Genomic DNA, 55,096 nt, shown 5'->3' with positions numbered 1-55,096 from the left:
CTCCATGGGAACGAGCACTTCCGCGAACCGCTCCCCGAGGCCGGCGGACTCCGCCCGTTCCTTGATGGACTCAGCCACCTTCCGCTCGAAGTTCGAGTAAGCGTGGACGATGTACCAGCGCATAGTCATCGGACTACAGTTTCGACCTCCTAGAAAAATCTGATGCCAAGTATCAGCTGCACGATGTTGCCGAGCACCCAGTCCACACCAAGGAAGAAAATGGCGGCGATGATTGACATGATCACAACCATGACCGTTGTGATGATCGTCTCACGCCGGGTCGGCCAGGTGACTTTCGACACCTCGGTGCGGACCTGCTGAAGAAACTCAAAAGGGTTCGTCCTCGCCATCTCTGTTCTTCACTTACGGGACTTCTCCGTCCCAGCTTGCGTTCAACTCCGGACCGTGTGTGCCTGGCCGTCACCGCCAACCCGAATCTCCATTTGGTGGCAGGAGTGGAGGGACTCGAACCCCCAACCCCCGGTTTTGGAGACCGGTGCTCTAGCCAGTTGAGCTACACTCCTATCGTCCTCGTTATCCTCAAACCAAATTCAACAATCAAACCAATAGGCTCGCCGCCTAAGCTCTGGAGCGGGTGAAGGGAATCGAACCCTCATCGTCAGCTTGGAAGGCTGCTGCTCTACCATTGAGCTACACCCGCGACCGTCTTCCTCTAGCTCATTCAGAGCGGTGGTGGAGGGGGTTGGATTCGAACCAACGTAGGCATAGCCAACGGGTTTACAGCCCGTCCCCTTTAGCCACTCGGGCACCCCTCCATAAATCAAGAGCGTCGGATGGAATGACTGGTGATTTTAACCAAGCAAAAACACCCCGCCGTTGGCCGGCAGGGTCCGCAATAGCCGCTGTTTATGAGTAGCTAGGCGGTCTCTGTCAACTGTAAATCATGCTCGAATGCCTGGAATCCTTGGGCTTTATGTTAGGTCTATCCCTTCGGCGTCAATCTTTGTAGCGAACAGACCCAGACAATGGACCAGCGAAAGGCACGTCAGACCAACCCCATAGACCGTGGCCGCAGGCGTGCAGGACGAAACCAGGCCAAAAACCCCGATTCTGATCGGGTGCAGTTATATGGATACCATGCGGTCGAGGCGGCGCTCGCGAACGAGAAGCGTCCCGTCTACGGTATCCAGGCGACAGAGAACGCTGCTCGAAAGCTCGCCCTCCTGATAGCGAAGCGTGGCTTGGAACTAGAACGGGTCCTACCCAAGGCGCTCGACCGGCAACTCGGGGCAGATACGGTCCACCAAGGAGTACTCTTGGACGCGGGACAGCTCGAATCGCCGCGGCTAGAAGATCTCGACCTCACGGGAACAATCCTAGTGCTGGATCAGGTCACGGACCCACACAATGTAGGGGCTGTGCTGCGCTCTGCCGCAGCCTTCGGCGCCAGGGGGCTCGTGATGACCAGGCGGCACAGCCCTCCCCTTGGTGGCGTTTTGGCAAAGGCGGCAAGCGGCGCCCTGGACCTCATCCCCATCGTGCTCGTGCGGAATTTGGCCGAGTCGCTGGCAGAGCTTGCCGATCTTGGAGTCGCGCGATTGGGCTTGGCCGAAGAAGCCGGTTCGGCACTTGAGGATGTAAAGCTCAAACGCCCGTTGGCGCTGGTTCTCGGCGCCGAGGGTCGTGGGCTGCGGCAGCTGACGCGTGAACGCTGCGATATGCTCTGCCGGATATCGACAGCCAGTGAGCTCGCAAGTCTGAATGTGTCGAATGCGGCCGCGATCGCGCTGCACTGGGCGCGTGTGAGAGCTGCGTAAACGAGCAGAAACGGTAGAGCGGCAGCGCCCGCGCGCTCTCCATCCCCTCGTGAAATCAACAGGTTGGCACTGGAAGCTTTGGACTTGGTTGCGGATTTTTTCTGAAGTAGTTGAGCAAAAGGCCCCAACGCCGAGAGCCCTTGTCAGGTCGGAGATCGCAGCTGGATCAGGTGGGCTGGGTATAGCAAGCTCAGGCAGCCTACTTCATCGCGCGATCGACCCAAGCATTTCCGCTCCCGCCGCCCGAGCCGGAATAACGGAAATAGGGCTCGCAGCGAGGGAAGTCCTCTCCCGCTGTCGTATAGGGGCGGTAGAACCACCAATAGTTCTTGTCGAGACAATGGGCCTCCGTGACCCTCTTCATGTGACCGAAGCCGATCAACCCACGGCTCGTAATGATCTCTACCTGATCGCCGGCTCGCGCAGGCCCGCTTGGCGACAGAGTGAGCACCAGCCCCAAGCTCGCGCCGATCGCGATCGCCCATCCAAATCTGAAGCAGGCTATACCTGTCATCCCTCTCACACTCCCATGCGGCAGTCCCGTCAAGCTGTGCGAGTCTAAACGAAGGCACACGTGCCGACAATCGAGCGAGTGAGCCGATTAAGCAACAGTCACACAAGAAATTGCGGGTTGTGCTATATCCGCTACCCTGTACACAGCCGAAGCGCCACTAGGCGCCACCGCACAAGTGAAATGCTTTCTAAGGAGTACTCTGACATGGCGACTCAGCGAGATGAGACCGAGGAGCTTGCTGCTCAGATTGAGGCGATCCGCGCCGAAATGCAGAACATCAGCGCAACCATGGGTCGCCTTGCTGAAAAGGGCGTTCATCAGGCGCAAGATAAAGCTCTTGAGACCAAGGAAAGCGCCGAAGAGGCGATCAAGCAGAACCCACTCCAGGCTATTGCCATCGCGGCAGGGCTGGGACTGCTGATCGGCATCCTGACCCGCCGCTAGGAGAATCCCCAATGTTGCGGCTTGCGCTCTCAGTACTCTCCTCGATGCAGACTGGCGCACGGATCAAACAAACCGTGGAACAGTCTGTGCGACGGGCGGTGCTCGTCGCGGCCGCAATCGTGGTGCTGCTCTTTGCGTTCGCGTTCGGCTTGATCGTCCTTTATCAGGCCCTTGTTTTGTATGACTTCTCTCCGATCGGCGCGGCAGGCCTTATTGCAGGAGTACTGGCTGTCATCGGCCTTGTGCTTCTGCTTCTCGGAGTACATAAGCAAAGCCCAAAGCAGCCAGACTTCGTGAATGCGCCCGCCGAAGGATTGGCCATGGTGGACCAAAGCGTCAACAAGGCGATGAACCAGGTCGGCCCGCTTACGCTACTTGTCTTGGCCTTCGCCGCGGGCCTGCTTGCCAGCCGGCGTCGCTGACAGCCAATTGGTATGTGCGATCAAGCGCGTTGCCGACTTGGTCAACGTTGGAGGCGCAGCGTCCGGTCTGCGTCCCAATGTGCTTCCTTCTTGGCACTTGAAGCTACGTCGAATAAGGCGTTAGAAGCGCCCATCGGTTTAACAAGCGCCGGCTTAGCTCAGTTGGTAGAGCGGCTGATTTGTAATCAGTAGGTCGGGGGTTCGAATCCTCCAGCCGGCACCAACAACTTCGATGGTTTAATGAACAGCGTGGATACCGGCGGGTTTCTCAGCAAGCACGATGCTTGCGGCGCGAGGGAGCATAACCGAGGCAAACATGTCGGAGACAGTCGGGATTACCCCTGGCGGCAGTGTGTTCTTGGACAAGTCGCATCCGCAGGTACCCGCCGCAATCTTTGACTCATTGAACTCATAATTCTTGGGTGGCATGCGAGGGCAATTAAAGTCCGACTGCGTGTCACTCGCGTGAGCCAAATGACTTATGAATGGCGCCTGCGATCGGCGAGCCAAGGGCAACCGCTATTGAAGTCTCGCAAACCTTGAGAGCGCATGACCCGTCGGCAACTCGCTTTAGATCCGCCCCAGGAAGACATCGCCCTCATCACAACGGCGCTTGTGGATGAGGTTGTGCAACAAAGCCGGCAGACAGCACGCGGCCGCATGATCGCGCCGCTGCATCGGTCAGACGGTGACACGGTTCACCGCATGCTCAACGCGATCCAACCCGGCAGCTATGTCCGGCCACACAGGCATCTCGACCCGCCGAAGCCGGAGGCCTGGATCGTTTTGCAGGGCCGGCTTCTGTTTGTCGCCTTCCACGACGATGGCGCCATCGACCAACATATGGTCCTGGGTGCGCAGTCTAATCGGTTCGGTGCGGACGTTGTGCCTGGACGCTATCACACGATCGTCGCTCTTGAGCCGGACACCGTGATCTTCGAGGTCAAAGCCGGTCCTTACGACGCAGCGACAGATAAAGCTTTCGCGCCTTGGGCGCCGGCAGAAGGAACCCAAGAAGCTCAGAGCTTTCTGGCAGATGTTCTGACTAAGTGCGGCCAGTGATCGGCGCGAAACAGGGATGTCGCGGCTAACGCGCCTAGGACTACTGGCGCGGATCAATGGCTACTCGGAAGGCGCCGCTGGCTTTGGGGGATTTTTTTGCTCGCTATCCGCCCCCAAGAAGTCCTTCAGGGATTGCATTAACGAAAGCACATCGGCATCCAGCCTCCCAGCACCCATACCCTCAAGCTGACGGGCAGCATAGGCCAGCACAACGACAACAACGGCGAGCACTAGAACTTCTTTGAGAACACGCATGGATTGTGCTCTAGTCACCTTTAGTGCGACCCCGGCCTAGGCGCCAGGCAAGCCATCTGTCTAGTGCCTTGACTGCCGTTCTGGCATGCGCGCTCATCATCAGCGCGCCCGTCTCCGATGGCTCGTACCAATCCATGCCCTGTCCCTCCCCTAGGGACAGCGCTGCACCGTCGTACTTTTCGACAAAGACATGCTGTTTGTAGGGCTGCCCCTCATAGCCGAAGGGCTGGCTGAGCCAATGTAGCGGCGCTCTTAGAGTATAGGACAGTTCCTCATATGCCTCCCGGATTGCCGCCTCTTCGAATGTTTCTCCCGGCTCAACGCTCCCGCCGAAGAAGGACCAGTATCCCGGAAATGTGGGCGCATCGTCTGTTCGGTGTTGCAGTAAGATCCGATGCTGATCGTCGTACAAGATGATGGCGGAGAGATCGATGACAGTCATGACCGTTCATATCGCTACACAGCGAACACAATAAATGAACCCGGCAGAGCTGCCATGCACGTGAGAACTGACAGCTGGGCCAATTTCACGGGCACACAAGCGTGGCCGGAGAAACCTAATCGGGTTGTGGCACCAAGTCCGGGAACTGCAGAATGCTACTCCTCGATCACCTTGACATTCTTTGCCTTGATGCCGTCCTCGATCTCGGACCCCACGACGCGCAAAGTCGCTTCGCCTGAGCCCAACTGATCGACCTTCAGTCCTGTCTCCTCGCCATCGTTGTTGCCGGAGGTCCTCGACTTATCGACGTTGACGGTCAGCGTACCCTCGTCAATTTGCTGCAAATCGGCGCCGTAACCGCCATTGTCCTTGGCCGTCAGCTTGGCCAACAACGCCGATAGGTTTCCGGCCCCGCTCTCGACGATCTTCAACCCGTCGTCGGTATTGCTAATGGTTTCCGCATTCCAGACACCGAGCTTCAAATTTCCCGCGTCTTCCTCGCCGAAGTCTAGGCCCTCGTCATGGTTTCCCTTGACGGATGTGTCGACGATCAACGACCACAGATCGCCGGGACCCGCCTCGTCAATATCGAAGCCATCGTCGAAGTCGATGCCGATTTCGTATTCCTTGACGGAACCCGACTCGAAAAGCGCGACCTCGCGCTCAAAGCAGCCATCATCAGGGGAGCCCGTGACTGGCCCGGGAATATCTGCTTCCTGCACTTCCCCGTCCTCAAACTCTCCCTCGGTCTCATCAGGCAGAAAGCTGCCAAGGACGTTCTCGTCACAGTAGTCACCGTTGTCGTCGAACTTAGAGTCCACGGTCGTCGCGAAAACACTCCCGTCTTGGCCTTCGTCAAGCTCGACTCCATCCGCACCGGATTTCGTGAACTCGGATTCCTTGGCATAGAAAAAGATGTCGCCTGGCCCTCTCTCATCGACGCGCAAGCCATCGGCATCGAAATGACCATTGCCGTTGTCGTCGATCTCTACATCGTTGAGGCGTACCAGGATCGATGCATCAGATCCGTTCCCTCGGCCGCCGCGTCCGGCGCCGCAATTCTCCACAACATCGCAGTCGGAAATGAGTACGCCGTAGTCCGAGAAACCTGAAATCTCCACATCGCTGAGGATGAAGGAGACAACGCCCGTTTGGTCGTCACGTATGTCGACAAAGATGCCTCTTCCTGTTCCACCCTGGTTCTCGATGCTGAATTTGCCAGGCCCTTTGAAGCTTACATCGGTCACCGTCAGATTTGCTCCCTGACTGATGTTCAGCATCGTGGTGTCCACGTCGGTTTTGACGTTTTGTCCCATACCGTGAATCGCAAGCGGCGCCTTGCCGGCGTAGACAAGCGTCGAGCTGACCTCGATGTCGCTGTCTGTCGCAACGAGGATTTGGGTAAGGCTGTCGGACTTGGCCGCCGTTTCAAGCGCGGCGCGCAATGTATCCTCGCCGGAGTCCTCTGCGCTTGTTACGAGAATGGGGCCATCAGCAAACGCGGCAACGCCGGAAATGGCTGTCACGGCTGCGGCAAGAGCAAGGGTTGAAAGACCGTTCGGGGCGTGTTTCACCGTGGTTTCCTCAATACGATAGAATTCGCGCAAAGATGCATAGGTAGCTCCGAAATGCGATGCTTTTGCAACAACCTAATGAGCATTCTTGCAGGTGCCGCTGAGGATCGAAACGCCAAAAAAGAATGCGTTTCTCATCCCAGAACTGGCACCCTATGATATCGCGGCCGCTGCGTAGGCAGCGGCCACGGGGGTCCTAGTGAGGGACGAAATCACATTTTTGAGGTCAATAGCGTGACGCGTTACATGGCTCGGTTTGGGTTGCTTTTGGTTGTGGTTCTTCTCTGCGGCACGACTTTCCTGGGCAGCACAGCATTTTCGCAGACAACATCGCAGCCGAGCCAGTCGCTGAGGCCTACGCCCTCAGCCTGCGGCTTCGGGAGCCAATCTGTTCGTGTTTGCTCCAACGGGCTTCAGTCATGCAACGACGTCTGTGCGGCACGGGCGCTGTCGGCTAACTCCGAGATCGTTGGCTGTGAAACTGCCTGCTGCAATCGCTTCAACGTCTGCGTTCAGATGCGGAACTGCGGCGCCCTGAAGATCGACTGCAACTAGCGTTCGGAGGTTTGTGGCCTACGAACCGCCTGCTTGTGCGGCGACTTCCTCAAGCTGAGCCTTCAACATCTCGGGGCTGAGGTGTTGGAGTACGGTTCGCTCTGCCCCGTCTGCTTCAAAACGAACCCGGAGCAGCAAGCCGCCATAGGCTTCAAAAAACTCGTCAATAGATATTCCCTCCCCGCTACCCAACGCCTCGGGGGGAAATTGGAACGTTAAGCGAAAGGCGGCGCCAGGCGGCACGGTGGCCACCGAAACAGGCGACGCAGCCTGCTCATCCTGAGGCGTCACCGCGACGTTGAGCTTGAGATCGGGTCGTTGCACATCGGGGCTCAGTGCAGCCTCCAAGTTGGTCAACGTGTCGTCAGAAATATTCGTTCCGTTGATCGAGATGCCGTTGAGCAAGAACGACTCAGGCGTCCCTGAGAGCGTGAAGATCGCACGTTCTGCCAGGGAACGTTCAGGCTCATCAAAGGTCCAAGACAGTTTGGAGAAAGTCTCCTCCGAAGGTCCTTTGGCGATGACGGGGTCAGATGCTGACCGCATCAAGAAGCCACCACCAATTAGTAGGCCACCAAGAAGAAGCAACACAGCGCCGGCGATTATCATCATATGACTGAGATCTAGTCCCCTCTTTCGCGCCCAGTCAGCGCCCTGTGCAAATGCGCGCTCTTGCGCGCGAACTATGACTCCTGCGCTGGCTTGCGCGGATGCTAGACTGCGCGCCGTTTGTCGGCGCATCCAGGCCCAACTTGCATGAGCGCTGCCTCGCACCGTGCGGCCTAGAGCACGCGCTTGTTCGTATACGCCTTTGCCTGAGGCTCGCATCGCTTCGCTGATCCTAGTAGGAAAGTCCGATACGAAGCCAGCCAGCTTATGCGGGGCCAATGAACCACCTTTGGCTACGGTCGTCGCCGCTTCCTGCGCGTCGCCCCTGTCTGGCGCGGCGAGGGGGCTCGGTTCTGCACTCCATGGATCGTTCGCGGGCTGGCCGAAAAGAGTCGCACCGTCAGGATGAGGCCCATATGTCTCGAAGATATGAACCGATGCCGTGTGGCGCTCATTGCCAATGGTCGGTTCATCCGGTTCCGAGACGTCCGCTTCAAAGTCCGCTGCGCTGAGCGACGACCGCTCATCGTCTTCTGGGGGCAACTGAGCCGATGTCGGTACCGGAGCACGAACGCGCGCAAAATGCTGCACCTCGTGGCCGAGCCGGGCGACATGTATGAAGACCTTGGAAGGCGCGGCGGCAAGGCGAGAGGTTACCCAATTGCTGGCGCGGAAGATCCGCCTGCCTGCCGAAGCACCTAGCTTCGCGGCTTTTGCTATACTTGCCGACGCGCCAGATGTAACAGTGTCCCGTGTGGCGAGAGCAAGAGCCTGTGCGCTATGGCTAGTCGAGGCCAAGCCACTGCCAAGCGCCCGTCCGCCGTTGCCGACAGCACGCCCGCCGGTGTTAATGGCATTTTCCGCGGTACGCGACATAGCACCAGCTCTTTGCGCCACGACCTCAGAACCAGCCGTTAGGAGCTGACTGCCGGCCCGAACGGAAGCGGATGCCTGGGAGCCGCCCCACGCCGCCCCCGCCATAACGCCAGCGCGTGCACCGCGCGCCAACGAACCAATCTTCTGTCCGGTCCAAAGGGCTCGTTCGGCAACACCCTGCCAGACAGAGGCGGTGGCTCTTGCCACCACAGCTGCTAACGCCGACGCAGCTTGGGCAGCATGCTGGAATGCTGAAGCTATGACGCGCCAGACAGCGGCCGCGGCATCGCCAATTATCCGCCCAACAAAGCGCACCGCGCTGGTGACCTTCCCGGCCCCAAACGCGATCCAAGATCGAACAAAAACAAAAAGATCTACGAATGCTTGGCGAATAGCCTGAAGTGCGCGCAGTCGCACCAATCGGCGATGGCGGCGAATGCGGTCTTTCTTTGTGTTTGCAAGCCGAAGGTCTTTTTGTCGCTGAAGCCAACGCTCGTGCCGGTCTCGATCGCGTTCGACAGCGGCGCTCTGAGCTTGGAGCCAACGCTGATGATCGGTGAGGTCTTCTTTTGCGCTGGACAGGAGAGCACCGGAACGCGCTGCCGTATCCTTCGCCGCTGCGAGTGAAGCAGCCAAGGCAGCGGACTCCTGAGCATCCGCTTCGTCGTCCAACGTCGACCAGGCACGCCGTTTTTTCATCGGACTGCCCATGCGATGACCCCCAAAACCGACTCTCGGCCGGGAACCGGCTTGTTCGCCGGTTCCTCTCCTCAACCAGGCCGCACACAGAGGACCCGATCGGCCTCGGAGTCGAAACACGCGCGCGTTCCGCGCCCATAGCAAGAGCTTCGGACCAAAACGCCAAGTCTCATTAGCGGAATTGGACCGCTCTGTTCGGCCTACCCTACCCTTGCCGCACAGAACTACTGCTTGTCGATTTCCGCTGGGACCAGCTTAGCCGTCATAGCCACGGCGGCCAATAGCCGTTCGGCATTGGCATGCATGAAGTGATCGATTGAGGGCTTGGGAGCGCTAATTAGCCTACAAGTCGTTGAGACCGCCGAGGACGCGGTCGAAATCGCGCGCCTTTTGGTAGTTGATCTCCGCCTTTGCGGCGCGTTTGGTCGCCAGCTCTTGCCGGCACGCCTCATAGGCCGGCTCGCCGGGCTTTGCATTTGCGCTCCGGCATTTAGCATCGTCCTCGGCCTTGGCGGCCTCCTCCTTAGCCAAACGCCCGGCCTCGATATCGCTGCGCGATGCGCACGCTGTCAGCGCGATCCCGAGGGCAAGCCAAGTCACTAGGACGGGAAACGGTCTCATCTTCAGATGCTTGGGCGCCAAACATGGCACGGTCAAGGTCAAAGCTGTGTGATCGTCAGCCAGACCGCCTTGAGACGGTCGATTTCAGCGCCTAGCTCAGTCAGCGGGGGGCGTTGCATCATCGAGATAATGAAGTCGGAGGAACCGTGACACTGTCCCTGCATCACCGAGTAAGCCCCTCAATCCTCTCTCTTTTCGCCACGCTCTTTCTAATTTCGGCGCCGATCGCAGCTTACGCAGAAGAAGCTCAGACCGCCGATAAGACCGTCACTGAAACTGCGCGTGAGGCCACGGCCAACACGGAGACGGGGTCCACGGATGCGAGTAGTTCCGAGACCGGCGACAAAACCGTCGCGAGCCAAGCCGGCGAAAGCTCCAATCAGGGCCTGCGTCTACCGGAAGACGAAATCTCACAGCACGTCCTTAAGCAGAACGACCGGGAGATCCCGTACACGGCTGTCGCAGGCACGATTAAGCCGCGGGACAGCGACGGCAAGCCGGAAGCCGAGATCTTCTACGTTTCCTACACTACCGACCCGGCGAACCCCGAGCGGCCAATCACGTTTGTCTTCAACGGAGGTCCTGGCGCAGCGTCGACCTATCTTCATCTGGGCGCCATGGGACCGAAAGTTGTCACAACGACCGATGAAGGCGCGCTAACAGGGCCACCTGCCCGCTTGATCCCCAACGATGCAAGCTGGCTGGACTTCACAGACCTCGTCTTCGTCGATCCTGTCGGGACCGGATTCAGCGGTCCGGCGGGAAGCAAGAGCGGAAAAGATTTTTGGGGTGTCGACCAAGACGCCGAGTCCCTCGCCGATTTTGTTCGTCTCTATTTGTCTGCAGCGGGCCGCATGGGCTCGCCCGTTTTCCTGGCCGGCGAGAGCTATGGAGGCTTCCGTGTTGCCAAGCTCGCGCGGAAGCTGCAACGCAAAGGCAGCGTTTCCCCCAGTGGTCTCGTCCTGATCTCGCCGGCGCTTGAATTCTCAATGCTACGCGGGGAGGACTACGACCCCCTCCCTTGGGCGCTGCAACTACCCTCGTACGCTGCCGTCAAACTGGAGAGTGAGGGCATAACGACCCGCGAGGAGCTCGCGACAGCGCTCAAAGATGTGGAGACATACGCGATCACCGATTACTTGGTGGCACTTGCCTCCGGTGTTCAGAAAGGTGGGGAATCAGCCAGCGAAAAGGTTGCCGAGATTACCGGGCTCCCGTTGCAAAAAGTTCAGCGATACTTTGCCCGTATACCGCAGTCTGTTTTCGCAAAAGAGTTTGATCGCGCGGGAGGTCAGGTCCTGAGCTTGTATGATGGAAGTGTCGGCGGCCCCGATCCGCATCCTGCAAGTTCCTGGCCGCGCGGCCCCGACCCCGTATTGGACGCGACGCTACCGCTATGGTCGACCGCGTTCGTTCGCTATGCCGCTGAAGACCTCGGTTTTGAGACAGACGTCGAATTCAAGCTCCTCAACCGGAAGATCAGCGGCCGCTGGGACTATGGCACAAGCGAGACTAAGCAGGGCTTTGCTGGCGCTCTAGACGATGTCCAGGATGCTAGGGCAGCGAACCGCAACCTCGAGGTGCTTATCGCGAGCGGGTACACCGACCTCATCACGCCCTATTCCGTACCGGCTTATCTCGTTGAGCAACTGCCGCCACTTAAGGGCGCTAAACCAATTGAGGTTCGAAACTATGCTGGGGGCCATATGCTCTATCTCCGGGCGCCCTCACGCCGGGACCTCAAGCAGGACGCGCGGGCCATGTATGACCGGGCGATCGGCGAAGAAGGGTCCTAGGACCCTTAGGTTCGACTATGTCTTGCCCGAGCCTCTGCTCGGGCGGACCGCTTCCTTGAAAAGCCAACCAAGGCACTGAGCGCAACAAGTGCAATAACGGCGATCGCCAATGTGTCCGAGCCAAACGCCACCAATTGTTGTACCGCGGCGACAAGCGGCAGTGTGTAAGGCAGCAGCGCAGTAAAGCTAGCAAGAAAGAAGCGCCAGACGCTGAGCGCGGTAATGCCTGCCACATAGCTCAGCGCGTCCATGTTGAGCCCCGGAATAAGTCGGCTGAGAAATACAGCGAGCATCAGTTGCGATTGCCACGTGTTCTCGTCGAGGAGCCAACGACCTACGCGCGTCTCACACACTGGATCAAGCCAGCCGGGACGCTCCACAAAGTCGCGACCGAAATGCCGTCCGATGAGAAAACCGGCCAGAGCACCGAGCTGCGCACCGATTAGAACATAGAGCGTTCCGAGCATCACACCCTCCGTGGCGGCAGCCGCCATCAAAAGGGGCGATGTGGGTACGATCCACCCAAGACTTGTAAGGAACCGAAGAACAACGATTGCGGCAGGGCCAAAGCTGTCGAGCGATGGGAGGCTCTGCTGCAGATCGAAATCCGACAGCGAGACGGTGATGGCCAGCGCCGTGACAAGCGCGACCGCTAGTGCGCAGAGGCTAGCAAGCGCAATTCGAATCGCTTTGTGACGATCTCGGATCATCGCCCGTCCATAGGGTAATTGCATGACCGAAAACGACAGTGCAGCTCAATCGCCCCGCGCGCGTCACCACGCCGTCGCAGGTGGATACGCCGTATTCCGACCTTTTCATATCCCCTCCATGTTTAGGCCAACCTTCCCTGCCCTCTTGCGTGAGCACCATTTTTGTGGTCCACGGGCAGGTCCGATGGGGCGGCGGTTTTCGAGGATTGTTGATGTTTCTTGGAGGTTACAAGCAGTCGATGCGGCCTACGTTCACAACCACAATGCTGAGCGCGATAATCGCGATGTTCGTCGTTACCGCGAGCGCGCCAGCTGCTGCGAAAGCAAACGCCACCTCCGAAGATCAGGCTGCCGCCGACTCGAGCTGGCAAGAGTTTCACTACCCTAAGCTAGGGTTTGTTGTCTCTTTTCCGGGCGTAACGGAGAAGCCCGAAGCCGACAGTACTCCCGTACCTGGCCAGAACCCCCTGCTTCACCACGAGTTTAAGGTCGAAGCGGGCAAGGACACAGTCTATTTCCTGGTCGTATTTGAGTACCCCGAAGGGCGCGCGCCTAACCCACCGGATAGGGATTACTTCGAAAAGATTGTCTCAGGCTACGCGAAAGGCAGTGACGCAAAGATACGCCGCAAAACCCCACTCAGCATCGACAGGCGCCCGGGCTTTGAAGCAAAAGCCGAAGACGGTAGAGGCAAGCTCAACCATTTAGTCACGATGGTCGCCAATGGCGATCGGGTTTACATGCTGATCTCTGCCGGCCCTAAGGGGCACGCGACCAGCGCGAGCGCGCTACGCTTCCGAGATAGCTTTCGGCTGCTCGGTGGCCCGCCCCCGCCCAAGTCCGCCACCAAGAAACAGCGATAGGTGCGACGCGGCGTTAGACCCGCTATAGCGCTTAAACGGTCTTCGTCCGGAGGCTCTCAAAGAAGCGCTGCCGCCTAGTCGATGACGCAGGCGCAAAAAATCCGACAAGCGCAATGACTAGAAAGCCGACTGGCACGGCGAACACCCCTGCCAGGGAGCTGTGAACGCCTAACCAATTGGCTATTGGTCGGGCAGATTCTCTCCACTCCGCGAGCGCGGCTGCCTGCGCCACAGAATCATTCGCTGCATGGTAGTCGTAACGCAACGTTTCAAACGCCGCCGCCTGCATCCCCGTCGCATCCGACAGAAGACTCGACGATTCGTAGAAGACAATTGGGAATGCGCTAGGTGCGATCATGTAGAAGACGCACACAACGAGGCCTGCGACCATGCCGGCCAAAGCTGCGTCGCTACCCAAACGCTTCCACCAAATGCCCAGCACAAGAACTGGTAAGAAGGCGCTAGCGGCCAAAGACAACGTTGCTGCCGCACCAATCAAAGTTTCCCGAGGCCATAGCAGTGCCACGGCGCCAGCGAGGAGTCCGACCACAACTAAGAGCAAACGGGCCAGGCGGAGTTGCTGACGTACCGAAGCGTTGGGCGCAGCGCCCTTGAAATATACGTCGTGAGCCATCGTGTTCACGATCGACAAGGTCAGCCCAGCACCAGTCGAAAGCAGAGCAGATGTTGCTGCTACAACAAGAACCGCCTGCGCAATCATAGACAGCACCTCGCCGTCGGCCACAACAGCCGGTTCGTACAAAGCGGCGAGCGCCGGCGCTCCTGCCAGGAGGAGAAAAAGGAAGATAGGAGCAACCAGATATGAGGCTCTGGCATCACCCGGATCTGGTGCCGTGAAGCTACGCATCAGCAAGTACGGCATGGAGGCGAACCCTGTTACCAGACAGAAGAACAGCGCAAACGAGTTGATTGGGCTCGTTTGACCGAAAAGCTGCCAAGCGAATGAAGGGATAACTTCATCCACGATAAGTGTGTCGGTCGCAGCGAAGGAGCCTGTTTGCCAAAGTACAGTGGGCACGGCGACAAGGACTGCCAGCAACATCACGGCATAGTATGAGAGTTGCGACAGGCTCAGCGAACGCATACCGCCGATGAAGGTCGCTACGAGGATCATGACGATACCCGCTGCAATGCCGATCCAGACAGGCAAAGCCAGCGTCGCCTGTCCCATCACGCCGAGACCAAGGAGCACGGCGGCAAGCGCGGGAAACGAGCAAAGAAGAACGGCCAACGCGCCAAGGGGCCGCATTGTCTCAGCACTGAACCGCTCGGCGAGGAAATCCGGCAAAGTGAACCCGCCATAACCACGCAAGTAAGGCGCAAGGAGCAAGCCTGTTGCGACAAGCCCGAGCCCCACGCCCGACAGCAGAAGCGTCACGCCCTGCCATGCAAAATCGATAGCGCCAGCCCCAGCCACAAAGACGAGTACCGCAACGCTGGAGCCTGCAATGGCAACGCTGTTGAATAGGGCCGGCATGAGGCGACCTGCTGCGAAGAAATCGGCAAGCGGTCGCGTCATTCGCACGAGTCCTGACCGTGCAAACAGCAGCGATGCCATCAGAAGGGAAAGCTGTGTACTTAGCGTTTTGGGCCTCCCTTCTGGGCCGTCGCTCCATCGTTTTCTCGCCGCGACAGCGCCGCATCGTGCAGCAATCCGCCCAGCTGCTCGAATTCCGATTTTCGAGGCGAGCTTTTGCGCCAAGCCAGTCCAATCTCGCGCTTTGGTTCGGGCGCCGAAAAACGCAACAGCCGAATGTGGTCGCTCGGATGAACTTCGATCGCCGCCGCCATCTCCGGCAACAAGGTCACGCCATAGTCATTTGCAACCATCTGCATAATCGTGGTGAGGCTGGAAGCCCCGAAACTCTGGCGCAAGTCCGCTGTCATCATGTGGCAGTAGGACAAAGCTTGATCTCTCAGGCAATGCCCTTCTTCCAAAAGCAGCAGCCGGTCTTCCGACAACATATCTTGGGTTGCGGACACGACGCCCGCATTGGTCGGCGCGGCCAGCGCCTCCAAACAGCGCAACTGTCTTAGAGAGACCATTGACGATACAGCTTGATTATGAAGTAACCACCAAGTTGAAGGTCCTCTTATCATGCTATCGTTGGCCAGACCATTTGGGGCGCCCATTGATGAAAAGCACGCGCAAAATGGCGGACGTGTCGCCATAAAACGCAAGAATACGGAGCGGCCTGACTTGCCGCGACCTCCACCGAGTTCAGATGTTCTTAATGAGGGTTCAAGCCGGTATTCATGAATGAAGCATAGCTTTTTTCGGGATTATTCCCATCTATACAGCAGGAATCCGTCCTTTGGCGGCATCAAGAAGCGCCAGCAGAGAAAACCTAGCGAGGAAGTAGGCCCGTGACCAAGATCCTTAGTCCTGACGAGCTTGAGGCAGAACTGCGCGCCATCGGCGCCGTGCAGTACCATGACAAACACCCGTTTCATAAGCTGTTACATGGCGGGGAGTTGAATAAGGGCCAAGTGCAGGCTTGGGCGCTCAACCGCTACTGTTACCAGTCCGCTGTCCCGCGGAAGGACGCGGCTCTGATGAGCCGCTGCCATGATCGCGAATTAAGACGCGAGTGGATCCATCGTATTACCGACCACGACGGCCAAGGCGACGAAGAAGGCGGCATCGAACGCTGGCTCGTGCTCACGGACGGACTTGGTCTAGACCGCGATTACGTCACGTCTCGGAAGGGCGCTCTGCCCGAAACGATTTTCGCCGTTGAGGCCTATGTCAATTTCGTGCGCGACAAGACCCTTGTTGAGGCGGTTGCCTCCTCTCTGACCGAGCTTTTCGCACCCAACATTCACAAGGCGCGGATCTCCGGCATGCTGGAGAACTACGACTTCATCAGCGACGACGTGATGGCGTATTTCAAGCGCCGCCTCACCCAGGCGCCACGAGATGCCGACTTCGCTCTTGAGTACGTAAAGAAGAACGCCAGGACGCCTGAGGCACAACAAGGTGCTCTGGACGCGCTTCGCTTCAAGACAAACGTGTTGTGGGCTCAGCTCGATGCGCTCTACCTCGCCTATGTCGAGCCAGGAATGATCCCACCCGGCGCCTTCGTTCCGGACGAAGCCTAATGCCTGCGGTCAAGCGGCCCACCCGGCTTGTCGTCGATCGGACGACAAAGCCGATCATGCCGCGGTACTTGAAACTCCGTCACGACCCAGGTCGAGACCGATGGGTGCTGCTTGCGCCAGAACGCATTTTGACGCCGGACGCGATCGCCGTAATGGTGCTGAAACTTTGCGATGGAGAGCGTTCGGTGGACGATATCGCCGCCAAACTGGCCGAAGAGTATTCGGCGCCTGTCGACGTGATTGCCGGTGACGTCGTCGAACTGCTCCAAGATTTGGCCGACAAAGGATACATCAAGGGATAGTGCAATGACTGAGGACCTCAAAATAGACGGACATGTCGACTCAATTGCCGTCGATGACGAGCCGACCACAGGTGTCATTGGCGACCGTGAAGAGTCTGCCATCCTTTGCGCCGTTGCCCCTGTGGGTTTGCTCGCGGAACTGACCCATCGCTGCCCACTGCAGTGTCCTTACTGCTCAAACCCGGTCGAGCTGGAGAGCGTAAAGAATGAGCTGACTACTGAAGAGTGGTGCTCCGTGATGAGCCAAGCCGGTGAAATGGGCATCTTGCAAGTGCACTTGTCCGGGGGCGAGCCTACAGCGCGCAAGGACCTCGAGGAGATCGTAAAAACCGCAGCGGACGCCGGTCTGTATAGCAACTTGATCACCGCTGCCGTGAACGTGAAGCGGGAACGGCTCGAAAAGCTAAAGGAGCTGGGGCTCGATCACGTTCAAGTCTCGGTTCAGGACGTTGACCCGGGCGGCGCCGAGCGTATCGGCGCGTTTAAGAACGCGCTCGAGAAGAAACTTGAGTTCGCGCGTTGGGTCACGGAACTCGACATGCCACTGACGATCAACGCCCCGATCCATCGCCACAACATCCACAACGTACCACGCTACATCGACGTCGCTGTGGAGCTCGGCGCGCAGCGCATCGAAATCGCGCACGCGCAGTATTACGGTTGGGCTTTGCTAAACCGTGCCGCGCTGATCCCGACCTACGAAGAGACAATCGCGTCTATCGAGTACGTCGAGGCAGCACGCGAGCGCTTGAAGGGCGTACTGACGATCGACATGGTGGTCCCAGACTACTATGCGAAGCGCCCGAAGCCGTGCATGGGCGGCTGGGGCAAGGGCTTTATGAACATCACACCCGCCGGCAAGGTGCTCCCCTGCCACGCAGCAGAGAGTATCCCAGAGCTCAATTTCGATAACGTCCGGGATAAGAAGCTTCTCGACATCTGGATGGACTCGGATGCCTTCAATGCCTTCCGCGGCACTGACTGGATGAAGGAGCCCTGCAAGTCCTGCGCTTTCAAGGAAGTCGATTTCGGTGGTTGCCGCTGCCAGGCCATGGCCATCAGCAAGGACCCACGCAACACCGACCCCGCTTGCTCGCTTTCGCCCTATCACAACGAGATGGTCAATCTTGCCAAGGCCGAAGCGGCAAAGCCCGCGACTGCGTTCGTCTACCGCAATACGCGTAACGCCGCGCAAGTTAGCAAGGCGCACGGAGAGGTCTTCGAACCGGCCGAGTAATGAGCCAGGCCGCATAGACGACAAAAGAGATCTTTTCGGAAGGCGCCCCATTGGGACGCCTTTCTCTATTGATCAGCGCAAACCCGGTTAATTTTGAGGACAAAACAGCTCAGGCCTGGAGGCCCGAGTCCATGGACTGGATCTGTGGACTGCCACCGCCCGACAGAAGCCGATAGGCATAAGCGAAGGCAAGCCCGACTATAGGCACAGCCACGAGGAGACCGACTCCCAGCGCCAGCACGCCGACAAAAATAATCAGCATACAGAGTAAAATGAACCCAAACAGTGTCCAGCGGTTCCCTTGGGTCATCTCTATGCTGCCTTTCAACGCCTCAATCGGGCCAAGCCCTCGATCGATAACGAGAAACGTGGAAAACATGAAAAGAACCATAGCGATCAGGCCCGGGACGATCAAAAGCAGGAACCCAATGCCCACGGCCAGTGATGCGAGAACGGAAGTCCCAAAAAACTTCCAATAGGGGCTGGGGTGCCAAAGCGTTGCGAAGTCGACCCCGCGAGGGTTGTCATGTGCGGCAAGGAAAAACGCCGTTAGCCCCATGCTGATAAGTACACCGAGCAGGTAGCTGACGAGATTTCCAAGAAGTGTCGGCTCCTCAAACGACCCACCGGCTGCACTATCAACAGCGCCGGTGATGATACCGACAGCGATATTGGCCATCGCCAGGATGATCATCGCGCCAATGAAAAACCAGGGACGCTGCTTGAACGTCTCCCAACCAAACTTAATTGCGTCGCCGGGCGAGAAATTCATTGGCTGAGCCTATCATTTTTGAGCATCTGATTCGGGTCGGATCTCGATTCCTGCTCAAACTACATGATTTCGCGGACGGGATGAATTTTCCTCATGCATTGCCCAACTTACCCGCAGTGGTTTCCAACTTGCCATGGCGTTATTGCCATTTGTACCATGTGAAAAAACCCGGCCGTCCCCTGAAGAAGCCGCCGGCTAGGGGCAGACTGGGCTGTGAGGAAACGAATGACCGGCGCCCAAGGTCACAAAATGCGGATCAAAAAGCTTCTGGAACGTCTGCGCCTTACTGCAGCATGCGTTGCGGCTATGTTACTCGGGCTCAGCGCAGGGCCTGCCTGGGCTGCCGACAACGGATCAGCCCACGATCGACCTAAAGGCGGCGTTGCGATAAAGGTGCCGCAGTCCCCGCCATTAATGCCCGTCGATATCGGCTACATTCGTGAGAAGCTCTCGGAGCCGCGGCCGGCGTCGCGCCTCGACGTCGAGCCGGACAATTCGGGGATCGCTGGCGCCGAGATGGGAATTGTCGAGAACAATGCCGGCGGCCGTTTCATGGGGCATCTCTACGCTTTGAATGTCGAGAGCGCATCTTCACCGGAGGAGGCGGTCGAGGGCCTCAAGAAACTGCATGAGTCAGGACACAACTACATTGTTGTCGATGTCCCGACGCCAACTCTTCTGAAATTGTCCGACTGGGCGAAAGACAAAGACATTCTTCTATTCAACATTCGTGCAGAAGACGTCTCACTGCGCCAAGAAGACTGCCGCGCGAATGTCATGCACGTCGTGCCAGACCGTTACATGCTCGCTGACGCGCTCGCTCAATACCTCGTCAAAATGGGTTGGACGAACTGGTTGGTCGTTCACGGTTCTACTGAAGCAGATGTGGCTTACCGTGATGCAATCGCACGAGCGGCAAAGCGATTTGGCGGGAACCTTGTGGATGTTCGCGAGTATATCGACGTGTCCGGAGGCCGACGCGACGGCGTTGGACCCATCCCGCCTGAGAAACCGCATAAAGAAGCAAATGCGAGCGGTGAGATTGTTGTTTCTGCTGATTACGACGTCATCGTGGTTGCCGACGAGAACCAGCTCTTCGCCCCTCTCATGCCGTATCGCGGCGGCGGTAAGCCCCGGATCGTGGCCGGCACAACAGGACTGACTGCGACCACCTGGAGCCCCGGTCATGAAAAATGGGGCGCTACCCAGGCCAACAACAATTTTGAGAAGATGAATAAACGGCTGAAGCTGCCCATCGACCATATGGCCTATGTGGCAACACGAACCATCGGCGAAGCGGTGACGCGTAAGCCGAAGAACGACTTTGAAACAGTGTCCGCATTCATTCGCGGTCCGGACCTGCAGCTTGCACCGTTTAAGGGGATCAAGCAGCAGTTCCGACCTTGGGACGGCCAATTCCGGCAGCCGATCCTCATCGCGACCGATAAGGTTCCGGTCTCTGTGTCACCGCAAAGGGGCTTCCCACACGCGAGCCATCCGGAGATTGAGGTCGACACGCTCGGCATCGACGAGCCTGAGAGCATCTGCAAGATGTAGAATTAAGGGCTCGAAGAAGCAGAACTGCTATCCGCGGCAGCAACTTCTCCGTCCTCATCGAGAACCGGTACGTTGTAGTCCTCCAAGATCGAGACGATCTCGTCTGCGTGTTCTGCCAGAATCCTATTAACTTGATGCTTGAACTGGGGTTCGTTGGGCCGAACACCAAGCGTTATTCCGTAGAATGTTGCCGGCCCCGCAAGTTCGTTCACGAGCGGCACCACCGTAAGCGGAACATCGGCTATCGCCGCGTAGTATCCGCCGATCGGTCCCCACAGCAGACCAGCATCGAGCTGTCCCGACGCAATTTTCGCGATGATCTCCTGGGCGACGGCTGTCTGACTATCTCGGGAGCGAACATCGAACGACGTCACATTTGCCCCCAGGCCACGCATCGTGAGAATGCTGGCTGGCGGCGTACGCGCCACAAGCCCGATTCGTTTCGATTTGAGGCGCGGGTCGGACAGGGAGGCTATGTGGCTTAGATCGGCATCATCAGCCCGCGTGATAAGAACATAGGATGCGTAGTAATAGGGGTTCGTATCCTCGATAAGTCCCGTCCCTTGCGCATAGCCCATGACGATATCACAGGCGTTTTCCCCGACCGTATTGGGCACATAGCCTGTGTTTTCTGGAAACCACGTATAGGCGAGCTCGCGGCCCAGTCGATCTGCAATGAGCTCGGCCAGTTTGTTCTCGAACCCCTCCGCCCTCTGGTTAGAGAACGGCAGGTTGTTGGGGTCGGCACAAACGCGCAGCGAACCTTCATTGTCCGCTCTCACCTGCACAACACAGGACAGAACCGCCGCGACGAGGGCTACGGTCATCCAAACTGCGCTGGTCAACCGGCGGCTCGACTGCATTGTCCTTAACTGACCTACGCCCAACCGTGCTCCTCCAAAGCGCGTGCTTCCCTGCTCCTTGATGAAAAATCGATCATCAGAAAAGGGATGAGCAAAGCTCATCCCCATCCGCAATAGATAAGGCGCCTGAGCCTGTCTTTCACGATGCTCATTCTGAGGCCAACCGCTATGGGCTGATCGCGGCACACTTACGGATGTTTTCGACCCGTTCAGCACCTGTCGGGTAGTAGGCTCCAGTCGGCTTATCGCCAAATTCGGACATTGCTTCGGCTCCAGCGTCGATACCGGCTTGTTCCCGACGCTCTCGCAGCAGACGGACGGCACAACAATCGGCCTCGAGTTCTAAGCGTCGGAGCTCAGGGGCAACATAATAGAAGGCCTGCGGTCCAACGTGCCCCATACCTTTCTTGGCATTGGTGACATGCCCGAGCGTGTGGTGACAACACTCATGCGCCAAGAGAAATCGGCTGTAGTTGGGCTTGTCGCGCAGTGTCCACGCATTCACGACGATAACGGGACGCCCACGGCGATCTGTCATTGACGACGCTTGCTCCGCAACACCACGAAGCTTGTAGGTCCTGACGTCACAGTAAGGGTTTGCAACCTCCGGAAGAAAACGTCCTGCCTTCGCTGGAGACGATAGTTCAACAAAGAACCAGGTGGTCGCCGCAGCGAGAAGCACGGCCTCCAGGAGAGCCCGGAGCCGCAGAGGAGTGTAAGTAATTTCATCTGGCCCAGCGCCCCTAGAACTGGGCGGCCGTCTCACCGGCCCTTTCAAATGACGCATCCGTCCGATATTAGCGGAAGAACCGAGGCAGCACGATAAACACTACGTTATTGCTAGGCCGAGCGCTCATTGAACCCAAACTCGTACACTACCATATCTCTGGAGAGCCAGAATCCGCGAATCAGAGCAATTCTGCCTGGAGGATCCGATGATGATGACCGAGATGCTGAAACAGTTGAGCCTATGCGTGTTTGGCCTTGTTTTGGGTGTAGCGGTCCTTGCCGCCAGCAGCGATACAGTCCTTGCCGACCGCAGCAAGGTTCGCGCGGTAGAGGACCCCCGCTATTCTAACGGCATCACGGTGACTAAGCGTAGAACGACCACATCACAGGCGAGACAAGACCGGTTCCTAAAGAGTCTCGACACCGAAACCGAAGCTGTTTGGCGCAATCTGCGTCCAAATCGGTTCCCGGACTAACGACAGCTGAAACGCCCCAAACTGGGGCGTTTCTTTTTTGGGACGACAGCTCCGTTCTTCGCCGCGCCAATTGACAGGCCAGCGTCAACCGATAGGTTCAGGCCGCTTCGGGCCCCACGCCCGGCTGACGTAAGACGGAACGAAGAGCGGCATGGGTCCACGGCTTCTGTATAGCCTCATTATCGGTGCCGCGATTCTGGCGTCTCTAGTCCTGCGCGTGTGGGATCCGACACCTGTCGCACGTCTCCGAGCGCTCGTCTTCGACTCTTATCAGCGCCTCGCTCCCCTCCAATACGACCCAGCGCTGCCCGTTCGTATCGTCGATATCGACGAGGAGTCGCTGAAGAGAATCGGTCAATGGCCGTGGCCCCGGACGATCCTCAGCGAACTCTTGGCAAAGTTGCGCGACGCTGGCGCCGCCACGATCGGCTTCGATATAGTCTTCCCAGAACCCGATCGAATGTCGCCAGCCAACGCAGTCAAGTTCTGGCCGCAGTCTGACCAACTCTCCCAGCTTAGGACAGAGCTCGACGAACTGCCCTCCAATGACCAGATATTCGCCAAAGCAATTGGTACCGCGCCAGTTGTTATGGGTTTCATCGCCTCGCCCATGAACCAAGGCGCTTTACCGGAAACCAAGTCCGGTATTTCCTACGGCGGTGACGATCCCCGTCTCTTCGCACCCCATTATCCAGGCGCGACATCGAGCCTCGCGGACCTGCAGAATGCTGCAATTGGTGCAGGCGCCCTGAACTGGGTTCCCGAGTACGATCAAATCATCCGCCGAATGCCCATCGTCGTAACCCTGGATGAAACGCTCTACCCATCGTTCGCCGCCGAACTCCTGCGCGTCGCCCAAGGCGCATCGACCTACGTCGTCAAGTCCTCCGGCGCGAGCGGCGAGAAGGCTTTCGGGGAGCAGACTGGAATCGTGAAGGTACGCGTGGGCGACTTCGAGATTCCCACAGACGCGAACGGTCAAATGTGGCTCCACTTTTCGCCCCAGACTCGCGATCGCTATTTACCGGCCTGGAAAGTGCTCAACGGCGAGCTGGGCGCTGAGGAGCTAGGCGGCCGGATCGTGCTGGTTGGCACGAGCGCCGCGGGGCTCCTGGACCTTCGTGCGACCCCTCTTGAAGCCTCGGTACCCGGTGTCGAATTACACGCGCAAGCCGTGGAGCAAATCATTCGCGGCAACTATCTTATGCGGCCTGATTTCGCGACCCCTGCGGAACTGCTCTACATCCTTGTACTCGGACTACTTATCGCGGTGCTGATCTACAGAGCCGGCGCGCTCGGCAGTGCCGTCCTCGGCGCGCTCGCCGTCGGGTTTGTCATCTGGCTCTCTTGGCATGCATTCAATAGTTGGGGCTGGTTGGTCGATCCCGTTTATCCAACCATAGCGCTAACAGCGATCTATTTGACGGGCTCGTCCTTCGTCTTCTTGCGGACCGAGCGCGAGCGCAATCGCGTACGCCATGCATTCTCGCATTACATGGCCCCCGCGCTAGTTGAGAAGCTGGCTGAAGAACCCGGACGGCTAAAGCTCGGCGGTGAGACCCGCGACATGACGCTTCTGTTCAGCGACGTTCGCGGCTTTACGACCCTGTCTGAAGGTCTGGACGCCGAGGAGTTGACCCGCTTTCTCAACGAACTCTTCACACCGCTCAGCAACATCATATTGGACGAGCAAGGGACCATCGACAAGTTTATGGGTGACGCCCTAATGGCCTTTTGGAACGCGCCCCTCAACGACCCCGAACATCCAAATCATGCCTGTGCAGCCGCTCGTCGTATGGTCGATGAAATGGCTGTTCTCAATGATCGGTGGGAAAAGGCCGCAAAGGCGGCTGGCCGGCCATTTAAGCCGGTGAAGCTCGGTATCGGCTTGAACACCGGTCTTTGCTGCGTAGGCAACCTCGGTTCGGAAACGCGCTTCGACTATTCGGTGATCGGCGATAACGTGAACATCGCATCTCGACTCGAGGGCCAATCGAAAACATATGATCTTGTCGTCATCGCCGGTGAAGAAACGGCGGCTCGCGCCACAAATTTTGCCTTTCTTGAACTCGACCTACTGAAGGTAAAGGGAAAGACAGAAGCCACGCGCATTTTCGCCCTCCTGGGCGACGACAAATTCTTGCAAAGCGATACGTTCAAGACATTGTCAGCCAAGCACCAGCAGTTCCTAGCCAAGTACCGAGCAATGGACTGGGACGGTGCTGAAACGCTATTAAGGGAGTGCGAAGCGATCGGTGTTCAGAATCTGTCAGGACTTTACACGCTCTATCGCGATCGCATCGCTGCCTTCCGATCCACACCACCGCCGGAGAACTGGGACGGCACTGCAGAAGCGACATCCAAATAACTCCTGCCGTTGGTCGTCATGCCAACTCTTCAACATCGAATCCAAATATGCCTAACCTCACTATTCTTTCTCTCGCCGCGGTCGCCGTCTTAATGCTCAAGCACACCGCTGCCGATTTCTTTTTCCAGACCCCATATCAGTACTGCAACAAGGGCAAATATGGTCATCCGGGCGGCTTTCTCCACGCCGGTATTCATGTGGCGCTGACACCGCTTGTGTATCTGCTGCTGGCGCCCGCATCCCTACTATTGGCCCTCGGGATCGCGGCGGGCGAGTTCGTTATTCACTACCATGTGGACTGGGCGAAGGAGCAATTCGGCCAACGTACGCACGCGACACCACAAACGGCGGTGTATTGGCATGCGCTCGGAATCGACCAGCTGCTGCACGGACTTACTTATTTGGGAATAGTTGCGGTGCTCGTCTGGGCCGCTAGCTAGTGCAGCGCCGAGATCTCTCGGTTTGCGAACTCGAGCCGGTCGGATAGGAGCCGGATGATGAGCTTGTGAAGAGCCGCCGCAGCCGCAGAATCCTCTTCCTGCATTGTGTCAAAGGCCTCGCGAGTCAGGATATAGACAACGCTCGCGCCCTCAGCCACCACGTTCGCGCCGCGTGGGACGTTTCTATAGAACCCCATTTCACCCACAACGGTGTGCCCCAACATGCGCCGCAAGCGGATAGACCGTCCGTACTCACCGCTAATCGTAATTGCGACACAGCCCGAGGCCTGGAAAACAACAGAGTCGGATGGTTCCCCCTGCTTGAAGAGGACAACGCCGCTCTCCAACTCTCGACGCGTCATGTAGGGCTCAACACGCTCGAAGGTGATGTCGCCGCCAAGCTCACTCTGAAGCCACGTTTCAAATGTATGAGACGATGCCTCACCGACCTCATGGTACAGCAGCACCATGTCCTCGCACCACTCGACCGCCTCGTTTCGTGTCGCGAACGCCTGGTGCGGCCTGTCCGCTCCGAAGAAACCTGCGCCCAAGAATGCAGCATGCATAGCATCGCTCAGCCCACTGAAGACAAGCGTTACATCTCGTTCCTCGCAGTAGTTGCGGAGTTTGACGAGACTCAGAACTGCCGATGTGTCGAGTCCCTGTACGGCACTAAAGTCGAGAACGATGTAACCGACAGGCTTTTCTTTCTGCCCCTCGATTTCGCGCCGGATGCGCTCAAAAAGCCCGTTCGAAGATCCAAAAAAGATAAAGCCGGACAGCCAGAAGACATGGACACGCTTGCCTTCCTCCTGAAGTAGGCGCGTCTGCTCTGGCGACCGGTCCACGCTGCTCGAAAGTTCATAGCGGGTCAGGTGACGCCGGATCACGCCAATCCGGCTGTACGACAGCGCGAAAAGCAGGCACGCACCGACAACGCCCAGAACCACGCCCACCAAATACCCGAAATAGAGAATGACGAGCGCGATTGCGATGGCGAGTGCGAGGTCGGTTTGGGATCGCTGCGCCGGCGAACGCACCAGAGCCTCGATCAATATCATCGTACCGAGGTAGGCCAGCATCCCGCCGAGAATCGCCTTGGGTACGAAACTGCCGATATCGGCGCCAGCGAAGAGGACCAAACCACAAACGATCGCCACCGAAACGCCGCTGATGCGCGTAACCGCGCCAGCCTGCTGCAGGAGGAGGCTGTTGTTCAGCGACAGATTGCCCGCGACGCCGCCAAGGACAGACGCCAGTACGTTGGCAAAGCCGTTTGTTCGAAACTCCTTGTCGAGATCAGCCGATTTCTGTCGGGCGACCTCAAGACTTGAGACGTCGAGCAGCATCGAGATCGCGGTCACGCCGCACACAGCCCCTATCTCCGCGCTGCTGAGTGCCATGACGCCCCAATCGATATCATGCGTTGCGACCGCCTCTATGGGCCACCAGAGCTGCAAGGCTCCAACCGCCGCCAGATACCAATTCGCTTGAGTCTCCGGATCGTTCACGAACCACAAGAGAATGACGTTCAGCACAACAAGGAAAATAAAGAAGGCGATGGGCAGCGTCAGATAGTCGTCCATCCAGCGCTTAAGCAGCACAATAAAGAGCGCAAAGGCCAGTCCCACAGCGATCTGCGGGGCATAACGCATATCGGCCACGATCGCCCAACTCGAGGGCGACAGTGTCAGATTGCTGCCTGTGATAACTTCCACGCCGCCGGTAATGAGGAGAAATCCCGATGCGGCCAGAAAGCCACCAATCACGGGGAACGGAACGAAGCGCAGCCATTGGCCGAGCTTAAGGCCGCCCAACCCAAACAGAACGGCACCTGTTAGAAAGGTGCTTACCGTGATGGCCACCATCACATTGATGATCATCGTCTCGGTATCCGCACCCTTTGCGGCAAGCCCTGCTGCCACCGTGGTGGCCAACACACTCATAACAGCGACGGCGGGCGTATCCGGGCCTGCATCGGCGGGAACGAGCGTCGTGGTCAGCGCGACCACAACGCCAGTCACCATGGTTCCCATGATGAGCGCAGCGAGACCCAATGGAAAACCAGCGGCAATAGAGCCCTGGAAAATCAGTGCGCTAAATGAAATGCAGTAGGCGATGTTGACGATCGCCGAGATCGTCCCCGCCATGGCGTCACGCCCGAGCGTCGCGACGTCAATATTGGGCGGGCGCTTAGGCGCAAAATTTTCCAGTAAAGACAAAGGCGTATCGGGAATTCACAGGGTTGAATTGGGATCGATCATGGCTGTGCGATGCGACAATGCAAGCAAAAACGCTTTCCACCAAGATTTCCCGGTCACGAAGCAGCGCGCCGATGCAACTCATGAACCTCCCTAAACTGTCCCGTCATATGCCACAACGACGCATGCGCCCATCTTGGTAAGCCAGCTGCGCGCCAGCTAGGCGTCACCGCGACCGCAACGCGATCCCTATTTTGCCTTGCCCGTGCCAGCGTATTGCGGGTTCCAACGTGCTGCATCGAGCCCCGTCTCGACACTCCATTTTCCAAGTCGGGTCGGATGAAGCACCGCTTTGGATACTAGGCCGTTGAACGCAAAGCGGGGGACCGCGACAAAGCCCAGTTGACTGAGGTGGCCACGCATGCGTTTGCCGTCGTTCAGGGTGAAACCCCAATGTTGGAGATGACAGCTCAAAGTGATGAAGCCGACATTGGCCGCATCCCGCTCTCGCGTAAACATGCCTTCAGCGAAGAATGCGCGACCAATTGCCAGCCCGAAGACGCCGCCAACAAGACGACCCCTGAAGTCCCAGGACTCAACGGAATGCGCGTACCCTGCGTGATGCAAAGCCATGAATGCATCCTGAATGTCCTTCTCAGGCGAACAACCGCGAAGCACCGCTGCGAAGTCTGCATCGAATGTCACGCCGTAAGCCTGCGTTCTTAGGAGACGCCAAACTCGCTGAGATATTCGTACATTCTCGGGGAATGACACGGCGCGCTCGTCCGGAGCCCACCACTTCTTATCTTGGGGATAGAGCCCTTTTGCATAAGCCGCGACCATTGTGGGCACATCGAGAGTCGGGCAGCGAGAAACGAGCCCTTCCGGCTCACGCAGCGCGCGCTCAGGATCGGGCAAACGCGGACCGAAGCCCACGAACTGTTTTGCAAGCAATGCCAGCGCTGCCGGCTTGCTATAGAGCCCTGCCGAAACAAGGCTATCTGAGACCTGCTTGAGAACGCTTTGCCTCACAGACACGGACAACTCCAACGCAATACTCGAAGACGCGCCGGTGGCCCTCACTGGCCACCAGCTCTCGCGCCAAGCTTGCCTGCAAAGGATTCCCAAGGCGTTAACGCGCGCGTGAGTTCCAAAATCGTGCGCCTGCTGAATAAAGTGGGCTGCTTAAGCTTCCCGGCTGCGCGCTCGGTCCACGGCCTCAAGCCAGCCGCTGTAGCGTGCTTCTCGCTTGGCATCCGGCATCATTGGCTCATAGCGCCGGGCTGGCGCCCAATACTGCGCAAGCTCCTCGTCGGTGCCGTAAACGCCAGCGGCCTGGCCTGCATAATAGGCCGCACCAAGTGCTGTTGTTTCCGGAATCGGCGCGACCTCGACAGCCTCACCAAGAATGTCCGCCAGACGTTGCATCGCCCAGCTGTTGTCGGTCATCCCGCCATCGACCCTCAGGATGTCGGTTTCGCCGATTCCCGCTTCCGCCATGTCGCCCCGCATCGCGCTGAGCAGATCACGCGTCTGAAAAGCAACGGACTCGAGGCCCGCTGCAACGATATCGGCCTTGTTCGACGCACGAGATAGGCCAACGACCGCGCCGCGTGCACCGGCATCCCAGATTGGCGCCCCGAGCCCCTGAAAAGCTGGCACGATGTAGACTCCGCTGTCCGGATTTGCCTCTCTTGCGAGATCTTCACTCTCAGACGCCTCTGCGATCAGACCGAGATTGTCCCGCAGCCACTGAACAGTCGCGCCCGCCATAAAGATCGACCCCTCCAACGCGAAGGCGCGCGTACCATCGAGTTGCCACAGAACGGTCGACAGCATGCGGTTAACCGACTTGGTCTCCTTAGTCCCCGTATTGGCAACGACAAAGCAGCCTGTTCCGTAAGTCGCCTTAGTCATACTCGGAGAGATGCAAGCTTGACCCTTTGCGGCGGCTTGCTGATCGCCCGCCATCCCACGAATTGGCAGAGCAGCCCCAAATGCATCCGCGATCGCGAGTCCGAAGTCACCTCGATTGTCGCGTACCTCGGGCAAGATGCCGGCGGGGATATCTAGACGCTCGAGCAGCGCCGGGTCCCATTGGCCTTTCCCAATATCGAACAGCATTGTGCGCGCTGCGTTTGTCGCGTCTGTCGCGTGCAATGCGCCGCCCGTCAGCTTGAACAGCAGGAAGCTGTCGATTGTTCCAAAGCAGACTTCGTTCCGGGCTGCCTTCTCGCGAAGACCGGGCACGTTGGCTAGGAGCCACGCCAGCTTCGTCGCTGAGAAATAGGGGTCAATGAGCAGACCCGTCGTATTGCTGACACGGGCGCCCCACCCTTCTTGCTCGAGTTTGTCGCAAAGCGGTGCGGTGCGACGGTCCTGCCATACGATTGCGTTGTGCAATGGGTCTCCGGTCGCTCGATCCCAAACGACGGTCGTTTCGCGTTGGTTGGTGATACCGAGCGCAGCAATATTCTCGGCGCCAACGTCACCCACGACTGCTTGAGCGACCTCACAGACAGCCCTCCAGATTTCACGCGGGTCATGTTCTACCCAACCCGGCTCCGGAAAGAATTGTTGCAACGGCCGTGCTGCTGACGCTCCTGGCCGACCGGACGCATCGAAAACGATCGCGCGTGTGCTCGTGGTGCCTTGATCGATGGCCAGCACATATCCCATGACACACCTCGTTATACTGTTGTTCCCTGGGTCTCTTGAACAATCCACGCGCAATACTCGGCGCTTCCTCCTTGCGTGGGCAAAACCAGCAACGCCGGTACATCGTAGGGATGTAGCTCGTTGACTTTGTCGACGATGCGCTCCGTTAGCTCAGCGCGGGTCTTGATGATCATGGCAGCCTCCTCGGCCGTCTCGCGGGCACCCTCCCACTCATAAATGGAGACCATCCCAGGAAACACGTTTACGCAGGCAGCGAGCTTCGCGTCGACAAGCGCTCCGCCTATGCGCTTAGCCTCGTCTAGACTGGGGAATGTCGAGTAAATCAATACCGGCAAGTCGATTTCGCTCATGATTTCTCCCAATCGCGCTTCTAAAGAGACGTTTCGACACTGTCACACGTTAAGCAAAGCACAGATACTGATGACAAGCACTTGCAAGAGTCTGTGCTAAGAGGCACTTGCAGGAAATTAACAGCGCAGCTTTATTGTGGCTTCTTTCACTGGCTGGTCGGTCGCGCGATAGATCAAAAATGAGCGAGTTCGAAAAGATCGCATTTGTCGCGAGCGAGACGCGAGACGCGGAAGACGCGTACACCGCTCTCGTTAAGCGCTATGGCAATGCGCCGACCGAGGAGGCCGATGCAATCGTTGCGCTTGGGGGCGACGGTCTGATGCTTCAGACCATGCACAATCACCTTCACAGCCGCATCCCGATTTACGGGATGAACCGGGGTTCGGTGGGTTTTCTCCTCAATGACTACAAGGAAAATCGGCTCAGAGAGCGCCTCGCCGCAGCGGAGATCACGGTCATCCATCCGCTCCGCATGAAGGTGCGCGATGAACAAGGACAGACGCACGAGGCACTGGCAATCAACGAGGTGTCGTTATTCCGGCAGATTCACCAAGCGGCAAAATTCAGAATTGCTGTCGACGGAACCACACGCATGGGCGAACTCATCTGCGACGGGGTGCTCGTTTCTACACCTGCCGGCAGCACCGCCTACAACCTCTCAGCTCACGGACCCATTTTGCCAATCACCGCGCCGCTCCTGGCTCTCACGCCAATCAGCCCGTTTCGGCCCAGACGCTGGCGTGGCGCGCTACTGCCAAACGACGCTTGCGTTCTCATAGAGGTCCTTGAGCCGGAAAAGCGCCCGGTCAGCGCCGTGGCCGACCACACTGAGTTCAGAAATGTGGTCGCCGTCGAAATCGCCGAAGCAAGCGCCGTCAACATCTTTATGATGTTCGATCCTGGCCACACCCTTGCCGAACGCATCTTAGCCGAACAGTTCGGCTACTAAGACCCGCCTAACTCGAAGACCTGATCGATGACCGCATAGTCCTGGTAGCCCAGGCGGGCAATCGGCCGCAGCTTGGTGATGTCGACCCGACCGTCGATCAACGCGGCGTCGTCGATGTGAATACCGACGACGTGCCCCAAGACAATGGCGTGGTTTCCCGGTTCGCCCTCGGCCCCGGGAAGCTCGATTGTCCGCCAATACTTGCACTCAAAAGCAACAGGCGACTCCGCGACGCGGGGCGGCGCGACAATGTTGGACGGTGCGGGACTAAGTCCGGCCAAGGCCATTTCATCCACATCGGGTTCAACATGCCTCGATGTGCGGTTCATCGCGTCGCGCAGCTCAAATGTTGCCAGCGAGCAGACAAACTCACCGGTTTCTTCAGCGTTCCGCTGGCTGTCTTTGCGCCCACCGGACGAGAACATCACGAAGTGAGGATTAGTCGAAACGGCATTGAAAAAGCTGTAGGGCGCGAGATTTACGACGCCATCCGAGTCGAGCGTGGATATCCAGCCAATAGGCCGTGGGCTGATTAACGCCATGAAGGGATCTTGGTCCAGTCCATGCGTATTGGAAACTGCGTCGTAGAACATGAAGCCTTCCGAAGGGCCGGTCCAACTCAGCTCAAGGTCAATCTGGCATTAAGCCCGAACCGTAAGGTCGCACCGCTATCACGAATTCCAAGCCGAGACGACCTCCTCGAGCGGCGGACGGGGCCGCTCATCGGGCTTCACGGCCGCGGTCCCGATATAGATGAAGCCTGCGATTCGCTCGTTTTGTTGCAAGCCAAGCGCTTGCTGCACGCCCGGGCTGTAGGCGCACCACTCTGTAATCCAATTAACCCCGAAACCGAGCGCGCTGGCTGCGACGATCAGATTCTGACAGGCGGCCCCAGCCGACAGTATCTGCTCCCATTCCGGCACCGGAGACGGCTCCTTGATGCGCGAAACGACGGCGATGACCAGTGGCGCGCGCAAGAATCGTTTCGCTTCCATTTCTAGGCGAACTGCACTGGGCTCTGGCTGCTCGCGGCGACAGATTTCCACCAGGAGCTGTCCGAACTCCTGGCGGTCTTCGCCTTGGAAGAGGATAAACCGCCACGGAGCCAGCTTTTTGTGGTCCGGAACCCGGACCGCCGCGGTCAAGATTTGGCTGAGTTGGGCGGAATCTGGACCAGGTTCCCCAAGAGTGTTGGCGAAGACTGATCGCCGTGTGAGCAAATGTTCAATCGCTGGTTTTGGCATTCTTTGGATTCTATTGGCTTACAGTCGCGTGTGTATCGTGAAATGCGTGCACCAACAACAGGACTGAACGGATGTGCGCGCCCAACTCGTTCTCCAAAAATCGGCCTTATTCCGGGTCAATTTACGAGTGTGAAGCGTCGGTTAAGCTTATACTGATCCGGCGGGGCAGAGACATCTGGAAGAGAATCGGTATGCGGGGACAGGTTCTGACGGCACGAAAGCTATTGCTTTTGTCCGTGCTTGTCTTGGGCGCCTCACCAGTGGCGGCCGAAGAAACTACCACGCCAGATTCGCAACCTTCCGTCATTGAGGCCGAAGGCTCCGCGACGACAGTACCGCGAAAAACTTTATCAGACCCAAACGGCCCCGCATCGGCGATGCCGCCTCGAACGTCCGCTGCTCCTGCCAAATCCCGTGAAACCGTGCGCAGCGAGTCCGCCGTCTCTAAGTCCAACAAGGCCAGCCGCGAGCACACCGCAGAAAGCATCATCCAAATATCGCCGCCAGCGCCAATACCCCCACCACCGGTCGAGCCGGTTTCTATTTCATTCCACGCCTTGGCGACCGAGGGGGGGCCACGCCTCCGCTCGGGTCTGATTTGGCGAATCTTCAGTGCCAAGGCCGAAGCGGATGGCGGCTTCGAACTGATCAGCACACACCGAGAGGCGGCGCCGTCCACAACGTTGTTGCCGGGCGAGTATCTCGTAAACGCAGCATACGGCCTGTCCAATCTCACCAAAAAGATCAAGGTCGACGGAGCCGAAATGGACGATGAGACGTTCGTCCTCAATACGGGCGGTCTCAAGCTAAAAGCCGTACTCGCCGACGGTACGGAATGTCCCGATGGCGAGGTCGAGTTCGATATTGAGTCGGACGAGCGCGATCAATTTGGGAAGCGTGAGACCATTCTGGCGGATGCGAAGCCAAATAAGGTCGTACGCCTGAACGCAGGCGCGTACCACATTAGGAGCCTGTATGGAGATGCCAACGCCAATGTCGGTGTCGACGTGACCGTCGAACCAGGACGCATCACCCAGGCGACGATCAAGCATACTGGCGCGAAGATAACATTCCGCCTTGTGCAGCGCCGAGGCGGTGAAGCATTGGCGGGCACCGAGTGGCAAGTACTCACATCAACCGGGGACACGGTGAAGAAGAATGTGGGCGCGCTGCCGACTCATATTCTGGCCGCAGGAAGCTACGCGGTGATCGCCAGGCATGGCGGAAAATCTTACTCGCGAAAGTTCGCGATCGAACCCGGGAACGACAAACAAATTGAGGTAGCGATCGCAGACGGGCCCACGCCGCCGAAAGAACTGCAGGTCTTGCTTGAACCGCCGCCGCCGCCCCTCCCTGGCGGGAGCGGTTTCGCCGGCCAATCGCCGTCAGGCGCATTTGGGGCAGCAAAACCCGCGGACCCCAACGCCCCACTGCTCAATCCCGGCGCGCTATTGCGGCCCACGCGCTAGCGCAGCTTGCGATACTTCATCGCACTACGCCGCCTTCGCTGTGTCATCCGACGTCTTTGTGTCCGGTGGAACTGCGTCAGCCGTAATCGTCGCGATCGCATCGTCGAGGCTCATCACTTGTTGCTTTTGCGACCCAAGACGGCGCACTGAGACTGACCCCTCCTCCGCCTCGCGCTTGCCGGCAACCAAGATGATCGGCACCTTTGCCACCGAATGCTCGCGAACCTTATAGTTGATCTTCTCATTGCGAAGGTCCGCTTCCGCTCTCAGGCCGGCCGCCTTTAGCCGCTCCAGAACGGTCTGGGCGTAGCCGTTCGCATCAGAAACGATTGTCGCCACGACGACCTGCGTTGGAGCAAGCCACAGCGGCAGGTGCCCAGCATTGTGCTCGACAAGAATCCCTGTGAAGCGCTCCAACGAACCAAACATGGCGCGATGGATCATGACCGGTACCGTCTTCTCTCCATCGGCGCCGATGTAATAGGCGCCGAGGCGCTCTGGCATGTTCAGATCCACCTGAATGGTTCCGCACTGCCAGTCGCGTCCGATCGCATCCCGCAGGACATACTCCAGCTTGGGCCCATAGAAGGCCCCTTCGCCGGGATTCAGTTCGTATGTCAGTCCGGCAGCCTCTACGGCACGCTTCAGCGCAGCCTCGGCTTTATCCCAAACAGCGTCTTCGCCGACACGCTTATCGGGACGATCAGAGAATTTGATCCGTACATCCTCGAAGCCGAAATCGCGATAAATGGACAGCATCTGTTCGTTGAGCTTCACGCATTCTTCCGTAATTTGATCTTCTGTGCAAAAGATATGCGCATCGTCCTGGGTGAAGTGGCGGACCCGTAACAAACCATGCAGGGCGCCGGACGGCTCGTAACGATGGACCTTGCCGAATTCGGCCATGCGCAGAGGCAGATCGCGATAGCTCTTCAGGCCGTTCTTGAAGATCTGGACATGGCCGGGACAGTTCATGGGTTTGCAGCAGAACACGCGGTCGTCGGGCGTCTCGGCTATATACATGTTCTCTTGGAACTTCTCCCAGTGCCCGGACTCTTCCCAAAGCGTCCGTTCCATCATGTCGGGCGAATTCACCTCGACATAGCCCCACGCCTGCTGTCGCCGCCGCATATAGCCAATGAGCGACTGGAATAGCGACCAGCCCTTGGCATGCCAAAACACAGCGCCTGGCGCCTCCTCCTGGAAGTGAAACAGGTCCATTTCGCGGCCCAAGCGGCGGTGATCCCGCTTCTCCGCCTCTTCCAACATATGAAGATAGGCCTTGAGGTCATCCTCGGTCGCCCATGCCGTGCCATAGATACGCTGAAGCATGGGATTGTTGCTGTCGCCTCGCCAATAGGCGCCCGCGATCTTCTGGAGCTTGAAGGCCTTCCCGATCTTGCCCGTAGACGTCATGTGCGGTCCACGGCAGAGGTCGAACCACTCGCGCTGCGAGTAAATCTTGATATCGTCGCCTTCAGGAATCGCGTCGATGAGTTCGACCTTGTAGTCCTCGCCCATCTCGCCAAACATCTTTTTCGCCGTCTCGCGCTCCATCAGGTCGTATGAAAACGGCGAGTCGCGCTGGATGATCTCGCGCATCTTTGCTTCGATCTTTGGCAGATCCTCCGGCGTGAAAGGGTCGTCGCGCGCGAAATCGTAGTAAAAGCCATTTTCGATCACGGGTCCGATCGTCACTTGTGTACCTGGATAGAGTTCCTGGACCGCTTCAGCCATGACATGGGCAGCGTCGTGCCGGATCAGTTCCAGAGCCTCAGGGTCTGTCCGCGTAACGATGCGGATTTCGGAGTCGGCCTCAATCGGGTCGTAGAGATCCCGAAGCGTTCCATCGATCACCATCGCTACGGCCTTTTTGGCGAGCGATTTTGAAATGGAGGCCGCAACATCACCACCCGTGACTCCAGATTCGAAGTCGCGTGCGGAACCATCCGGAAACTTTAGGGAAATCATCGTGTCTCTCCTCTCACTCCTGCGTACCGGCGCAGGTAAGACGGAATTGTCAGATAGGCGGCGGTTTTTAACGGGAATCGCGGTCCGCGTCACCCGTATTTAGTGGTTCTGTTGGAACATGCCAGCGCCCATAGCGCCAGGGGGCGAAAGGATTGTGTTCGTCGCGAATGTCCGGCACCGGATCATGTCCATTGCTGCCCCATGGATTGCAGCGGCAAAGACGCGCCAGCGTGAGCCAGCCCCCTTTCCACGCGCCGTTCAGATCGATGGCCTCGCGTGCATAGTCAGAACAGGTGGGAAGGTGTCGACAATGCGCACCGACAAGGCCAGAGAAGGTATAGCGATAGGCCATTACTGGCGCGAGCATCACCGCTTTCGCGACGCGTTTGCTGACTGTTTCGGGCGCGGCCATTCCTTGACGGACTCCTTAGCTTTACAACGCTGGCTGAGCGGAGCCAGCCTGCAAGGCTTCGATCTGGGCAATAGCATCTTCGACAGCATCGAAGACGAGCAAGGTGGAGGGTTGCCGCGCCTTATATTCACTGACGGACTCCAGTAGAGCCAAATCTTCCCACCGCCCCTCGGGGACTGGTCCGCCTTGTTTCAGCATTGCTCGCATGGTCGCGCCCACATCACGAAGTTCTGCTGCCGTTGAGCCTACAATCTCACGCCCCACCACCGAGGCTGCCGTCTGGCCCAAAAGACAAGCGCGGACTGTCTGCCCGTAGTCGACAACCACGTCGCCGTCCATCACCAGGTCAACTTCAACCGTGCTGCCGCAGAGCTTGGAATGAGCTCGAGCCGTCGCTTGGGGTGAGGCTAATCGTTGCGTCCGTGGCATCTCGGCAGCCAAAGCGAGCAAACGATCACTGTAAATGTCCTCAGGCCGGGTCATGAAACGTCTCTGATTGAGTGCCGCTCGCGCCACACCGCGTCGATCCCCTGCTTGCAGGCGAGCGGTACGCACTATATATGCTCGACGTCCTTGGTGTTCTATACCGGCTGTGTACGCGCTGCCGCACCTCTCGACAATCGGATTGCGGGTCCGGTTTATATGAATAAATTCAAGCGCCTACCTAACCGGAAGGATGCATCACGTCATGGCCACGAAGACCGATAGCCGACCAAGCCACAATCTGTATGCAGGTATCGAGATCGGTAAGGGACCGCAAATCACCCGTCCCTCGCGCGAGGAAGCCGAACGCGCCGTGCGTACGCTGATCGCATATGCCGGTGACGATCCTGAGCGCGAAGGCCTGCGGGATACGCCTAAGCGCGTGGTTGGCGCCTACGACGAATTCTTTGCCGGCTATAGGGATGATCCGATCGAGGTTCTCTCGCGAACGTTCGACGATGTCGGCGGGTATGACGACATTGTTATGCTGCGCGATATCGAGCTCAACTCGCATTGCGAACACCACATGGTTCCGTTCATCGGCAAGGCCCACATTGCCTACTTCCCCACAGATCGAGTCGTCGGTCTCTCAAAGCTCGCGCGCGTTGTGGAGGTGTTCGGTCGGCGCCTGCAGACCCAAGAAACGATGACAGCGCAGGTTGCGGAGACGATTGATCGTGTGCTGAAGCCGAAGGGCGTCGCGGTAATGATCGAGGCTGTTCACCAATGCATGTCAATGCGCGGTGTCCGGAAGCCCGACGTCGCCACGATCACTACCCAGTTCACTGGCATCTTCAAAGAAGACCCGGCGCAGCAAGCCCGGTTCATGCAGCTGGCGGTCGATCGCGGACGCTAATCAGCGATCGCGACAACCGCAGCAGAAAGCCATTGCGGTGACAGACGCGAAGAAGTTCCCAACGATCAACGACAAGACGGCATTGGAGGAAGGAGATACCTTCGCACCGTCCTTCGATGCGCACGGTCTGCTGCCAGCTATCGTGACGGCGGCAGAAACCGGCGAAGTCTTGATGTTCGCCTATATGAACAAAGAGGCCCTTGCCAGGACGATAGACACTGGTCAGGCTCATTTTTGGTCGCGCTCTCGCGGGAAACTCTGGCGCAAGGGCGAGACGAGCGGAAACACCCTTCGCGTCATTGAGATCTGCACCGACTGCGATCAAGACGCGCTTTGGCTCAAGGCTGAAGTGGCAGGAGCCGGTGGTTGTTGCCACACAGGCCGCGTCTCCTGCTTCTATCGCAGTGTCCCCTTCGGCGAAAACGCTGGAAAGCGGCTCATGATGGAGGCCACGTAGCGCCACGTCGGCCCTGTCGGTGTTTGCGGCTCAGCACTACCGAACAAGAAGCTTTAAATTCCAAGTAGTACTATTCTAATTGAAGGGCATCCGAATCGCGGGCCTGGCCAAGCTGGCGCGTGTCTCGTAGTTCAAGGATGAGCGTTGCGGCAACGGTTCACCGAACCCATATGTCCGACAAGAGACTTTAGGAATGGCAAGACCAACTGTCGGTTTAGCGCTTGGGGGCGGTTCCGCCCGCGGATGGGCCCATATCGGGGTCCTAAATACTCTGATCGCCGCTGGCCTTGAGCCCGACGTTGTAGCCGGTACATCCATCGGCTCCGTCGCCGGCGCTTGCTTTGTGACCGGAAATTTGAATCGCCTTGAGCACTTCGCGAGAAGCCTTACGCCGAGGCGGATATTCGGCTTTCTGGATTTCAATCTCGCCGGTTCGGGGTTGATCACCGGTCAACGCCTCTCCGGCGAACTGGAAGATCATCTAAAGGGTCTGAAGATTGAAAATCTGGATCCGCGTTTCGTAGCTGTTGCGACGGAGCTCGGAACAGGTCACGAGGTCTGGTTGAATGAGGGCGATCTAGTCAGGGCGCTCAATGCTTCATTCGCGCTGCCTGGAATCTTTAAGCCAGTTCGGATAAATGGCCAATGGATGATTGATGGCGCCTTGGTGAACCCGGTTCCAGTTTCCGTTTGCCGCGCTCTTGGTGCGCGCATCGTAATAGCCGTGAATGTGACCAGCGATCCCTTTGGCAAAGCCGGAGTCATCCACGACCACGCCGCTTTCAGCGAACCGTCCGATATGGAGATCCCCGCGATACAGACGGGCGCCGAAGGCGGGAAGGACGGCGGGGCGCTGCGCCTGCTGCATCGCCAGTTGTTTGGGCGTGGCAAGGGGGCACCGGGCATATCCGCCGTGATGATGGATGCGATCAATATCACACAGGACCGAATTGCACGCTCGCGCCTCGCAGGTGACCCGCCGGATATCACGATAAATCCGAAGACTGGAGGCATAGCCCTATTCGACTTCCATCGCGCAGATGAGGCTATCGCCCTGGGAGCGCAGGCAGCCGAGTCGCAACTCGACGAGATACGCCACGTCTTGAAAGCGGTCGCTGCGTAAGCGGTTCGGCGAACAAGCTCGCCATGTACGGATTAGTACGGCTACGGTCAGCCTGTCGCGATATACTCGCGCATGGCTGCTGCCTCCATTTCGGCCTCGGCAATGCGCATCCGCACGACGTCACCGATGGACACAAGGCCAACTAAGCGGCCACGCTCCACGACTGGCATATGCCGGAAGCGGTGAGCGGTCATCTCACCCATCAGCTGATCTGTGGTATCGGACTCTCGGCACGTCACGACTGACTTGGTCATGCAAACCTCGACGGGCTCCTCCATGACCGATGTCCCAGAGCGGGCCAATTCCTGAACGATGTCCCGTTCCGAGACGATACCGGCCACATTGGCATCGCCGTCAACAATCACAATACAACCAATCTTGTTCTCGCCGAGCAGTCGGGCAACCTCCAACAGTTTGGTGTCTGGAGGCGCGGTCAGCACGTCCCTGCCCTTCAGCTTAAGAATGGCGGCGACATTCATCGGCGTATCCTCCCACCACAACTCCACCAATTTCTTTTGTGGCGGTATTGTGTCGGCAAGTTGAGACGGGCGCAAGCCACCTGCGAAAAACCATGAAGGTCTTATGGTTACCGCAATTGCGAAAGATCGGGTGCCGGGCGTGCGGTATCGAAATACCCGAAGGTGAGCAGGCCGCACAGAAACCCGCCGATATGCGCCTCCCAAGCGATCCTACTATCCGGACCAGTACCGAAGGACGCGCCGCTCAAGCCAAAATAAGCGTTCAAAACCAGCCAGAATACAATGAACGCTACCGCTCGACCGTCCCGAAGCGTCTCTTGCAAAGACGCCAGGGGCACGTGTGTGAAGTCTGGCCTTCCCTCATGTGAACCGCCGCGCACAGAAAAGACAAATCGCAGCGCTGCAGCCATCTGTCCCGAAATGGCAGCCGATGCGCCAACCATTGGAGACATTTCGCCCCAATGCAGGACAAGATGGGCCAGTGCACCGACGATCCCGCAGAGGATTGAAAACTGAAAAAACCCTGCCATCGAGACACGCCTCGCAACGGCCGTTCCAAATGCCAGCATCCACAGCACATTCACAACCAGATGCAGCCACCCACCATGAACCACCATGTAGGTGACGAACGATGTAACGGCCGACAGGTAGCCGCCTGGCAGCTCGGAGGCAGCCCCAGTGTAGCGGTCTGGAATCATTGCCAAACTTAGAAAAACACTGAGGCTCAGTTCCGGCGGCAGGACGATCAGGATAAGTTGCATCGCGGTCATCGCAGCAGCGGAGATCGTCACCGCGGTCGGGACGTTCAAGATTGGTTCTCTAGACGCCATCTGAACCTCTAGAATCCCTCACGTCCCGCAACGCTGGAAACCTTAACGGCACGTTTCTGCGGCCTCGGTTCGTCTGGCGGGCCTCGATGGCACATTCCCTGCTTCCTCACGGTCCATCGTGTCCATTCTTATGCAGCCCAGTCGCAAAGACCGAATGGTACGTGGCCGCAGGCCTTTTCTAAGTAAAAGTTGTTGGGACCCGATGCAGCAAGCGACCACCACAAAGCTTTACGCGTATTGGAACGCGATCCGCAATGGCCGGATCGCGCCAAAGCGCTTCGAGGTCGACCCTTCGAAAATATCCGAGTTATTGCGAGAGACGTTCATCGTCGAATGCTCAGGCGCCGAGACCTGCCGATTTCGTTTGGCCGGAACCGAAGTCTGTCAGTATTTCGGCCGAGAGTTGCGCGGCGAAGACCTGCTGAGCCTCTGGCCCCCGGAGGACCGCCGCACCATGTCTGCAACCCTTGAGACAATTCTCGGCAGGGGTGCCGTTGGCCACGGCACGTTCTTCGGCGTCACCGAACGAAACCAACACGCCGTATTCGAATTCGCGTTGATGCCGTTGACGCACTCGAGCTCTTTGGTAAGCCACATTCTTGGAACCATAACGGCAATCGACCGGCCTTTCTGGATCGGCGCAGACCCGGTTGTTGCACTTGAGCTGCGAGATGTTGGACTTCGGTGGCCCGATGGCAACCCGGCCGCACTTGGCGCAGGCAATACCGAAACAGCCCGAGAGGCACGACGAAGATTCCGAATCCTTCCTGGTGGGTTATTGCGGTGAGTCCCCCTGGCCGCGCAACTCACTAAGCTCGCAAATAGCGTTTCCGAAATCTTTCCGCGCCGTGCTTGCCCTATAAACCACCCGAGTAGGAAAACGCTAGGTATATCAAAGAGCCTTAAGTGGCTGGTCGGCATCTCTAAAAGACTGGGTAACCAAGCCCGTTCAGGTTTGGGTAGGCGCGGCTAAAACTTTCCTACCAACAAGCATGCAAAACGCAGGCTTTCCTTATCTGGATCGCAAAACGTTTCTGCGACCTTCCCCCTAACAACAGGGGGACGTCATGAAAAAATTTATTCTTGGGACGGCATTTCTATTGTTTATTTCGTCGCTGCCCGCAGACGCGACGAATAAGCATGCGATCTCGCTAAATTCAGCATCCGAAACGCATCGGATGTCTTACATGCAGTCTTATGGCGAAACGTTGCCGCCGATTGGCTACGTAAACTTTTGCCGCGATCGCCAAGCCGAGTGCCGCCCAGCGGATCGGTTCGCGGACAGCATTCAGCTTACGCGGGGCAGAGCGATCGAACTCCGCGAAGTAAACGCCAGCGTCAACAACGCGATCAAGCCGGTAACCGATCTTGATCTCTACGGTGAGGCCGAACGGTGGACGTATCCGGACGAAAAAGGCGATTGCGAGGACTATGTCCTGCTGAAGCGGCGAGTTTTGATCAAGCGTGGCTGGCCGGAGACTGCACTTCTCATCACGGTGGTCCGCGACGAGCAAAACGACGGCCACGCAGTTCTCACGGTCCGAACCGACCATGGCGACTTCGTGCTGGACAACAAGGTCAACGAGGTGAAGGCCTGGACCGATACGTCGTACACCTTCGTGAAGCGGCAATCAGCTCAGAACCCGCTGGTCTGGATATCGCTCTTGCCGCCGGATTTCGCACCGCAGCCTGCGGTGTCCGCGTCCAACCTCTGAGCGATTCATTCTGCCTTCCGCAGTCCCTCAGCGGAAGGCAACTAACGGCCCGGTGTATCTCCCCCAACAGCCCCAACGTAGCCGGGCCTTTCCGCGAGCCGGTCGTCCTTCCCCAGGGAGACCGGCTCATTCTCTTTCTGTACCCGTGAGGCAAAGACGCGGCAGCAGACCGGTTATTCGAAACAAGTCCGCTACTGCAGATCGTAGTCCAGAATGGCCATCTGGAATTGGTAGGCTGTGTCGTCCGGATCCTCATCATCTCGAAATAGAATACCGATGAACTCATCGCCAATATAGACCTCAGCAGAATCTTCCTTTTGAGGTCTCTGGCGAACTTCAATATCTCCCAAACGGAAGGTCTTCTTAAGGTAGCCCTCAAGCTTCAGGATTTCGTCGCGCGTCACTGCCCTTGCCCTTTTCTAGAAGCTTACAGTTCGTCTTCGCCAAGGTGCACATCCTCGCCCGGGACGAACTGATCCATCGTCAACGCCGGTTCGGGGCATGTGTTTTCGCCGATGTCTCGTGCCGGAACACCCGCAACCGTTCGCCGATCCGGAACATCCTTGAGCACAACACTACCAGCTGCGATCCGGGCGCAATCACCGACTCTGATGTTGCCGAGTATCTTCGCGCCGGCGCCAATCATCACGCCGCAACCGATCTTGGGGTGACGATCACCATGCTCATTGCCGGAGCCGCCCAATGTGACGTTGTGTAAGAGAGAACAATTGTTGCCGACCACGGCTGTCTCTCCAATCACGATGCCTGTGGCATGGTCGATCATAATGCTGCGGCCTAGTCGCGCCGCCGGGTGAATGTCCACCTGCAGAAAGCGCGAAACCAAGCTTTGGAGGTACAGCGCGAAATCCGTCCGGCCAGCATTCCAAAGCCGATTACCGATTCGATGCGTCTGCAACGCGTGATAGCCCTTGAAGTATACCAACGGCTCAATCAGACGGTCGCAGGCAGGGTCTCTCTGGATCCAGGCCATGGCGTCAGCCCGGAACTCCTCGCCAAGGGTAGGGTCTTGATCGAGTATCTCGTGAAAAGTCTTATGGATCAGACCAACATCAAGCGCTGCGTGCTGTAGCCGCTGGGCCAAACGATGCACAACTGCGTCTTCAAAACGCGAGTGGCTGAGTATCGAGGCGTAAAGAAATCCACCAAGGGCGGGTTCCGCCGCACTGACTTCCTCGGCCTCGCGCCGCAGCTGGTTCCACAACGGGTCCCAACTTTCGACTTTTGCCTGTGCTGCTGCTGTCTTGTTCATGGCTCACCTCGCTGGGGTTCACCTCAGTTGAGCCCCCGTAGCAGGTACATACGGCTTCGTCTAGCGCAGTCACGACGATTGGCAAACCCAATGCTCAGGGTCGTGATGCAAAAAACGCCAGGACGCCCTGTTTGAACTGTTTGTCGCCCACCGCCTTCATGTGGTCGCGTCCCTTTATGTCCAAGAACTGGGCATTGGGGATCAATTCCGCAAGCGCTGCCCCAGAGCCTCCGATCACATCTCCACTACCGACGGCCACAAGAACCGGCACGGCGAGCTCCGCGAGCTTCTCTCGGGGAACCTTCTCGCGCGGACCCCGCATACAAGCAGCGAGCGCTTTGAGGTCGCTACTCGTCTGTTCTGCAAAAACACGGAAGCTGCGGGCTGTATCGTTGATGACATCCTCGACTCGAGGAGCCTCGAGAGCCGCGGCCAAAGGCCCAGAGCCTACCATACCCCTGACCATGTTGATGCCAAGGCCGCCGAACACAATGCTGCGGACCCGATCCGGGTGAGCGAAGGCGAGAAAAGCCGCAATCCTCGCACCCATCGAGTAGCCCATAACATCAACGCGATCGATACTGAGATGATTCAAGAGGCGTATCGCGTCCTCGGCCATTTCGGGCGCCCCATACCGCGCAGGGTCGTAGAGCTTTTCGCTCCGTCCATGGCCCCGATTGTCCAGCGCTACGACGCGGCGGCCATCCTGCGTCAACGTGCGGACCCATTGCGCGTCGACCCAATTGGTCGCAACGTTGGACGCAAAACCATGAATGAGGAGAATCGGGTCGCCGTGCCCCTCATCCAGATACGCGATCCTGACGCCGTCGGAATCGAAACTGTGCATTCTTTGACCTACCGCATTGCGTCAAGGACCACTATGCTGGATCCAACATTCTTCAAACATAGGCGATTAGAACATCATGGCTGAAACGCTGGTGCCGCATTTTGTTAATGACGTAGGCGTCAACCGGATCAAGATCGGCGTCAAGGAATTCCAGTGCATGGGCGCCTCTCCTCCCCAGGACCATCCTCACATCTATCTCGACATGGGCAATGACAAGGAGATCGTCTGCCCCTATTGCTCGACCCTCTATGTCCACGACCCATCTTTGGCGCCGACTGAGAGTGACCCTCCTGGATGCGTCTATGTGACAACGGCGCCAGCGGGCGCGCCAGCCGCTTAAGACAAACTGTCGATGACAGCTCCCCAGCCCATCCTCATTGCAGGTGGCGGCATCGGCGGACTTGCGACGGCGATTGCACTAGACCGTCAAAACATCGAGGCTCAGATCCTTGAGCGATCGACCTTCGCGGAAGAGAGCGGTGCGGGCATTCAGCTAGGCCCGAATGTGACGCGTATCCTTCGACACGTCGGTGTGCTCGACACGCTTGCAGCGCAGACCTCTCGCCCCCAAGCGATCTGGCTCTTCGACGGTCGAAACGGCAAGAAGCTAGCAACCGTACCGCTCGGCAATGTAGCAGAACGACGCTACGGCGCTCCTTACCTGACACTACAACGCACCGACCTGCACCAAGCGCTTCGAACCGTGGCGTCTTCGTTACCGCGAATTACGCTCACTGCGGGAGTCGCAGTGACGCAGATCCGCGGGGATAACGGCGTCAGCGTCACCGATTCGGACGGTGAGACGCACCATGGTTCCGCCCTCATAGGAGCTGACGGACTCTGGTCCACCGTCCGCGACTGGATTGCTCCAGGCTTGAGGCCCGCTTATGCCGGTGCGACCGCTTACCGCAGTCTCATTCGACGTGACTCCCTGCCCGAGCCGTTCTCATCGTCCATCGTGGGCCTGTGGCTCGGTCCACGGAGCCATTTGGTGCACTACGCAGTTCAAGGTGGTTCGGCGATCAACATTGTCGCAGTGGCGGAAACGGGACAAGCGAGCGAGGGTTGGAATAGATCCGCAGACCGAGAGACCGTCCTTTCCAGTTTTGAGCGCTGGAATAAGGTGCCACTGGGTTTGATCGAGGCAGCACCGCACTGGCGGGCTTGGTCGTTGTTCGCCCTGCGACCTTTGCCCCAATGGTCGCGCGGTGCGGCTGTGCTGCTTGGCGATGCGGCTCACCCCGTCCTCCCGTACCTCGCGCAAGGAGCCGGACTAGCTATCGAAGATGCCGCCAAGCTCGCCGAACTAGTTGGCGCCTCGCGTGCGGAACCGTCCGCCGCCTTCTCCACGTATGAGACGCTACGGCGTCCGCGCGCGGCTCAGGTCCAGCGCGCAGCCCGACGTCTCGGTCGCGCATACCATCTGGGTGGCACTGTCTTCGGCGACTTAATCCGCTTCCCACGCAACCTAATTCTTGGACTGAGGGGCCAGGATGCAACTTTGCGTGGCTTCGATTGGCTTTATGGATGGCCAAGTCCGGAGCGACAATGAGACTCCGGTTTTCGGCGACTTTCCGCGTTGATCCGTATATGTTTGGATGACATCAAACGATCTCTGTAGGACCTCTCCACCGTCCACGCCAGCCGTTCTTTGCCTAGACCTCGGTAACCTCACGCATGCTTCTTGCTATCGCCACGCTCACGCCGTTTCTCGGCGCGGTTGTTCCACTACTGACAGACCGTCTGGGCCGCGACATTTGTGCAATTGCCACCGGTGCGGTCACGCTGACGGCGCTCCTGCTTGTAATGTCGCAGGCGCCGGCGGTCTACAGCGGTGAGGTCGTCACCTGGGGGGTGCCGTGGGTTCCCGCGATCGGGTTGTCGTTCTCGTTTTTTCTGGATGGCTTGGGATTATTCTTCGCCGGATTGATCCTCGGTATCGGCCTACTGATCATTCTGTACGCCCGATACTATCTGGGCTCCAAAGACTCGCTCAGCGTTCTCTACTTCTATCTGTTGCTATTCCAAGGCGCGATGGTCGGCATTGTCCTCAGTGACAATATCCTTATGCTGATCGTCTTCTGGGAACTCACCAGCCTTACCTCGTTTCTGCTCATCGGTTACTGGCGGCACTTACCGGAGTCGCGCCAAGGCGCTCGCATGGCTTTGGTCGTCACAGGCAGCGGTGGGCTCGCGCTGATCGCGGGCATGCTGATCCTTGGGCATATCGCCGGCAGTTACGAGATTACGGAGATACTGCAGCGAGGCGAACAAGTGCGCTCATCGCCGCTGTTCTTACCCGCGCTTCTCTTGATCTTGCTTGGTGCATTCACAAAGTCGGCCCAGTTCCCCTTCCACTTTTGGCTACCGCATGCCATGGCCGCGCCGACGCCAGTCTCAGCGTACCTGCATTCCGCAACCATGGTGAAAGCGGGACTGTTCTTGATGGCCCGGCTTTGGCCGGTCTTCTCGCCCGCCGATGTGTGGTTCCTGATTGTAACGCCGGTTGGCCTCATCACCATGCTCGTCGCGGCGTGGATCGCATTGTTCCGCGACGATCTCAAAGCGCTGCTTGCCTTCTCGACGGTTAGCCATCTGGGCCTGGTCACGATGTTGCTCGGTTTTGCGACACCGATGGCCGCAATCACCGCCGTGTTCCACATCCTCAACCATGCCACGTTCAAGGCGGCGCTCTTTATGAGCGCAGGGATTGTCGATCACGAGACGGGAACCCGTGACATTCGCCGTCTCGGCGGCCTGGCTATGCTGATGCCGATCACAGCCACGCTAGCCATGGTTGCTGCGGCCTCGATGGCCGGCCTTCCGTTCTTCAACGGCTTCCTCTCCAAAGAGATGATGCTTGAGGAGGCGTCGCATACGGCGATCTTGGGACATCCCTGGGTCATTCCGGTCCTCGTCACATTGGCATCCTTGATTTCGGCGGCCTATTCCTATCGCTTCGCCATCAGCACGTTCCTTGGCCCTGTCCGCGACGATTATCCGAAAAAGCCACACGACCCCCCTGTCGGTATGTGGCTGCCTGTCGCTATCCTCGCTGCGTTGGTCGTCGTCATCGGCATTTTTCCGGCCCAGACCGCCGGCGCTATCGTAGAGCGCACTGCCCGTGCAGTCGTCGGCGAGCCTCTGCCGAAGTATTATCTTGCGCTCTGGCATGGCTTCACGCCCGCACTGTTCATGAGCATCATTGCTCTCCTCGGCGGCGCATTCCTCTTCCGGTCCTATGACGCTGCAAATCGGCTACGACTTGTTTTCTCCGGAATGGATGCCAAGAGCATCTTCGACGCAGCAATCTCGGGTCTCGTTCGAGGCTCACGCGGATTTATCGATGCTACACACACCGGATCTTTCCCGAGATATGCCGGCATCACACTGGTAACGATCCTCGCGGTAGGCACAGTAGGCTTCTTCAGTGCTCCGTACACGTCGGGAGCGCGGCCCGCTATCCCTGGGGAGTTCCCAGCTGCGGCCGCCTGGCTTGTCCTAGCAGCCCTTTGCATCTCGTTGCTGTTCTGGCATCAGAACAGATTACTGTCCTTGATCATGACGAGTGGCATTGGCTTGATTGCCGCCCTCTTCTTCTTGCAATTCTCGGCGCCCGACCTCTCCCTGACGCAGATCTCGGTCGACATTGTCACGACCATTCTGTTGCTGCTTGCGCTCAATCTCATCCCGCAGACGTCACCGCAGGAAACGAGTACAGGCGGACGGTTCGCGCGCGGTCTAGTCGCAGCTGCTGTCGGGATCGGCGTCGCCGCTCTTGCGTACGCAATCATGACCCGCGACTTCCAACCGATCTCGGACTATTACCTGGCGGAGGCCAAGCCCGGAGGTGGTGGCACCAACGTCGTCAACGTAATCCTCGTCGACTTCCGCGGCTTCGATACGTACGGCGAAATCATTGTGCTTGGAATTGCTGCCATCACCATCTTCGCACTGCTTGACAATGCCCTGCGTGGTGCAGCTGCGCGGACACTTGCCGGCATCCGAAGCGACCGAGAGCAGAGCGTCAATGCACATCCAATGATGCTTGTCGTTGCGACTCGCGTTCTGTTTCCGCTCGTGCTTGTGGTCGCGGTGTTCATATTTCTGCGAGGCCATAACGAACCGGGTGGCGGCTTCGTCTCGGGTCTCGTCGTCGCGATCGCTCTGATCATGCAGTACATCGCGAGCGGCTACTCCTGGGCTGCAGATCGCATGCGCCTAGGTAGCCATATCCTCATTGGCGCTGGCGTGCTGATCGCCGGCCTCACGGGCGTTGTGTCGCTAATCTTCGGTTGGCCCTTCCTAACCAGCACGTACACCTATGTTGAACTTCCGCTTGTCGGCGAATTTGAAGTGGCCTCAGCGATGTCCTTCGATCTCGGCGTGTTCCTCGCCGTGGTTGGCGTCGTAATGCTCTCGCTCGCTCAGATATCGCGCGTTGAAGCCCGCGCCGAACCAGAAGTCGTTCCCGAAGGCCCGATGGACGTGCCACTTATAGACGGCCAAGTCGTCAGTTCAAAGAACAATAGGAGCTGACATGGAACTGATCGTCTCCAGTGCAATTGGTTTCATGACGGCGGCCGCTGTCTACCTGATTCTCCAGAAGCGGACTTTTCCGATCGTGGTGGGCCTGACGCTGCTGTCTTATGCGGTCAATATCTTTTTGTTTTCGTCCGGCCGTCTCGTCGTAAACCAACCACCGATCATCACGGGCGCCGAAAGCTATACCGATCCGCTGCCCCAGGCGCTTGTCCTGACGGCTATCGTCATTTCCTTTGGCATGACGGCCTTGATCGTCGTGCTCGCAATCCGTGGATTTTTGGAAACGGCAACGGACACGGCAGACCTCCCAGAAGATGAGTGGGACGACGAGACGGAGACGCGCTCATGACGGACGCGCCTCTAGCAACCAGCTGGATCATCGCACCAACGATCCTGCCAGCCATAACCGCCGCTGTCCTGATCCTGTTACGGCAGCGCGATATCTCAATTCAACGCTTCGTTTCGCTGTCTTCGACAGCCGCGCTCGTGGTCATTGCGGTCTTTCTCTATCTGATCCTGGACGATGGCGAGACAGATGCCTATCGCCTTGGCGCCTGGCCCGCGCCGTTCGGAATTGCACTTGTCCTCGATCGCCTCTCGGCGACGATGCTGGTTCTGACCGCAGGACTTGCGCTGGCCGTGCTGCTCTACGCCATGGCTGGATGGGACCGGCACGGACGGCATTTCCACGCGCTCTTCCATTTTCAGCTTCTCGGCTTGAATGGTGCCTTCCTTACAGGCGATCTATTCAACCTTTTCGTGTTCTTCGAGGTGATGCTGATCGCCTCATACGGCCTCATGCTCCACGGCCGCGGCGCCAAGCGCTTGCGAGCAGGTTTTCAATATGTGGCGATCAATCTCATCGCTTCGTCGCTTTTCCTGATAGCCATCGGCTTGATCTACGGGACGGTCGGGACACTGAATTTCGCAGACCTCGCTGTTAAGGCACGCGCGGTGGCCGAGGGTGATCAAGCGCTCCTGCAAACGGGCGCGCTACTGCTGCTACTGGTCTTCGCGCTAAAGGCTGCCTTCGTACCGCTGCATTGGTGGCTACCTGCGACATACGCCGCCGCGTCCGCTCCCGTTGCCGCGCTCTTCGCGATCATGACCAAGGTGGGCGCGTATGCGATCATCCGCGTCTTTGGGACGGTGTTTGGAGATGGGGCGGCGCCCGCCGCGCTAGGCGCCGTTGCAGCCCCCTGGGTTGTTCCGGCAGCGCTCGTGACGATTGCCGTGGGCACAATCGGCCTTCTCGGAACCAGGAAACTCTTCAATCTGGCCGCCTTCAACACGATTGCGTCCATGGGCGTTCTCTTGGTCGCTGTCGGACAGTTCAGTGTCGATGGGTTGACCGCAGCACTCTACTACCTCGTCCATAGCACGATCGCTGGCGCGGCTCTCTTCCTGATCGTGGATCTCATCGCGTCTAGGCGCACTGTTAAGCTCGACGCTTTGGTCCCTGGCAATCCCATCAGCCAAGCAGCTGTCATTGGTGCGCTATTCTTCCTTGTGGCTATTGCCGTTGTCGGGCTACCGCCCCTTTCCGGCTTTATCGGAAAGCTTCTGGTCCTGGATGCCACCTATGAAGCGTCGAAGGCCTGGCTCATTTGGGCCACGATCCTCGTGTCGTCTCTCATGATGACGATCGCATTTGCCCGGGCGGGGAGTACCGTCTTTTGGAAGGCAGAGGGTCAGACGACTGGCCCAAAATGGGATACGGCAGCGGTCACGCCGATCATCGTGGTCGCGTGTCTTGTGGGAGCAAGCCTGATGTTCGCTGTCTTTGCCGGTCCAGCGGTTAGAGCCCTTTATGCAACAGCGGAACAGGCGCTCGACACGCAGACTTATGTCCGCGCCGTCCTTGGCGATCGAGAAAATGTCGAACCGGAACGACCAATAACGACGCCAAACACGATGTCGGATCCCTCCGCACCAACCATAAGCCCTGGGGAATAGTGACCATGTCCGGAAACCTTATTCCTCATCCCCTGCTGACGTTGCTGATTGTAGTCGTTTGGATTCTGCTCAACGGATTTTCGTGGGGCGCCGCTGTGCTCGGCCTCATTCTCGGCATCGTGGTGCCTCGATTGACGAGCGCTTTCTGGCCTGACCGGCCCGTGGTTCGGAGTCCCCTTACGATCATCGAGTACGCAGCGATCGTGCTCACAGACATTGTCGTCGCCAATTTTCAGGTGGCTCACCTGATCCTGTTCCGCCGCGGGGAAGATCTGCACTCGCAATTCGTCACCGTGCCGCTTGACCTTAGGACACCGGAGGCGATCTCTACTCTTGCCGGAACGATTACAATGACCCCCGGCACCGTTAGCGCGAGCCTAAGCGCAGATGGGCGCTCCTTGCTTGTTCATTGCCTTGATACAGACGACCCCGAGAAGACTGTGTCCGACATCAAGGCACGCTATGAGTCCAGACTGAAGAGGATCTTCGAGAGATGATCGTAATCGCTTGTGCCATCGCGTTCGTCGCCATTAGTGCCGCTATACTCTTGTGTCTCTACCGCGTGCTTGTAGGCCCAGACATGCCAACCCGCATCCTTGCGCTCGACACTTTGACGATCAACGCGATCGGCCTCGTTGTCCTCGCTGGCATTTATTGGGGCACAGAAATTTATTTCGAGGTCGCGCTGCTGTTTGCAATGGTAGGGTTCCTGACGACTGTCGCCTACTGCAAGTACATCTTGCGCGGCAATGTGATGGAGTAGACCGATGACAGACTTCGGCGACATCGCGGTTGCGGGCCTGATCTGTCTCGGAGCCTTTTTTCTTTTTGTTGGCTCTCTCGGGCTGGCGAAACTCCCTGACCTCATGCGGCGACTACATGGGCCTACAAAGGCAACGACGCTTGGCATTGGCGCGGTACTCATTGCCTCGATGCTCTATTTCCTCTTGAACGGCGACACGTTCTCTATCCAGGAGCTCTTGATTACGACATTTCTGTTTCTGACAGCCCCGGTCACGGCACTGATGGTCGCAAAGGCACACCTGTTGCTAGACAAAAGCGAACGCAAGAATCTGTCGCCGACGGGCCGCAAAGTGGATTGGTCTGTCTTTGACGCACCACCACCGGAGCAATCGCAAGGCAGCCCGTCTAAAGACAGTTAGCAATCTAATGCTGTTGCGCTGACGCCAGTTAGCAAATAACAAGACAGAGAAGGACAAGACGCATGTTCATCGCCATGAACCGGTTCAAAGTACTAAAGGGCGCTGAAGACGATTTCGAGCAAGTCTGGTTAAAGCGCGAGACTCATCTCGAAGACGTACCGGGCTTCATTGAGTTTCATCTGCTCAAGGGGCCTGAAAGAGACGACCACGTCCTTTATGCTTCACACAGCATTTGGCGCTCGCACGCCGACTTCGAAGCGTGGACAAAGTCTGAAGCCTTTCGCAAAGCGCATGCGCGCGCGGGAGAAGGAAAGCCGCTTTACCAAGGTCATCCTGAGTTCGAAGGCTTCAGCACCTTGCAGAAGGTTCGCGCGAGGGACGCCGCCGCGTAGCGGCTGTAGATAGGACTGCCGCAAGGCTATAGTCCTATCGTTGCCGACTTTTTCTTATTACGTGGAGACGGTATCAATAGCTGAGTGTTCGGTTTTCCTCAGCCCAAGGACCGAGAGGAAAATCGCGGATTTTCTGTGTTTCCCCAATCGCGATGAGGTCAGTGATGAAACAGCGACTTGCACGAATAGTCTGCATGGCAACTGCGACGCTCCTCCTAGTGCTGCTCGTACAGCCAAAGGGGGCGAACGCGCTTGAACTTGCATGGGAGGCCGAAGGATTCGACGGTCCGGAGTCCGTAGTTCGGAACGATGAATCCGGCGTGCTCTATCTCTCAAATGTCAACGGCAAGCCGACGGATGCCGACGGCAACGGCTATATCTCAAAGGTCTCCCCCGAAGGCGAAATCCTAGAGAAGGAATGGGTGAGCGGGCTGAACGCCCCGAAAGGTCTCGCATTTCGCGATAGCAAGCTCTACGTGGCCGACATCGACGAGGTCGTGGTCGTCGACACAAAGACCGGCAAGGTTCTGCAGACCTACAAGGCACCCGGTGCCACGTTTCTGAACGGTGTTTCGATTCACAGGGACGGCCGGGTTTTCGTGTCGGACATGCTCAAGAACCAGATTTGGCTTCTCAACGACGGCGAGCTCTCCCTTTGGCTGGAGACGGCGGACCTTGATCATCCGAATGGCGTGCTGGCCGAAGACGACCGGCTATTGATTGCTACCTGGGGCGTTCCCAAGGATGACTTCTCGACCGACGTGCCAGGAAGTCTGAGGGCCATCGACTACGGCTCGAAAGAAGTGACGCAACTCGGGGACAAGCCCGTCGGGAACCTCGATGGACTTCAACCGGATGGCAAAGGTGGCTTCCTCTCGACCGACTGGTTCAACGGCGCTCTTTTTCGCATCTCTGAGAGCGGAGAGGCCGAACAGCTCATGGACCTGAACAAGGGCAGCGCCGATCATCTTGTCACCGACGACGGAAACTTGGTGATCATTCCGATGATGCTCGACGGCAAGCTATCGGCCTACAAGATGCAATAGCCGGGTCCTCCCGACGCTCGTGTACTGTCCGGGCTCGTTGGTGCGGACGGCGGGAGTCGAACCCGCACGGCCTTTCGGCCTCAGGATTTTAAGTCCTGTGTGTCTACCAATTCCACCACGTCCGCGAGGCGAGCGGGACGCAATGCGCGCGTCCCCCGCCGAACAGAGCCATCCCAACGACAGCCCGGCCTTCGAGAATAGCCCTACTAACGGGTGCGATGCGATTTGTCTAAGGGCAGAGGCACATCATGCAAGTGGGAACCCTCAAGAGGGCTCCTTCTTTTTGTCAGTATCACCCTCCGATGGCTCAGCCTGGGAGCCATCATCCTTGGAAGATTCGGCATCGGACGACTCCGCCTTAGGAGCGTCGTCGCCTGATGGTTCCTCGTCGGCCGTCTCTTCCGCCGAGGCCTCTTCTTCAGACTTATTTTCCGGCTCACTTTCCTTCTCGGAGGCTTCTTCCTCGGTGGCATCGTCGGATGCACCATCGTCCGGCGTCTCGCTGGCTTCCGCCGCGGATTCCTTCATTGGTTCGGGCTCCGCTTTGGCAGCAGGCGCGTCCTCTTCTGGCTCTTCCTCGGCCGCAGCCGGCGCGGGCTTAATCTCCGTCTCAAGAGTTGCGCGCATCAGCAAGAATAGCACGACGGCGTTCAAGAGATGCCAGAGGAAATGCGTGCCGGTGTCGCGTCCATCGATCACCACGCTCTCGCAAAACGCCATATCGACCGAGCGAAGTAGGATCGAGAAAGTAAAGACGACGGTAGCCGCCAGGAGGTAGGGAGCCGCCTTGTGCCGCCGTTCCGCGACCAGCATGCTGACGATAATGAGTACCCCGAGAGCCGGCAGATAGCCCACGCTGCCATTCAAGCAACTCTGGGCCTCATCCGGCGCCATGGTGGCCAAACCGACACCGCCTTCCCAGCACTGAAGCTGCGTGGCGGCGCCGATAAGCCCCGCGAAGATCGTCACGAAAAGGACCGTCCACGCAGGCGGCACACTCAAGAACCGATTCAACGCAAAGCCGAAATAGACCATCATAAAAAGACCAATGGGAATCACGTCCGCGAGCGCCGTACCGTGATCCGCGAAGACGTGGAAAGCCGTACTGCCGAAACAGACTGCAAAGACGAGCGCAATGAAGAGGTAGTGGTCTGCGCTGCGTTGCTCCGGCGGACGCCAAAGAACCAGTTGCCAGAAGATGAGTGCGGCTAGAAAGAAGCCAGCATTGGAGATGGCATTGATCGGCTCAGCCCACAGGGCCTCGTTGGTTCCCCGTTCGCAATAGATGAATACGCGCTCGCCTAGCGTCATGGTCCCTTATCCTTTCATCTCATCGCTCCAGGAAAGAGGCCTCCCTATCGGCATGCAGGGCACCGGCGACGGGCTGCGCCTGAGACCAGACGCGCTCCTATGTTTTGTTTTTCTGCAGCACCCTCGGCGGCATGATAGCCGGGAAACGTGCGCACTGTCAGCGACGTCATGAAAGTGACGAGGACGAGCACGCTCCCAGCCTGCCGGGGGTGCAAGGGGCCTCGCCCTAGCCTTTTGCTTTTTGGAGCGACACGCGGATG

The 55,096-nt window shown here is 58.1% G+C and carries 59 protein-coding genes and 5 tRNA genes (1 of these 64 cut by a window edge); 31 read left to right on the top strand and 33 right to left on the bottom strand.

Annotated features, from left to right (window positions below):
- The 5 genes from nusG to AC33YF_RS03380 form a co-directional block, all read right to left on the bottom strand.
- Positions 1–129, bottom strand: partial view of a transcription termination/antitermination protein NusG gene (gene nusG, locus AC33YF_RS03400; RefSeq protein WP_491775793.1) — the 5' end (the start) only. 402 nt of this gene lie to the left of the window's left edge; 129 of the gene's 531 nt are visible here — the first part of the coding sequence; the start codon lies at positions 127–129; the stop codon falls past the left edge of the window.
- Between the two features lie 20 nt (positions 130–149).
- Entirely contained in the window at positions 150–350 is a 201-nt protein-coding gene (secE, locus tag AC33YF_RS03395; protein ID WP_491775792.1) for a preprotein translocase subunit SecE, read from the bottom strand.
- Positions 351–447: 97 nt separating this feature from the next.
- Positions 448–524: transfer RNA gene (locus tag AC33YF_RS03390), tRNA-Trp, on the bottom strand.
- Positions 525–587: 63 nt separating this feature from the next.
- Positions 588–661: transfer RNA gene (locus AC33YF_RS03385), tRNA-Gly, on the bottom strand.
- A gap of 30 nt (positions 662–691) precedes the next feature.
- Positions 692–776 (bottom strand) — tRNA-Tyr (locus tag AC33YF_RS03380).
- A 210-nt stretch (positions 777–986) separates the two neighbouring features.
- On the opposite strand from AC33YF_RS03380, the gene rlmB reads away from it, so the two are divergent.
- A complete protein-coding gene (gene rlmB, locus AC33YF_RS03375; protein ID WP_491775791.1) occupies positions 987–1,778 on the top strand; it encodes a 23S rRNA (guanosine(2251)-2'-O)-methyltransferase RlmB in 792 nt (263 codons plus the stop codon).
- A gap of 199 nt (positions 1,779–1,977) precedes the next feature.
- Here rlmB and AC33YF_RS03370 read toward each other — a convergent pair whose 3' ends face one another.
- Positions 1,978–2,292, bottom strand: coding sequence for a hypothetical protein (locus AC33YF_RS03370; protein WP_491775790.1), 315 nt, complete (start codon positions 2,290–2,292; stop codon positions 1,978–1,980).
- Positions 2,293–2,496: 204 nt separating this feature from the next.
- On the opposite strand from AC33YF_RS03370, the gene AC33YF_RS03365 reads away from it, so the two are divergent.
- The 4 genes from AC33YF_RS03365 (at position 2,497) to AC33YF_RS03350 (ending at position 4,220) form a co-directional block, all read left to right on the top strand.
- On the top strand, positions 2,497–2,736 hold the full coding sequence (locus AC33YF_RS03365) for a glycine zipper domain-containing protein (protein ID WP_491775789.1): 240 nt from the start codon (positions 2,497–2,499) through the stop codon (positions 2,734–2,736).
- 11 nt (positions 2,737–2,747) lie between these two features.
- Positions 2,748–3,158, top strand: coding sequence for a hypothetical protein (locus AC33YF_RS03360; protein ID WP_491775788.1), 411 nt, complete (start codon positions 2,748–2,750; stop codon positions 3,156–3,158).
- 147 nt (positions 3,159–3,305) lie between these two features.
- Positions 3,306–3,381, top strand: a tRNA-Thr gene (locus AC33YF_RS03355).
- Positions 3,382–3,707: 326 nt separating this feature from the next.
- Positions 3,708–4,220: a WbuC family cupin fold metalloprotein gene (locus AC33YF_RS03350; RefSeq protein ID WP_491775787.1), complete on the top strand. Its 513-nt coding sequence runs from the start codon at positions 3,708–3,710 to the stop codon at positions 4,218–4,220.
- A 60-nt stretch (positions 4,221–4,280) separates the two neighbouring features.
- Here the strand turns inward: AC33YF_RS03350 and AC33YF_RS03345 are convergent, their stop codons facing one another.
- The 5 genes from AC33YF_RS03345 to AC33YF_RS03325 form a co-directional block, all read right to left on the bottom strand.
- Positions 4,281–4,475, bottom strand: a complete 195-nt coding sequence (locus AC33YF_RS03345; protein WP_491775786.1) for a hypothetical protein — start codon at positions 4,473–4,475, stop codon at positions 4,281–4,283.
- A gap of 10 nt (positions 4,476–4,485) precedes the next feature.
- Complete coding sequence (locus AC33YF_RS03340; protein WP_491775785.1) at positions 4,486–4,917, bottom strand: NUDIX domain-containing protein; 432 nt, start codon at positions 4,915–4,917, stop codon at positions 4,486–4,488.
- Positions 4,918–5,072: 155 nt separating this feature from the next.
- Positions 5,073–6,491 (bottom strand): hypothetical protein, encoded by a 1,419-nt coding sequence (locus AC33YF_RS03335; protein WP_491775784.1) that lies wholly within the window; start codon positions 6,489–6,491, stop codon positions 5,073–5,075.
- Positions 6,492–7,064: 573 nt separating this feature from the next.
- Positions 7,065–9,242 (bottom strand): hypothetical protein, encoded by a 2,178-nt coding sequence (locus AC33YF_RS03330; RefSeq protein ID WP_491775783.1) that lies wholly within the window; start codon positions 9,240–9,242, stop codon positions 7,065–7,067.
- A 330-nt stretch (positions 9,243–9,572) separates the two neighbouring features.
- A complete protein-coding gene (locus AC33YF_RS03325; protein ID WP_491775782.1) occupies positions 9,573–9,851 on the bottom strand; it encodes a hypothetical protein in 279 nt (92 codons plus the stop codon).
- Positions 9,852–9,997: 146 nt separating this feature from the next.
- On the opposite strand from AC33YF_RS03325, the gene AC33YF_RS03320 reads away from it, so the two are divergent.
- Entirely contained in the window at positions 9,998–11,647 is a 1,650-nt protein-coding gene (locus AC33YF_RS03320) for a S10 family peptidase (RefSeq protein ID WP_491775781.1), read from the top strand.
- 5 nt (positions 11,648–11,652) lie between these two features.
- Here AC33YF_RS03320 and AC33YF_RS03315 read toward each other — a convergent pair whose 3' ends face one another.
- Positions 11,653–12,357 carry a TVP38/TMEM64 family protein gene (locus AC33YF_RS03315; RefSeq protein WP_491775780.1) on the bottom strand — a complete coding sequence of 235 codons (705 nt, stop codon included), beginning with the start codon at positions 12,355–12,357 and terminating at the stop codon, positions 11,653–11,655.
- A gap of 149 nt (positions 12,358–12,506) precedes the next feature.
- Between AC33YF_RS03315 and AC33YF_RS03310 the strand changes: the two genes are divergently transcribed.
- The gene (locus AC33YF_RS03310; protein WP_491775779.1) at positions 12,507–13,220 is read left to right on the top strand and encodes a hypothetical protein; all 714 of its coding nucleotides are present in this window, start codon (positions 12,507–12,509) and stop codon (positions 13,218–13,220) included.
- A gap of 31 nt (positions 13,221–13,251) precedes the next feature.
- Here AC33YF_RS03310 and AC33YF_RS03305 read toward each other — a convergent pair whose 3' ends face one another.
- Together AC33YF_RS03305 and AC33YF_RS03300 are read right to left on the bottom strand one after the other, a co-directional pair.
- Entirely contained in the window at positions 13,252–14,760 is a 1,509-nt protein-coding gene (locus AC33YF_RS03305; RefSeq protein ID WP_491775778.1) for a sodium:solute symporter family transporter, read from the bottom strand.
- A 59-nt stretch (positions 14,761–14,819) separates the two neighbouring features.
- Positions 14,820–15,224 carry a LysR substrate-binding domain-containing protein gene (locus AC33YF_RS03300; protein ID WP_491775777.1) on the bottom strand — a complete coding sequence of 135 codons (405 nt, stop codon included), beginning with the start codon at positions 15,222–15,224 and terminating at the stop codon, positions 14,820–14,822.
- A gap of 384 nt (positions 15,225–15,608) precedes the next feature.
- Between AC33YF_RS03300 and pqqC the strand changes: the two genes are divergently transcribed.
- From pqqC to pqqE, 3 genes are read left to right on the top strand one after another with little or no spacing between them, the layout of a single operon-like run.
- Positions 15,609–16,343: a pyrroloquinoline-quinone synthase PqqC gene (gene pqqC, locus AC33YF_RS03295; protein ID WP_491775776.1), complete on the top strand. Its 735-nt coding sequence runs from the start codon at positions 15,609–15,611 to the stop codon at positions 16,341–16,343.
- On the top strand, positions 16,343–16,645 hold the full coding sequence (gene pqqD / locus AC33YF_RS03290) for a pyrroloquinoline quinone biosynthesis peptide chaperone PqqD (protein WP_491775775.1): 303 nt from the start codon (positions 16,343–16,345) through the stop codon (positions 16,643–16,645). The genes pqqC and pqqD overlap by 1 nt, the downstream gene beginning before the upstream one ends.
- Before the next feature lie 4 nt (positions 16,646–16,649).
- Positions 16,650–17,882 (top strand): pyrroloquinoline quinone biosynthesis protein PqqE, encoded by a 1,233-nt coding sequence (gene pqqE / locus AC33YF_RS03285; RefSeq protein ID WP_491775774.1) that lies wholly within the window; start codon positions 16,650–16,652, stop codon positions 17,880–17,882.
- Positions 17,883–17,991: 109 nt separating this feature from the next.
- On the opposite strand, the gene AC33YF_RS03280 is transcribed toward pqqE, so the two are convergent.
- Positions 17,992–18,654: a DUF7847 domain-containing protein gene (locus AC33YF_RS03280; RefSeq protein WP_491775773.1), complete on the bottom strand. Its 663-nt coding sequence runs from the start codon at positions 18,652–18,654 to the stop codon at positions 17,992–17,994.
- 225 nt (positions 18,655–18,879) lie between these two features.
- On the opposite strand from AC33YF_RS03280, the gene AC33YF_RS03275 reads away from it, so the two are divergent.
- Positions 18,880–20,211 carry an ABC transporter substrate-binding protein gene (locus AC33YF_RS03275; protein ID WP_491775772.1) on the top strand — a complete coding sequence of 444 codons (1,332 nt, stop codon included), beginning with the start codon at positions 18,880–18,882 and terminating at the stop codon, positions 20,209–20,211.
- Between the two features lie 2 nt (positions 20,212–20,213).
- On the opposite strand, the gene AC33YF_RS03270 is transcribed toward AC33YF_RS03275, so the two are convergent.
- Positions 20,214–21,038: a quinoprotein dehydrogenase-associated putative ABC transporter substrate-binding protein gene (locus AC33YF_RS03270; RefSeq protein WP_491775771.1), complete on the bottom strand. Its 825-nt coding sequence runs from the start codon at positions 21,036–21,038 to the stop codon at positions 20,214–20,216.
- Between the two features lie 202 nt (positions 21,039–21,240).
- Positions 21,241–21,612, bottom strand: coding sequence for a M48 family metalloprotease (locus AC33YF_RS03265; protein ID WP_491775770.1), 372 nt, complete (start codon positions 21,610–21,612; stop codon positions 21,241–21,243).
- A 403-nt stretch (positions 21,613–22,015) separates the two neighbouring features.
- Here AC33YF_RS03265 and AC33YF_RS03260 point away from each other — a divergent pair, with 403 nt between their 5' ends.
- The 3 genes from AC33YF_RS03260 to AC33YF_RS03250 all read left to right on the top strand — a co-directional run bounded on the left by AC33YF_RS03260 (position 22,016) and on the right by AC33YF_RS03250 (position 25,087).
- Positions 22,016–22,279 (top strand): hypothetical protein, encoded by a 264-nt coding sequence (locus AC33YF_RS03260; protein WP_491775769.1) that lies wholly within the window; start codon positions 22,016–22,018, stop codon positions 22,277–22,279.
- Between the two features lie 151 nt (positions 22,280–22,430).
- Positions 22,431–24,647: a CHASE2 domain-containing protein gene (locus AC33YF_RS03255; RefSeq protein WP_491775768.1), complete on the top strand. Its 2,217-nt coding sequence runs from the start codon at positions 22,431–22,433 to the stop codon at positions 24,645–24,647.
- A 47-nt stretch (positions 24,648–24,694) separates the two neighbouring features.
- Positions 24,695–25,087: a DUF3307 domain-containing protein gene (locus tag AC33YF_RS03250; RefSeq protein ID WP_491775767.1), complete on the top strand. Its 393-nt coding sequence runs from the start codon at positions 24,695–24,697 to the stop codon at positions 25,085–25,087.
- On the opposite strand, the gene AC33YF_RS03245 is transcribed toward AC33YF_RS03250, so the two are convergent.
- From AC33YF_RS03245 to cutA, 4 genes are all read right to left on the bottom strand, one after another.
- Entirely contained in the window at positions 25,084–27,237 is a 2,154-nt protein-coding gene (locus AC33YF_RS03245) for a SulP family inorganic anion transporter (RefSeq protein ID WP_491775766.1), read from the bottom strand. The genes AC33YF_RS03250 and AC33YF_RS03245 overlap by 4 nt on opposite strands.
- Before the next feature lie 300 nt (positions 27,238–27,537).
- Positions 27,538–28,326, bottom strand: coding sequence for a leucyl/phenylalanyl-tRNA--protein transferase (locus AC33YF_RS03240; RefSeq protein ID WP_491775765.1), 789 nt, complete (start codon positions 28,324–28,326; stop codon positions 27,538–27,540).
- Positions 28,327–28,473: 147 nt separating this feature from the next.
- Positions 28,474–29,967 (bottom strand): glycerol kinase GlpK, encoded by a 1,494-nt coding sequence (glpK, locus tag AC33YF_RS03235; protein WP_491775764.1) that lies wholly within the window; start codon positions 29,965–29,967, stop codon positions 28,474–28,476.
- 11 nt (positions 29,968–29,978) lie between these two features.
- Complete coding sequence (cutA, locus tag AC33YF_RS03230; protein WP_491775763.1) at positions 29,979–30,317, bottom strand: divalent-cation tolerance protein CutA; 339 nt, start codon at positions 30,315–30,317, stop codon at positions 29,979–29,981.
- 179 nt (positions 30,318–30,496) lie between these two features.
- Here cutA and AC33YF_RS03225 point away from each other — a divergent pair, with 179 nt between their 5' ends.
- Positions 30,497–31,267, top strand: coding sequence for an NAD kinase (locus AC33YF_RS03225; RefSeq protein ID WP_491775762.1), 771 nt, complete (start codon positions 30,497–30,499; stop codon positions 31,265–31,267).
- Here AC33YF_RS03225 and AC33YF_RS03220 read toward each other — a convergent pair.
- Both AC33YF_RS03220 and AC33YF_RS03215 read right to left on the bottom strand, forming a co-directional pair.
- A complete protein-coding gene (locus AC33YF_RS03220) occupies positions 31,264–31,860 on the bottom strand; it encodes a flavin reductase family protein (protein ID WP_491775761.1) in 597 nt (198 codons plus the stop codon). The genes AC33YF_RS03225 and AC33YF_RS03220 overlap by 4 nt on opposite strands.
- A 78-nt stretch (positions 31,861–31,938) precedes the next feature.
- Positions 31,939–32,511, bottom strand: coding sequence for a nitroreductase family protein (locus tag AC33YF_RS03215; protein ID WP_491775760.1), 573 nt, complete (start codon positions 32,509–32,511; stop codon positions 31,939–31,941).
- Between the two features lie 191 nt (positions 32,512–32,702).
- Between AC33YF_RS03215 and AC33YF_RS03210 the strand changes: the two genes are divergently transcribed.
- Positions 32,703–33,980: an RgsD C-terminal domain-containing protein gene (locus AC33YF_RS03210; RefSeq protein WP_491775759.1), complete on the top strand. Its 1,278-nt coding sequence runs from the start codon at positions 32,703–32,705 to the stop codon at positions 33,978–33,980.
- A gap of 24 nt (positions 33,981–34,004) precedes the next feature.
- Here AC33YF_RS03210 and thrS read toward each other — a convergent pair whose 3' ends face one another.
- From thrS to AC33YF_RS03195, 3 genes are all read right to left on the bottom strand, one after another.
- Complete coding sequence (gene thrS / locus AC33YF_RS03205) at positions 34,005–35,951, bottom strand: threonine--tRNA ligase (protein WP_491775758.1); 1,947 nt, start codon at positions 35,949–35,951, stop codon at positions 34,005–34,007.
- 67 nt (positions 35,952–36,018) lie between these two features.
- Positions 36,019–36,363: a membrane protein insertion efficiency factor YidD gene (yidD, locus tag AC33YF_RS03200; RefSeq protein ID WP_491775757.1), complete on the bottom strand. Its 345-nt coding sequence runs from the start codon at positions 36,361–36,363 to the stop codon at positions 36,019–36,021.
- A 21-nt stretch (positions 36,364–36,384) separates the two neighbouring features.
- The gene (locus AC33YF_RS03195; protein WP_491775756.1) at positions 36,385–36,846 is read right to left on the bottom strand and encodes an iron-sulfur cluster assembly scaffold protein; all 462 of its coding nucleotides are present in this window, start codon (positions 36,844–36,846) and stop codon (positions 36,385–36,387) included.
- 205 nt (positions 36,847–37,051) lie between these two features.
- Between AC33YF_RS03195 and folE the strand changes: the two genes are divergently transcribed.
- The 3 genes from folE (at position 37,052) to AC33YF_RS03180 (ending at position 39,282) form a co-directional block, all read left to right on the top strand.
- Positions 37,052–37,702, top strand: a complete 651-nt coding sequence (gene folE, locus AC33YF_RS03190; RefSeq protein WP_491775755.1) for a GTP cyclohydrolase I FolE — start codon at positions 37,052–37,054, stop codon at positions 37,700–37,702.
- 37 nt (positions 37,703–37,739) lie between these two features.
- Positions 37,740–38,159 carry a phosphoribosyl-AMP cyclohydrolase gene (gene hisI / locus AC33YF_RS03185; protein ID WP_491775754.1) on the top strand — a complete coding sequence of 140 codons (420 nt, stop codon included), beginning with the start codon at positions 37,740–37,742 and terminating at the stop codon, positions 38,157–38,159.
- A gap of 193 nt (positions 38,160–38,352) precedes the next feature.
- Positions 38,353–39,282 carry a patatin-like phospholipase family protein gene (locus AC33YF_RS03180; RefSeq protein ID WP_491775753.1) on the top strand — a complete coding sequence of 310 codons (930 nt, stop codon included), beginning with the start codon at positions 38,353–38,355 and terminating at the stop codon, positions 39,280–39,282.
- A gap of 47 nt (positions 39,283–39,329) precedes the next feature.
- Here AC33YF_RS03180 and AC33YF_RS03175 read toward each other — a convergent pair whose 3' ends face one another.
- Both AC33YF_RS03175 and AC33YF_RS03170 read right to left on the bottom strand, forming a co-directional pair.
- Positions 39,330–39,788: a CBS domain-containing protein gene (locus AC33YF_RS03175; protein WP_491775752.1), complete on the bottom strand. Its 459-nt coding sequence runs from the start codon at positions 39,786–39,788 to the stop codon at positions 39,330–39,332.
- An 80-nt stretch (positions 39,789–39,868) separates the two neighbouring features.
- Positions 39,869–40,570: a rhomboid family intramembrane serine protease gene (locus AC33YF_RS03170; RefSeq protein ID WP_491775751.1), complete on the bottom strand. Its 702-nt coding sequence runs from the start codon at positions 40,568–40,570 to the stop codon at positions 39,869–39,871.
- A 223-nt stretch (positions 40,571–40,793) separates the two neighbouring features.
- On the opposite strand from AC33YF_RS03170, the gene AC33YF_RS03165 reads away from it, so the two are divergent.
- Both AC33YF_RS03165 and AC33YF_RS03160 read left to right on the top strand, forming a co-directional pair.
- The gene (locus AC33YF_RS03165; protein ID WP_491775750.1) at positions 40,794–41,378 is read left to right on the top strand and encodes a PAS domain-containing protein; all 585 of its coding nucleotides are present in this window, start codon (positions 40,794–40,796) and stop codon (positions 41,376–41,378) included.
- Positions 41,379–41,658: 280 nt separating this feature from the next.
- Positions 41,659–42,306, top strand: coding sequence for a transglutaminase-like cysteine peptidase (locus tag AC33YF_RS03160; protein WP_491775749.1), 648 nt, complete (start codon positions 41,659–41,661; stop codon positions 42,304–42,306).
- A gap of 191 nt (positions 42,307–42,497) precedes the next feature.
- Here AC33YF_RS03160 and AC33YF_RS03155 read toward each other — a convergent pair whose 3' ends face one another.
- From AC33YF_RS03155 to AC33YF_RS03145, 3 genes are all read right to left on the bottom strand, one after another.
- A complete protein-coding gene (locus tag AC33YF_RS03155; RefSeq protein ID WP_491775748.1) occupies positions 42,498–42,710 on the bottom strand; it encodes a DUF3126 family protein in 213 nt (70 codons plus the stop codon).
- 23 nt (positions 42,711–42,733) lie between these two features.
- The gene (cysE, locus tag AC33YF_RS03150) at positions 42,734–43,576 is read right to left on the bottom strand and encodes a serine O-acetyltransferase (protein WP_491775747.1); all 843 of its coding nucleotides are present in this window, start codon (positions 43,574–43,576) and stop codon (positions 42,734–42,736) included.
- Positions 43,577–43,670: 94 nt separating this feature from the next.
- Positions 43,671–44,423, bottom strand: a complete 753-nt coding sequence (locus tag AC33YF_RS03145) for an alpha/beta fold hydrolase (RefSeq protein WP_491775746.1) — start codon at positions 44,421–44,423, stop codon at positions 43,671–43,673.
- 76 nt (positions 44,424–44,499) lie between these two features.
- On the opposite strand from AC33YF_RS03145, the gene AC33YF_RS03140 reads away from it, so the two are divergent.
- From AC33YF_RS03140 to AC33YF_RS03095, 10 genes are all read left to right on the top strand, one after another.
- Positions 44,500–44,763, top strand: coding sequence for a zinc-finger domain-containing protein (locus tag AC33YF_RS03140; protein WP_491775745.1), 264 nt, complete (start codon positions 44,500–44,502; stop codon positions 44,761–44,763).
- Positions 44,764–44,775: 12 nt separating this feature from the next.
- A complete protein-coding gene (locus AC33YF_RS03135; protein ID WP_491775744.1) occupies positions 44,776–45,975 on the top strand; it encodes an FAD-dependent monooxygenase in 1,200 nt (399 codons plus the stop codon).
- Positions 45,976–46,100: 125 nt separating this feature from the next.
- Positions 46,101–48,962, top strand: a complete 2,862-nt coding sequence (locus tag AC33YF_RS03130) for a monovalent cation/H+ antiporter subunit A (protein WP_491775743.1) — start codon at positions 46,101–46,103, stop codon at positions 48,960–48,962.
- 1 nt (position 48,963) lies between these two features.
- Positions 48,964–49,317 (top strand): Na+/H+ antiporter subunit C, encoded by a 354-nt coding sequence (locus AC33YF_RS03125; protein WP_491775742.1) that lies wholly within the window; start codon positions 48,964–48,966, stop codon positions 49,315–49,317.
- Positions 49,314–50,924 (top strand): monovalent cation/H+ antiporter subunit D, encoded by a 1,611-nt coding sequence (locus tag AC33YF_RS03120; RefSeq protein WP_491775741.1) that lies wholly within the window; start codon positions 49,314–49,316, stop codon positions 50,922–50,924. Before AC33YF_RS03125 ends, AC33YF_RS03120 begins: the two co-directional genes overlap by 4 nt.
- Positions 50,925–50,929: 5 nt before the next feature.
- Entirely contained in the window at positions 50,930–51,421 is a 492-nt protein-coding gene (locus tag AC33YF_RS03115) for a Na+/H+ antiporter subunit E (RefSeq protein ID WP_491775740.1), read from the top strand.
- Positions 51,418–51,687 carry a K+/H+ antiporter subunit F gene (locus tag AC33YF_RS03110; RefSeq protein WP_491775739.1) on the top strand — a complete coding sequence of 90 codons (270 nt, stop codon included), beginning with the start codon at positions 51,418–51,420 and terminating at the stop codon, positions 51,685–51,687. Before AC33YF_RS03115 ends, AC33YF_RS03110 begins: the two co-directional genes overlap by 4 nt.
- Before the next feature lie 4 nt (positions 51,688–51,691).
- On the top strand, positions 51,692–52,087 hold the full coding sequence (locus AC33YF_RS03105; RefSeq protein WP_491775738.1) for a Na+/H+ antiporter subunit G: 396 nt from the start codon (positions 51,692–51,694) through the stop codon (positions 52,085–52,087).
- A gap of 62 nt (positions 52,088–52,149) precedes the next feature.
- The gene (hmuQ, locus tag AC33YF_RS03100) at positions 52,150–52,479 is read left to right on the top strand and encodes a heme-degrading protein HmuQ (RefSeq protein WP_491775737.1); all 330 of its coding nucleotides are present in this window, start codon (positions 52,150–52,152) and stop codon (positions 52,477–52,479) included.
- A gap of 194 nt (positions 52,480–52,673) precedes the next feature.
- A complete protein-coding gene (locus AC33YF_RS03095; protein WP_491775736.1) occupies positions 52,674–53,525 on the top strand; it encodes an SMP-30/gluconolactonase/LRE family protein in 852 nt (283 codons plus the stop codon).
- Between the two features lie 38 nt (positions 53,526–53,563).
- On the opposite strand, the gene AC33YF_RS03090 is transcribed toward AC33YF_RS03095, so the two are convergent.
- Together AC33YF_RS03090 and AC33YF_RS03085 are read right to left on the bottom strand one after the other, a co-directional pair.
- Positions 53,564–53,650 (bottom strand) — tRNA-Leu (locus AC33YF_RS03090).
- A gap of 139 nt (positions 53,651–53,789) precedes the next feature.
- The gene (locus AC33YF_RS03085; protein WP_491775735.1) at positions 53,790–54,836 is read right to left on the bottom strand and encodes a ceramidase domain-containing protein; all 1,047 of its coding nucleotides are present in this window, start codon (positions 54,834–54,836) and stop codon (positions 53,790–53,792) included.
- Between the last annotated feature and the right edge of the window lie 260 nt (positions 54,837–55,096).

This window comes from Methyloceanibacter sp., assembly GCF_058506495.1.
The sequence above is the reverse complement of the archived record's forward strand: the minus strand, read 5'-3'. Positions and strand labels throughout refer to the sequence as shown.

Excerpts from the sequence above, each read along its gene's own strand:
- secE (WP_491775792.1), bottom strand. The coding sequence starts at position 350 with ATGGCGAGGACGAACCCTTTTGAGTTTCTTCAGCAGGTCCGCACCGAG.
- rlmB (WP_491775791.1), top strand. The coding sequence starts at position 987 with ATGGACCAGCGAAAGGCACGTCAGACCAACCCCATAGACCGTGGCCGC.
- AC33YF_RS03370 (WP_491775790.1), bottom strand. The coding sequence starts at position 2,292 with ATGACAGGTATAGCCTGCTTCAGATTTGGATGGGCGATCGCGATCGGC.
- AC33YF_RS03365 (WP_491775789.1), top strand. The coding sequence starts at position 2,497 with ATGGCGACTCAGCGAGATGAGACCGAGGAGCTTGCTGCTCAGATTGAG.
- AC33YF_RS03360 (WP_491775788.1), top strand. The coding sequence starts at position 2,748 with ATGTTGCGGCTTGCGCTCTCAGTACTCTCCTCGATGCAGACTGGCGCA.
- AC33YF_RS03350 (WP_491775787.1), top strand. The coding sequence starts at position 3,708 with ATGACCCGTCGGCAACTCGCTTTAGATCCGCCCCAGGAAGACATCGCC.
- AC33YF_RS03345 (WP_491775786.1), bottom strand. The coding sequence starts at position 4,475 with ATGCGTGTTCTCAAAGAAGTTCTAGTGCTCGCCGTTGTTGTCGTTGTG.
- AC33YF_RS03340 (WP_491775785.1), bottom strand. The coding sequence starts at position 4,917 with ATGACTGTCATCGATCTCTCCGCCATCATCTTGTACGACGATCAGCAT.
- AC33YF_RS03330 (WP_491775783.1), bottom strand. The coding sequence starts at position 9,242 with ATGGGCAGTCCGATGAAAAAACGGCGTGCCTGGTCGACGTTGGACGAC.
- AC33YF_RS03325 (WP_491775782.1), bottom strand. The coding sequence starts at position 9,851 with ATGAGACCGTTTCCCGTCCTAGTGACTTGGCTTGCCCTCGGGATCGCG.
- AC33YF_RS03315 (WP_491775780.1), bottom strand. The coding sequence starts at position 12,357 with ATGATCCGAGATCGTCACAAAGCGATTCGAATTGCGCTTGCTAGCCTC.
- AC33YF_RS03305 (WP_491775778.1), bottom strand. The coding sequence starts at position 14,760 with ATGACGCGACCGCTTGCCGATTTCTTCGCAGCAGGTCGCCTCATGCCG.
- pqqD (WP_491775775.1), top strand. The coding sequence starts at position 16,343 with ATGCCTGCGGTCAAGCGGCCCACCCGGCTTGTCGTCGATCGGACGACA.
- pqqE (WP_491775774.1), top strand. The coding sequence starts at position 16,650 with ATGACTGAGGACCTCAAAATAGACGGACATGTCGACTCAATTGCCGTC.
- AC33YF_RS03280 (WP_491775773.1), bottom strand. The coding sequence starts at position 18,654 with ATGAATTTCTCGCCCGGCGACGCAATTAAGTTTGGTTGGGAGACGTTC.
- AC33YF_RS03275 (WP_491775772.1), top strand. The coding sequence starts at position 18,880 with ATGACCGGCGCCCAAGGTCACAAAATGCGGATCAAAAAGCTTCTGGAA.
- AC33YF_RS03270 (WP_491775771.1), bottom strand. The coding sequence starts at position 21,038 with ATGACCGTAGCCCTCGTCGCGGCGGTTCTGTCCTGTGTTGTGCAGGTG.
- AC33YF_RS03265 (WP_491775770.1), bottom strand. The coding sequence starts at position 21,612 with ATGACAGATCGCCGTGGGCGTCCCGTTATCGTCGTGAATGCGTGGACA.
- AC33YF_RS03260 (WP_491775769.1), top strand. The coding sequence starts at position 22,016 with ATGACCGAGATGCTGAAACAGTTGAGCCTATGCGTGTTTGGCCTTGTT.
- AC33YF_RS03255 (WP_491775768.1), top strand. The coding sequence starts at position 22,431 with ATGGGTCCACGGCTTCTGTATAGCCTCATTATCGGTGCCGCGATTCTG.
- AC33YF_RS03250 (WP_491775767.1), top strand. The coding sequence starts at position 24,695 with ATGCCTAACCTCACTATTCTTTCTCTCGCCGCGGTCGCCGTCTTAATG.
- AC33YF_RS03245 (WP_491775766.1), bottom strand. The coding sequence starts at position 27,237 with ATGGCGGGGACGATCTCGGCGATCGTCAACATCGCCTACTGCATTTCA.
- glpK (WP_491775764.1), bottom strand. The coding sequence starts at position 29,967 with ATGGGATATGTGCTGGCCATCGATCAAGGCACCACGAGCACACGCGCG.
- cutA (WP_491775763.1), bottom strand. The coding sequence starts at position 30,317 with ATGAGCGAAATCGACTTGCCGGTATTGATTTACTCGACATTCCCCAGT.
- AC33YF_RS03225 (WP_491775762.1), top strand. The coding sequence starts at position 30,497 with ATGAGCGAGTTCGAAAAGATCGCATTTGTCGCGAGCGAGACGCGAGAC.
- AC33YF_RS03220 (WP_491775761.1), bottom strand. The coding sequence starts at position 31,860 with ATGTTCTACGACGCAGTTTCCAATACGCATGGACTGGACCAAGATCCC.
- AC33YF_RS03215 (WP_491775760.1), bottom strand. The coding sequence starts at position 32,511 with ATGCCAAAACCAGCGATTGAACATTTGCTCACACGGCGATCAGTCTTC.
- AC33YF_RS03210 (WP_491775759.1), top strand. The coding sequence starts at position 32,703 with ATGCGGGGACAGGTTCTGACGGCACGAAAGCTATTGCTTTTGTCCGTG.
- thrS (WP_491775758.1), bottom strand. The coding sequence starts at position 35,951 with ATGATTTCCCTAAAGTTTCCGGATGGTTCCGCACGCGACTTCGAATCT.
- yidD (WP_491775757.1), bottom strand. The coding sequence starts at position 36,363 with ATGGCCGCGCCCGAAACAGTCAGCAAACGCGTCGCGAAAGCGGTGATG.
- AC33YF_RS03195 (WP_491775756.1), bottom strand. The coding sequence starts at position 36,846 with ATGACCCGGCCTGAGGACATTTACAGTGATCGTTTGCTCGCTTTGGCT.
- folE (WP_491775755.1), top strand. The coding sequence starts at position 37,052 with ATGGCCACGAAGACCGATAGCCGACCAAGCCACAATCTGTATGCAGGT.
- AC33YF_RS03180 (WP_491775753.1), top strand. The coding sequence starts at position 38,353 with ATGGCAAGACCAACTGTCGGTTTAGCGCTTGGGGGCGGTTCCGCCCGC.
- AC33YF_RS03165 (WP_491775750.1), top strand. The coding sequence starts at position 40,794 with ATGCAGCAAGCGACCACCACAAAGCTTTACGCGTATTGGAACGCGATC.
- AC33YF_RS03160 (WP_491775749.1), top strand. The coding sequence starts at position 41,659 with ATGAAAAAATTTATTCTTGGGACGGCATTTCTATTGTTTATTTCGTCG.
- cysE (WP_491775747.1), bottom strand. The coding sequence starts at position 43,576 with ATGAACAAGACAGCAGCAGCACAGGCAAAAGTCGAAAGTTGGGACCCG.
- AC33YF_RS03145 (WP_491775746.1), bottom strand. The coding sequence starts at position 44,423 with ATGCACAGTTTCGATTCCGACGGCGTCAGGATCGCGTATCTGGATGAG.
- AC33YF_RS03140 (WP_491775745.1), top strand. The coding sequence starts at position 44,500 with ATGGCTGAAACGCTGGTGCCGCATTTTGTTAATGACGTAGGCGTCAAC.
- AC33YF_RS03135 (WP_491775744.1), top strand. The coding sequence starts at position 44,776 with ATGACAGCTCCCCAGCCCATCCTCATTGCAGGTGGCGGCATCGGCGGA.
- AC33YF_RS03130 (WP_491775743.1), top strand. The coding sequence starts at position 46,101 with ATGCTTCTTGCTATCGCCACGCTCACGCCGTTTCTCGGCGCGGTTGTT.
- AC33YF_RS03125 (WP_491775742.1), top strand. The coding sequence starts at position 48,964 with ATGGAACTGATCGTCTCCAGTGCAATTGGTTTCATGACGGCGGCCGCT.
- AC33YF_RS03120 (WP_491775741.1), top strand. The coding sequence starts at position 49,314 with ATGACGGACGCGCCTCTAGCAACCAGCTGGATCATCGCACCAACGATC.
- AC33YF_RS03115 (WP_491775740.1), top strand. The coding sequence starts at position 50,930 with ATGTCCGGAAACCTTATTCCTCATCCCCTGCTGACGTTGCTGATTGTA.
- AC33YF_RS03110 (WP_491775739.1), top strand. The coding sequence starts at position 51,418 with ATGATCGTAATCGCTTGTGCCATCGCGTTCGTCGCCATTAGTGCCGCT.
- AC33YF_RS03105 (WP_491775738.1), top strand. The coding sequence starts at position 51,692 with ATGACAGACTTCGGCGACATCGCGGTTGCGGGCCTGATCTGTCTCGGA.
- hmuQ (WP_491775737.1), top strand. The coding sequence starts at position 52,150 with ATGTTCATCGCCATGAACCGGTTCAAAGTACTAAAGGGCGCTGAAGAC.
- AC33YF_RS03095 (WP_491775736.1), top strand. The coding sequence starts at position 52,674 with ATGGCAACTGCGACGCTCCTCCTAGTGCTGCTCGTACAGCCAAAGGGG.
- AC33YF_RS03085 (WP_491775735.1), bottom strand. The coding sequence starts at position 54,836 with ATGACGCTAGGCGAGCGCGTATTCATCTATTGCGAACGGGGAACCAAC.